Source organism: Pinisolibacter aquiterrae (assembly GCF_019160155.1).
GTDB lineage: Bacteria > Pseudomonadota > Alphaproteobacteria > Rhizobiales > Ancalomicrobiaceae > Pinisolibacter > Pinisolibacter aquiterrae.
This window is the reverse complement of sequence record NZ_JAFNIH010000002.1, coordinates 1-53,967: the sequence shown is the minus strand read 5'-3', so window position 1 is coordinate 53,967 and position 53,967 is coordinate 1. Positions and strand designations below refer to the sequence as shown.

The 53,967-nt window shown below is 68.0% G+C and carries 60 protein-coding genes and 1 pseudogene (1 of these 61 only partly in view); 33 read left to right on the top strand and 28 right to left on the bottom strand.

The annotated features are described in order from the left end of the window. From J3S89_RS00460 to J3S89_RS00450, 3 genes are all read right to left on the bottom strand, one after another. A protein-coding gene (locus J3S89_RS00460) for a GH36-type glycosyl hydrolase domain-containing protein (RefSeq protein WP_217925498.1) crosses the window boundary here: on the bottom strand, positions 1-2,268 show its 5' end (the start). It extends 6,267 nt beyond the left edge of the window; the window shows 2,268 of its 8,535 coding nt (coding positions 1-2,268); its start codon is at positions 2,266-2,268; its stop codon lies beyond the left edge, outside the window. 234 nt (positions 2,269-2,502) lie between these two features. Further along, complete coding sequence (locus J3S89_RS00455) at positions 2,503-2,790, bottom strand: glycine zipper domain-containing protein (RefSeq protein WP_217925497.1); 288 nt, start codon at positions 2,788-2,790, stop codon at positions 2,503-2,505. Positions 2,791-2,882: 92 nt separating this feature from the next. After that, positions 2,883-3,572: an SH3 domain-containing protein gene (locus J3S89_RS00450; RefSeq protein WP_217925496.1), complete on the bottom strand. Its 690-nt coding sequence runs from the start codon at positions 3,570-3,572 to the stop codon at positions 2,883-2,885. 527 nt (positions 3,573-4,099) lie between these two features. Between J3S89_RS00450 and J3S89_RS00445 the strand changes: the two genes are divergently transcribed. Further along, positions 4,100-7,132 carry a chemotaxis protein CheB gene (locus J3S89_RS00445; RefSeq protein WP_217925495.1) on the top strand — a complete coding sequence of 1,011 codons (3,033 nt, stop codon included), beginning with the start codon at positions 4,100-4,102 and terminating at the stop codon, positions 7,130-7,132. 207 nt (positions 7,133-7,339) lie between these two features. Then, positions 7,340-7,498: a DUF3309 family protein gene (locus J3S89_RS00440; protein WP_217925494.1), complete on the top strand. Its 159-nt coding sequence runs from the start codon at positions 7,340-7,342 to the stop codon at positions 7,496-7,498. 63 nt (positions 7,499-7,561) lie between these two features. On the opposite strand, the gene J3S89_RS00435 is transcribed toward J3S89_RS00440, so the two are convergent. Further along, complete coding sequence (locus J3S89_RS00435; RefSeq protein WP_217925493.1) at positions 7,562-7,990, bottom strand: response regulator; 429 nt, start codon at positions 7,988-7,990, stop codon at positions 7,562-7,564. A 472-nt stretch (positions 7,991-8,462) separates the two neighbouring features. On the opposite strand from J3S89_RS00435, the gene J3S89_RS00430 reads away from it, so the two are divergent. The 4 genes from J3S89_RS00430 (at position 8,463) to J3S89_RS00415 (ending at position 10,145) form a co-directional block, all read left to right on the top strand. Then, positions 8,463-8,693, top strand: a complete 231-nt coding sequence (locus tag J3S89_RS00430) for a hypothetical protein (RefSeq protein ID WP_217925492.1) — start codon at positions 8,463-8,465, stop codon at positions 8,691-8,693. Continuing rightward, positions 8,690-8,836, top strand: coding sequence for a hypothetical protein (locus J3S89_RS00425; RefSeq protein WP_217925491.1), 147 nt, complete (start codon positions 8,690-8,692; stop codon positions 8,834-8,836). The genes J3S89_RS00430 and J3S89_RS00425 overlap by 4 nt, the downstream gene beginning before the upstream one ends. A gap of 218 nt (positions 8,837-9,054) precedes the next feature. Beyond that, positions 9,055-9,900: a transglutaminase-like domain-containing protein gene (locus J3S89_RS00420; protein ID WP_217925490.1), complete on the top strand. Its 846-nt coding sequence runs from the start codon at positions 9,055-9,057 to the stop codon at positions 9,898-9,900. A gap of 101 nt (positions 9,901-10,001) precedes the next feature. Next, entirely contained in the window at positions 10,002-10,145 is a 144-nt protein-coding gene (locus J3S89_RS00415; protein ID WP_217925489.1) for a DUF3096 domain-containing protein, read from the top strand. 164 nt (positions 10,146-10,309) lie between these two features. Here J3S89_RS00415 and J3S89_RS00410 read toward each other — a convergent pair whose 3' ends face one another. After that, the gene (locus J3S89_RS00410) at positions 10,310-11,005 is read right to left on the bottom strand and encodes a VIT1/CCC1 transporter family protein (protein ID WP_217925488.1); all 696 of its coding nucleotides are present in this window, start codon (positions 11,003-11,005) and stop codon (positions 10,310-10,312) included. 511 nt (positions 11,006-11,516) lie between these two features. Between J3S89_RS00410 and J3S89_RS00405 the strand changes: the two genes are divergently transcribed. The 3 genes from J3S89_RS00405 (at position 11,517) to J3S89_RS00395 (ending at position 12,235) form a co-directional block, all read left to right on the top strand. After that, positions 11,517-11,729, top strand: coding sequence for a cold-shock protein (locus J3S89_RS00405; RefSeq protein ID WP_217925487.1), 213 nt, complete (start codon positions 11,517-11,519; stop codon positions 11,727-11,729). A gap of 102 nt (positions 11,730-11,831) precedes the next feature. Next, positions 11,832-11,969 (top strand): hypothetical protein, encoded by a 138-nt coding sequence (locus J3S89_RS00400; RefSeq protein ID WP_217925486.1) that lies wholly within the window; start codon positions 11,832-11,834, stop codon positions 11,967-11,969. Beyond that, positions 11,966-12,235 (top strand): hypothetical protein, encoded by a 270-nt coding sequence (locus J3S89_RS00395; protein ID WP_338019795.1) that lies wholly within the window; start codon positions 11,966-11,968, stop codon positions 12,233-12,235. The genes J3S89_RS00400 and J3S89_RS00395 overlap by 4 nt, the downstream gene beginning before the upstream one ends. Positions 12,236-12,511: 276 nt before the next feature. Here the strand turns inward: J3S89_RS00395 and J3S89_RS00390 are convergent, their stop codons facing one another. Both J3S89_RS00390 and J3S89_RS00385 read right to left on the bottom strand, forming a co-directional pair. After that, complete coding sequence (locus tag J3S89_RS00390; RefSeq protein WP_217925485.1) at positions 12,512-12,697, bottom strand: hypothetical protein; 186 nt, start codon at positions 12,695-12,697, stop codon at positions 12,512-12,514. Positions 12,698-13,502: 805 nt separating this feature from the next. Further along, the gene (locus J3S89_RS00385; protein WP_230489104.1) at positions 13,503-13,787 is read right to left on the bottom strand and encodes an antitoxin Xre/MbcA/ParS toxin-binding domain-containing protein; all 285 of its coding nucleotides are present in this window, start codon (positions 13,785-13,787) and stop codon (positions 13,503-13,505) included. Here J3S89_RS00385 and J3S89_RS23570 point away from each other — a divergent pair. Together J3S89_RS23570 and J3S89_RS00375 are read left to right on the top strand one after the other, a co-directional pair. Then, positions 13,768-13,998, top strand: coding sequence for a WGR domain-containing protein (locus J3S89_RS23570; RefSeq protein ID WP_420801325.1), 231 nt, complete (start codon positions 13,768-13,770; stop codon positions 13,996-13,998). The genes J3S89_RS00385 and J3S89_RS23570 overlap by 20 nt on opposite strands. 537 nt (positions 13,999-14,535) lie before the next feature. Beyond that, entirely contained in the window at positions 14,536-15,480 is a 945-nt protein-coding gene (locus J3S89_RS00375) for an AraC family transcriptional regulator (RefSeq protein ID WP_217925483.1), read from the top strand. Here J3S89_RS00375 and J3S89_RS00370 read toward each other — a convergent pair. Continuing rightward, a complete protein-coding gene (locus J3S89_RS00370; protein WP_217925482.1) occupies positions 15,457-16,173 on the bottom strand; it encodes an HAD-IA family hydrolase in 717 nt (238 codons plus the stop codon). The two genes, J3S89_RS00375 and J3S89_RS00370, sit on opposite strands and share 24 nt — an antisense overlap. A 161-nt stretch (positions 16,174-16,334) precedes the next feature. Between J3S89_RS00370 and J3S89_RS00365 the strand changes: the two genes are divergently transcribed. The 3 genes from J3S89_RS00365 to J3S89_RS00355 all read left to right on the top strand — a co-directional run bounded on the left by J3S89_RS00365 (position 16,335) and on the right by J3S89_RS00355 (position 18,253). Next, positions 16,335-17,090: an SDR family oxidoreductase gene (locus tag J3S89_RS00365; protein WP_217925481.1), complete on the top strand. Its 756-nt coding sequence runs from the start codon at positions 16,335-16,337 to the stop codon at positions 17,088-17,090. Positions 17,091-17,287: 197 nt separating this feature from the next. Continuing rightward, positions 17,288-17,734 (top strand): hypothetical protein, encoded by a 447-nt coding sequence (locus tag J3S89_RS00360; protein WP_217925480.1) that lies wholly within the window; start codon positions 17,288-17,290, stop codon positions 17,732-17,734. Positions 17,735-17,959: 225 nt separating this feature from the next. Beyond that, positions 17,960-18,253, top strand: coding sequence for a hypothetical protein (locus J3S89_RS00355; RefSeq protein WP_217925479.1), 294 nt, complete (start codon positions 17,960-17,962; stop codon positions 18,251-18,253). Positions 18,254-18,376: 123 nt separating this feature from the next. Here the strand turns inward: J3S89_RS00355 and J3S89_RS00350 are convergent, their stop codons facing one another. Both J3S89_RS00350 and J3S89_RS00345 read right to left on the bottom strand, forming a co-directional pair. Then, entirely contained in the window at positions 18,377-18,571 is a 195-nt protein-coding gene (locus J3S89_RS00350) for a hypothetical protein (protein WP_217925478.1), read from the bottom strand. After that, the gene (locus J3S89_RS00345) at positions 18,568-18,876 is read right to left on the bottom strand and encodes a hypothetical protein (protein WP_217925477.1); all 309 of its coding nucleotides are present in this window, start codon (positions 18,874-18,876) and stop codon (positions 18,568-18,570) included. The genes J3S89_RS00350 and J3S89_RS00345 overlap by 4 nt, the downstream gene beginning before the upstream one ends. A gap of 406 nt (positions 18,877-19,282) precedes the next feature. On the opposite strand from J3S89_RS00345, the gene J3S89_RS00340 reads away from it, so the two are divergent. Next, complete coding sequence (locus J3S89_RS00340; RefSeq protein ID WP_217925476.1) at positions 19,283-20,140, top strand: hypothetical protein; 858 nt, start codon at positions 19,283-19,285, stop codon at positions 20,138-20,140. Between the two features lie 40 nt (positions 20,141-20,180). Here J3S89_RS00340 and J3S89_RS00335 read toward each other — a convergent pair whose 3' ends face one another. Then, positions 20,181-20,747 (bottom strand): TetR/AcrR family transcriptional regulator, encoded by a 567-nt coding sequence (locus J3S89_RS00335; RefSeq protein WP_217925475.1) that lies wholly within the window; start codon positions 20,745-20,747, stop codon positions 20,181-20,183. A 90-nt stretch (positions 20,748-20,837) separates the two neighbouring features. On the opposite strand from J3S89_RS00335, the gene J3S89_RS00330 reads away from it, so the two are divergent. From J3S89_RS00330 to J3S89_RS00320, 3 genes are all read left to right on the top strand, one after another. Next, positions 20,838-21,254 (top strand): hypothetical protein, encoded by a 417-nt coding sequence (locus J3S89_RS00330; protein ID WP_217925474.1) that lies wholly within the window; start codon positions 20,838-20,840, stop codon positions 21,252-21,254. A 31-nt stretch (positions 21,255-21,285) separates the two neighbouring features. Continuing rightward, on the top strand, positions 21,286-21,714 hold the full coding sequence (locus J3S89_RS00325; RefSeq protein ID WP_217925473.1) for a DUF3995 domain-containing protein: 429 nt from the start codon (positions 21,286-21,288) through the stop codon (positions 21,712-21,714). 398 nt (positions 21,715-22,112) lie between these two features. Next, complete coding sequence (locus J3S89_RS00320; protein WP_217925472.1) at positions 22,113-22,661, top strand: hypothetical protein; 549 nt, start codon at positions 22,113-22,115, stop codon at positions 22,659-22,661. Positions 22,662-22,732: 71 nt separating this feature from the next. Here J3S89_RS00320 and J3S89_RS00315 read toward each other — a convergent pair whose 3' ends face one another. Beyond that, positions 22,733-23,482: a hypothetical protein gene (locus tag J3S89_RS00315; protein ID WP_217925471.1), complete on the bottom strand. Its 750-nt coding sequence runs from the start codon at positions 23,480-23,482 to the stop codon at positions 22,733-22,735. On the opposite strand from J3S89_RS00315, the gene J3S89_RS00310 reads away from it, so the two are divergent. Further along, positions 23,481-24,089, top strand: coding sequence for a hypothetical protein (locus tag J3S89_RS00310; RefSeq protein ID WP_217925470.1), 609 nt, complete (start codon positions 23,481-23,483; stop codon positions 24,087-24,089). The two genes, J3S89_RS00315 and J3S89_RS00310, sit on opposite strands and share 2 nt — an antisense overlap. 62 nt (positions 24,090-24,151) lie before the next feature. On the opposite strand, the gene J3S89_RS00305 is transcribed toward J3S89_RS00310, so the two are convergent. From J3S89_RS00305 to J3S89_RS00290, 4 genes are all read right to left on the bottom strand, one after another. Then, positions 24,152-24,760, bottom strand: coding sequence for a hypothetical protein (locus J3S89_RS00305; RefSeq protein WP_217925469.1), 609 nt, complete (start codon positions 24,758-24,760; stop codon positions 24,152-24,154). 5 nt (positions 24,761-24,765) lie between these two features. Then, positions 24,766-25,434: a hypothetical protein gene (locus tag J3S89_RS00300; RefSeq protein ID WP_217925468.1), complete on the bottom strand. Its 669-nt coding sequence runs from the start codon at positions 25,432-25,434 to the stop codon at positions 24,766-24,768. Positions 25,435-25,439: 5 nt separating this feature from the next. Next, positions 25,440-25,892 carry a hypothetical protein gene (locus J3S89_RS00295; RefSeq protein WP_217925467.1) on the bottom strand — a complete coding sequence of 151 codons (453 nt, stop codon included), beginning with the start codon at positions 25,890-25,892 and terminating at the stop codon, positions 25,440-25,442. 86 nt (positions 25,893-25,978) lie between these two features. Beyond that, positions 25,979-26,740, bottom strand: coding sequence for a hypothetical protein (locus tag J3S89_RS00290; RefSeq protein ID WP_217925466.1), 762 nt, complete (start codon positions 26,738-26,740; stop codon positions 25,979-25,981). A 243-nt stretch (positions 26,741-26,983) separates the two neighbouring features. On the opposite strand from J3S89_RS00290, the gene J3S89_RS00285 reads away from it, so the two are divergent. After that, positions 26,984-27,385: a hypothetical protein gene (locus tag J3S89_RS00285; protein ID WP_217925465.1), complete on the top strand. Its 402-nt coding sequence runs from the start codon at positions 26,984-26,986 to the stop codon at positions 27,383-27,385. A gap of 142 nt (positions 27,386-27,527) precedes the next feature. Here J3S89_RS00285 and J3S89_RS00280 read toward each other — a convergent pair whose 3' ends face one another. Next, positions 27,528-27,878, bottom strand: coding sequence for a response regulator transcription factor (locus tag J3S89_RS00280; protein WP_217925464.1), 351 nt, complete (start codon positions 27,876-27,878; stop codon positions 27,528-27,530). Between the two features lie 249 nt (positions 27,879-28,127). On the opposite strand from J3S89_RS00280, the gene J3S89_RS00275 reads away from it, so the two are divergent. Together J3S89_RS00275 and J3S89_RS00270 are read left to right on the top strand one after the other, a co-directional pair. Further along, positions 28,128-29,216 carry a sensor histidine kinase gene (locus tag J3S89_RS00275; protein ID WP_217925463.1) on the top strand — a complete coding sequence of 363 codons (1,089 nt, stop codon included), beginning with the start codon at positions 28,128-28,130 and terminating at the stop codon, positions 29,214-29,216. After that, positions 29,213-29,989, top strand: coding sequence for a LytR/AlgR family response regulator transcription factor (locus J3S89_RS00270; protein WP_217925462.1), 777 nt, complete (start codon positions 29,213-29,215; stop codon positions 29,987-29,989). The genes J3S89_RS00275 and J3S89_RS00270 overlap by 4 nt, the downstream gene beginning before the upstream one ends. Before the next feature lie 42 nt (positions 29,990-30,031). Here the strand turns inward: J3S89_RS00270 and J3S89_RS00265 are convergent, their stop codons facing one another. The 7 genes from J3S89_RS00265 to J3S89_RS00235 all read right to left on the bottom strand — a co-directional run bounded on the left by J3S89_RS00265 (position 30,032) and on the right by J3S89_RS00235 (position 38,381). After that, a complete protein-coding gene (locus J3S89_RS00265; RefSeq protein ID WP_217925461.1) occupies positions 30,032-30,757 on the bottom strand; it encodes an ankyrin repeat domain-containing protein in 726 nt (241 codons plus the stop codon). 5 nt (positions 30,758-30,762) lie between these two features. Beyond that, positions 30,763-31,197 carry a hypothetical protein gene (locus J3S89_RS00260; RefSeq protein WP_217925460.1) on the bottom strand — a complete coding sequence of 145 codons (435 nt, stop codon included), beginning with the start codon at positions 31,195-31,197 and terminating at the stop codon, positions 30,763-30,765. A gap of 321 nt (positions 31,198-31,518) precedes the next feature. Next, positions 31,519-34,056: an arsenate reductase (azurin) large subunit gene (locus tag J3S89_RS00255; RefSeq protein WP_217925459.1), complete on the bottom strand. Its 2,538-nt coding sequence runs from the start codon at positions 34,054-34,056 to the stop codon at positions 31,519-31,521. A gap of 14 nt (positions 34,057-34,070) precedes the next feature. Then, on the bottom strand, positions 34,071-34,592 hold the full coding sequence (locus tag J3S89_RS00250) for an arsenate reductase (azurin) small subunit (RefSeq protein ID WP_217925458.1): 522 nt from the start codon (positions 34,590-34,592) through the stop codon (positions 34,071-34,073). A gap of 264 nt (positions 34,593-34,856) precedes the next feature. Continuing rightward, entirely contained in the window at positions 34,857-36,197 is a 1,341-nt protein-coding gene (locus J3S89_RS00245; protein WP_217925457.1) for a sigma-54-dependent transcriptional regulator, read from the bottom strand. Continuing rightward, complete coding sequence (locus J3S89_RS00240; protein WP_217925456.1) at positions 36,187-37,626, bottom strand: sensor histidine kinase; 1,440 nt, start codon at positions 37,624-37,626, stop codon at positions 36,187-36,189. The genes J3S89_RS00245 and J3S89_RS00240 overlap by 11 nt, the downstream gene beginning before the upstream one ends. Further along, a complete protein-coding gene (locus J3S89_RS00235; RefSeq protein WP_338019796.1) occupies positions 37,626-38,381 on the bottom strand; it encodes a substrate-binding domain-containing protein in 756 nt (251 codons plus the stop codon). The genes J3S89_RS00240 and J3S89_RS00235 overlap by 1 nt, the downstream gene beginning before the upstream one ends. On the opposite strand from J3S89_RS00235, the gene J3S89_RS23565 reads away from it, so the two are divergent. The 5 genes from J3S89_RS23565 to arsH all read left to right on the top strand — a co-directional run bounded on the left by J3S89_RS23565 (position 38,349) and on the right by arsH (position 41,975). Continuing rightward, complete coding sequence (locus tag J3S89_RS23565) at positions 38,349-39,110, top strand: ArsR/SmtB family transcription factor (RefSeq protein WP_420801326.1); 762 nt, start codon at positions 38,349-38,351, stop codon at positions 39,108-39,110. The two genes, J3S89_RS00235 and J3S89_RS23565, sit on opposite strands and share 33 nt — an antisense overlap. Then, positions 39,103-39,630: an arsenate reductase ArsC gene (locus J3S89_RS00225; RefSeq protein WP_217925454.1), complete on the top strand. Its 528-nt coding sequence runs from the start codon at positions 39,103-39,105 to the stop codon at positions 39,628-39,630. The genes J3S89_RS23565 and J3S89_RS00225 overlap by 8 nt, the downstream gene beginning before the upstream one ends. Then, on the top strand, positions 39,627-40,682 hold the full coding sequence (gene arsB / locus J3S89_RS00220; RefSeq protein WP_217925453.1) for an ACR3 family arsenite efflux transporter: 1,056 nt from the start codon (positions 39,627-39,629) through the stop codon (positions 40,680-40,682). The genes J3S89_RS00225 and arsB overlap by 4 nt, the downstream gene beginning before the upstream one ends. A gap of 86 nt (positions 40,683-40,768) precedes the next feature. Beyond that, positions 40,769-41,197, top strand: coding sequence for an arsenate reductase (glutaredoxin) (gene arsC, locus J3S89_RS00215; RefSeq protein WP_217925452.1), 429 nt, complete (start codon positions 40,769-40,771; stop codon positions 41,195-41,197). Positions 41,198-41,261: 64 nt separating this feature from the next. Beyond that, the gene (gene arsH, locus J3S89_RS00210) at positions 41,262-41,975 is read left to right on the top strand and encodes an arsenical resistance protein ArsH (protein WP_217925451.1); all 714 of its coding nucleotides are present in this window, start codon (positions 41,262-41,264) and stop codon (positions 41,973-41,975) included. Positions 41,976-41,999: 24 nt separating this feature from the next. On the opposite strand, the pseudogene J3S89_RS00205 reads toward arsH, so the two are convergent. Then, a pseudogene (locus J3S89_RS00205) lies at positions 42,000-42,292 on the bottom strand (type II toxin-antitoxin system Phd/YefM family antitoxin). 156 nt (positions 42,293-42,448) lie between these two features. Between J3S89_RS00205 and J3S89_RS00200 the strand changes: the two are divergent. Together J3S89_RS00200 and J3S89_RS00195 are read left to right on the top strand one after the other, a co-directional pair. Then, positions 42,449-42,913, top strand: coding sequence for a mobile mystery protein A (locus J3S89_RS00200; protein WP_217925450.1), 465 nt, complete (start codon positions 42,449-42,451; stop codon positions 42,911-42,913). Between the two features lie 3 nt (positions 42,914-42,916). Next, positions 42,917-43,507, top strand: a complete 591-nt coding sequence (locus J3S89_RS00195) for a mobile mystery protein B (RefSeq protein ID WP_217925449.1) — start codon at positions 42,917-42,919, stop codon at positions 43,505-43,507. A gap of 183 nt (positions 43,508-43,690) precedes the next feature. Here J3S89_RS00195 and J3S89_RS00190 read toward each other — a convergent pair whose 3' ends face one another. After that, positions 43,691-44,329 carry a TetR/AcrR family transcriptional regulator gene (locus J3S89_RS00190; RefSeq protein ID WP_230489107.1) on the bottom strand — a complete coding sequence of 213 codons (639 nt, stop codon included), beginning with the start codon at positions 44,327-44,329 and terminating at the stop codon, positions 43,691-43,693. 132 nt (positions 44,330-44,461) lie between these two features. On the opposite strand from J3S89_RS00190, the gene J3S89_RS00185 reads away from it, so the two are divergent. The 3 genes from J3S89_RS00185 (at position 44,462) to J3S89_RS00175 (ending at position 48,530) form a co-directional block, all read left to right on the top strand. Next, positions 44,462-44,860 (top strand): RidA family protein, encoded by a 399-nt coding sequence (locus J3S89_RS00185; protein ID WP_217925448.1) that lies wholly within the window; start codon positions 44,462-44,464, stop codon positions 44,858-44,860. A gap of 314 nt (positions 44,861-45,174) precedes the next feature. Continuing rightward, positions 45,175-47,865 (top strand): nitrate- and nitrite sensing domain-containing protein, encoded by a 2,691-nt coding sequence (locus J3S89_RS00180; RefSeq protein WP_217925447.1) that lies wholly within the window; start codon positions 45,175-45,177, stop codon positions 47,863-47,865. Next, a complete protein-coding gene (locus J3S89_RS00175) occupies positions 47,844-48,530 on the top strand; it encodes a Crp/Fnr family transcriptional regulator (RefSeq protein WP_217925446.1) in 687 nt (228 codons plus the stop codon). The genes J3S89_RS00180 and J3S89_RS00175 overlap by 22 nt, the downstream gene beginning before the upstream one ends. Before the next feature lie 57 nt (positions 48,531-48,587). On the opposite strand, the gene J3S89_RS00170 is transcribed toward J3S89_RS00175, so the two are convergent. Together J3S89_RS00170 and J3S89_RS00165 are read right to left on the bottom strand one after the other, a co-directional pair. Further along, positions 48,588-51,788, bottom strand: a complete 3,201-nt coding sequence (locus J3S89_RS00170) for an efflux RND transporter permease subunit (protein WP_217925445.1) — start codon at positions 51,786-51,788, stop codon at positions 48,588-48,590. Positions 51,789-51,903: 115 nt separating this feature from the next. Beyond that, complete coding sequence (locus J3S89_RS00165) at positions 51,904-53,160, bottom strand: efflux RND transporter periplasmic adaptor subunit (RefSeq protein WP_217925444.1); 1,257 nt, start codon at positions 53,158-53,160, stop codon at positions 51,904-51,906. 105 nt (positions 53,161-53,265) lie between these two features. On the opposite strand from J3S89_RS00165, the gene J3S89_RS00160 reads away from it, so the two are divergent. Beyond that, positions 53,266-53,883 (top strand): TetR/AcrR family transcriptional regulator, encoded by a 618-nt coding sequence (locus J3S89_RS00160; protein ID WP_217925443.1) that lies wholly within the window; start codon positions 53,266-53,268, stop codon positions 53,881-53,883. Positions 53,884-53,967: the final 84 nt, after the last annotated feature.

Here is a 53,967-nt window from a genome sequence, read left to right as displayed (position 1 = left end):
TGCCCGGGCGAACACGCCCTCGAACAGGTCGTGACTGAGCAGAGTGTCGTCGGGCACGCGCCCGGCGAGCGCCGCCTCGAAGGCGTCGACGTCGTAGATGCCCTTGCCGGTGTAGGAGCCTTCGCCGAACAGATCCTGGTAGACGTCGGAGACGGCCGCCGCATAGGGATCCATGCCGCCGGGGCCGGAGGTGACCTTCTGATAGGCCGATCCCTCGTGGTCGAACGGCAAGGATGGCGTGACGCGCGGCTGCAGGATGCCGTAGCCCTCGACGACCCGCCGAACCTCGGGATCGAAGCGAGGACGGTTGAGCGGATGGGCCATCTTGCCGATCAGCCGGATCGCCGCGTCGCGGGGAAGCCGGGTATCGGCGTCGAGGGTGATGACGTGACGGACGTCGGAGGGAACGAGCGGGCCGCCGTCGGGCCGGGGCAGATAGGTCGTATCGGAGGCGCCGCGCAGGAGCCGGTTCAGCTCGTGCAGCTTGCCGCGCTTGCGTTCCCACCCCATCCATACGCCTTCGGCGGCGTCGAACACCCGACGGCGATGCAACAGCAGAAAGCGGTCGCCGCTCGGCGCGGGACCGTGCCGACGGTTGAGGGCGTCGATCGCCTGCCGCGCGGTTTCCAGGAGTTCGTCGTCGCCCTCGATCGTCTCGCGATCGGCGTCGAGACCGTCGGTCAACAGCGCGAAGGCGAGATCGCCGCCGATGCCGGACAGATGGTGGATCTCCAACCGCTCGATCTGTTCGACGAGATCGACGGTGCCGGTCAACAGCGTCGGCACGACCACCAGGGTTCGAAGCGGCGTCGGCACGCCCTCGGTGAGGGCGAGGCCCGGCAGGGCGACCGGGCCGAAGCTCCAGGTGACGATCCGGTCGACCAGTGTCGTCGCCAGCTCGCTCGCCGGGACGAACCCGACCACGGCGAGAACCACGAACCAGCCGATCCCGAGGTCCGAACCGGCGAGAGTCCACAGCGCCGCCGCCAGCAGCGCCGTGGTGACGAAAGCCAGGGTGCCGACATAACCGCCGATGCCGAGGCGGGTGTCGAGACGACCGATCCGCAGCCGCAGCGGCGGGCGAAACTTCAGGTCGGACTCGAGGGCACGGCGGCCCTTGCCGATCAGGTGGTAGCCGGGATCGCCGACGCGCGCCGCCTCGATCGGATCGACGGCGGTCGCCGCCGCCACCGTCGCGGCGGCGACCGCCCGATCGACGACCTCGAGTTCGGAGACCGGCGAGCGACGCGCCAATTGCTCGATGGCGCCGCGGTAGAGATTGCGGGTCGGGAAATCCATCGCGGCGAAGGCGCTGGTCTCGCGCAGACGGGCGTCGACGAGGCTGACGCTCTCGAACAGATCGGCCCAGTCGATGTCGGAGATCAGACGCATGCTGGTGATGACGTTGCGCACGGTGACGTTGGACGCGCCCTGTCGCTGCTGCGACCGTCGGACCGCTTCGGCGGTCGTCATGCCCTGGCGGCCCAACCGCTCCTCCAGCCAGTCGAGCGCGGGCATGGTCCGGGGATCGAGATCGCGAAGCCGCTTGGCGAGTTGGCCGGCGAAGACCTCGGTGAGCGGGCCGTGTGACCGCGCCGAGATGTCGGCCTCGAGGGCCGAACGCGCGTCGCCGACCTTCTGCAGTCGATCGGCGAGAGCATCGGCGTCGGCGCGTGCCGCGCGCCCGACGCTGATCTGATCGGTCAATCGCCTCAGGTTCTCGATCAGAACGATGCGCAACGTGATGGCGACGGCCCACAATTCGCCGATGGAGAGCGGTTGCACCCGCTGATAGGCGACGACGAACCGGCGCAGCGTCTCGGGATCGAAATGGCTGTCGGTGTGGGAGACGAAGGCCCAGGCGAGCCCGAACACCCGCGGATAGCCGACGAAGGGCCCTTCCGCCAATTTCGGCAACTGCCGATAGTAGCCGGCGGGCAGGTCGTCGCGGATCTCACGGATCTGTTCCTCGACGAGGTGATAGTTGTCGAGCAGCCATTCGGCGGCCGGAACGACGCTGCGGCCGCCTTCGATCTCGGCCGCGCTCGCCCGATAGGCCGCGAGTAGGACGACGGCGTTGTCGTCGAGCCGCGCCCGCAGGGAGAGCACCGATGCCGGTCGAGACGTGATCGGTTGAGCGGCGGCGAGGCTCGCGGCATGCTGTTCCAGCCGTTCGATGCCGAAGATTTCCTCGCGCACCGGGAACGTCTCGTTCCAGGGGGAACCGGCGCCCGCGCGCCCGAATCCGTGGCCGAAGATCGTGATCATGAGCATCTCTCCGAAGACCGTCGAACCGCTCGACCGCCCGCGTCGATCTTCGATCGGACGATCGGTGTGGCGCGGCGGGCGATCGCGTGAGCGGCGTTCATGTCGTTTCCTCGTGGATCCGTGCCGGCGTCGGACGATCCGCCGCGGTGATTTCGCGCTCGTTCGAACGGTCCTTCGCCGCCGGGAGGGGGGCCCGGCAGCGAAGGCGCGTGCATCGAGCGATGGTCGACGCGATCAGCGGTAACGGCAGACGCGGCGGTTGAGCGTGTCGCTGAAATAGCAGTGGCGCTTGGCATGGCGCGGACGGGTCGCGTCGGCCACGACGGCTCCGACCGCGGCCCCGGCGACACCGCCGACGACGGCGCCACCGACGCTGTTCGAGGCGATGCCGCCGATGAGGGCGCCACCGGCGCCGCCGAGGCCGGCACCTTCGGCCATGCGGGTGTCACGAGCATTGGCGCAGGCACCGAGCGTGAGAGCCAGGGCGCAAGGCAGAAGGAATTTCTTCCAGGTCGCGTTCATGATGGATCGTCCTCTCGAGGATCGAGGGCCGTCGATGCGGCGGATGCCGTCGCGAAGGCCCCGGTAGGGAAGGGGGATGGTCGGCATTCCATTCAGCGCCCGATGTCGCTGGACGGGAGGACGGGTGCTCCGCCGCCGGGTCGACGGTCGGGAGCACGCGACCGACCCGGCACGTCGCCGATCGGGCCATGGTTCTGACCGCGCCGGATCGACTGCTCGACCTGCCCGCGCGGCACTCGGCCGGTCGAATCGTGGCCGGCACCGGGGGGGGTGGCGTGGACGCCGGGCGGCCGCTGCCGCACTGCGGCGGGCGGAGCCTGGACGACCGGCGGGCGGGGAACATGGACGAACGAACCGCCCTGTGGCGGCGGCGTGGCGCCGTGGCCGCGCCACCAACGGCGTTCGCCGTAGAAGGAGCGATCCGAGTAGTGGCTGCTCCAGTAGTCGGCCATGCCGAAACTCAGAATGCTCAGTCCGATCGCGGCAGCGCCTTCCGACAACGGGATGCGCCGGCCGTCTTGCGCGAAATCGATACGGGCACCGGGAAACCAACCGCGTTCGCCCTCGGCGTCGACGTCGCACCAGGAATACCGGCGAGTGCAGCCGTAGACCTCGAGGCTGGTGCCTTTGGAGACGCGTGTGATCGACGGATAGTCCGTGCCTGCGCCGGCCCGCAGAACGCCCGACCGGCGGGCGAAGCCCTCGGCGGCGGAGACGCTCGCCGGCAACGCCAGAACGCAGAGGGCGAACGTCAGTCCGCGGAATATGGAACGGGTCTGCATGGGGGTCCCCCAGTCGTTTCGAAGGTGTCCGAAGGCGATGGCACGGGCATCGGAGGGCGCTCGGCTCGCCGCCTCGATCGCGACACTCCGTATGCGGGCGTGGGCGAAATGGAATGCGCCCCACCTCGACCGCCGACCGACGCGGCGCGTCCCTTCGGCGACGGTATCGGCGAAGATCTCGACCGACGGTCGCCGGGTTCGGGTGATGTCCGTCCGAAGACGTGGTTTCGAAGGTCTCGGACCAGAGAGATACCAGGGAAGCGCTCGGTGAATGGAGGGTCGGAAACTACTCAATCCGAGCCGCTGATCGACCGAGGCGACGGCGCTCGTCTTCGCCTCGTCCCGTCGCGAGGACCCCATCGATGTCGGTCGACACGGACACTTCGGTCCGTCGGGTCGCCGTCGTCCCCTCGGACGGAGGCGAGCGGTCCGCCGGCCGCCGTTCCGGAACCCATGGGCGAGCCGGACGTGATAGAGTGGCGATCGCTCTCGGGACGAAACCGGGCGCTCGGAGAACAAGAACCAGAATGAACGAGGGCCGAGCTCATCCGGCGGACGTCGATGCGTCCCTCGCGTTTCCGCGATCGGACGACGACGTCACGGTGGTCGGCATCGGGGCCTCGGCCGGCGGGCTGGAAGCCTGTCGGCGATTGCTGAGGTCCTTGCCGGCGGGTCACGGCATGGCCCTGATCCTGGTGCGGCAGCTCGATGCCATGCACGAGAGCCTGATGGCGGATCTGCCGGCCGGCTACACCACGATGGCGGTCGGCCGAGCGACAGGCGGCGTGCGGCTCGAGCCGGACCACCTCTATCTCCTTCCGCCGGGCACCTTTTTCTCGGTGGATCACGACACGTTGCGGCCGAGCCGGCCGCAGGCGCGGCATGGGGCCCGGCTTCCCTTCGACGTCTTCCTCGAGTCGCTGGCCCGGTCCTACGGTCGTCGCGCCGTGGCGGTCGTTCTCTCCGGCAGTGGTGCCGACGGCAGCGCCGCGTTGAAGGCCGTCGAGGCGGCCGGCGGTTTCGTCGTCGTCCAGGATCCCGACGAGGCCGGTTTCGACGGCATGCCGCGCAGTGCCATCGCCACCGGCGCGGCCGATCTCGTCCTCGGCGTCGACCGGATCGGCCCCGCCCTGATCGCACACCGGCATCGGACCGACGATCCGTCGCGAGCCGAGACCCCGCGGTCCGACAGCCGGCGGATCGCCGCACTCGAGGCGGAACTGGACGCGACCCGCCGAGACCTGGAAGGGGCCATCCGCAATCTCGAAGCTGCAAACGAAGAACAGAAGATCGTCAACCGAGAGGCGCTGTCGGCCAACGAGGAATTGTCCACCTCCAAGAGGGCGCTCCAATCGTCGAACGAGGCGTCGACCGCTCTCAACGGCCGGCTTCAGGAGACCCTGGAGCGGTGGCGGACGACCTCGAGCGATCTCCAGAACGTTCTCTATTCGACCGATGTGGCGACGCTGTTCCTCGATACCGCGCTCGCCGTCCGCTTCTTCACCCCGGCGACCCGATCGCTGTTCGACATTCTGCCGAGCGACGTCGGGCGCCCCCTCGCCGACCTGCGCTTCCTCGCCACCGACGACACCCTGCTCGCCGATGCCGCGGCGGTGATGGCGAGCGCGACGCCGATCGAACGCGAGATCGAGGCACCGAACGAGGCGTGGTTCGTCCGCCGCGTGCTGCCCTATCGCACCATCGACGACGGCATCGCCGGGGTCGTCATCACCTTCGTCGACGTCACCGAACGGCGGCGGACCGCGTCGGCGCTCGATGCCGCCAAGCGCAGCGCCGAACTCGCCAGTATCGCCAAGTCTCGCTTTCTCGCCGCCGCCAGCCACGACCTGCGCCAGCCCCTGCAGACGCTCTGCCTGTTGCAGGGTCTGTTGGCGGATGCGGTCGAGGGGGATCGGGCGAAGCGGTTGGTGGGGCGCTTCGAGGATGCGCTGGGCGCCATGACGGGGATGCTCGACGGGCTCCTCGACATGAACCAGATCGAGGCCGGGACGGTTCGCGCCGAGATGGCCGTCGTCGCGCTCGACGCCGTCCTGGCGCGGATGGCGAGTGAGTTCACCTATTCCGCCGAGGCCAAGGGGTTGACGCTGCGGATCATTCCCACGCATCTCGTCGCGCGCACCGACGGGCGTCTGCTCGAGCAGATGCTGCGCAACCTCGTCGCCAACGCATTGAAATACACCCCGCACGGCAAGGTTCTGGTCGGCTGTCGGCGGCATGGCGCGCGGTTGCGCATCGAAGTGTGGGATACCGGCATCGGCATCGCCGCCGAGGAACTCCAGATGATCTTCGAGGAATACCGTCAGGTCGACAATGCCGCTCGGGATCGCAGCCGGGGCCTCGGTCTCGGGTTGTCGATCGTCCGGCGCCTCGGCGCCCTGCTCGGCCATCCCGTCGAGGTTCGCTCGTGGCCGGGACGGGGGTCGGTCTTTTCGATCGACGTCCCGCTCGCCGTCGACGAGCCGATGCGGCCGACGGTCGCGGGACCGGCCGGCGACGCCCGGGCGGCCGCCACCCTCGGACATCGCACAGGTTCGATCCTGGTGGTCGAGGACGAGCCGGAGGTGCGGGACCTGCTCGAGTTGGTTCTCGAACGTCAGGGACACCGGGTCGTGGTGGCGCCCGACGGGGCCGCGGCGCTGGACTTGGTGATCGAAGGAACGCTGCGTCCCGACCTCGTCCTCGCCGATTTCAATCTGCCCGGCGGTCTCACCGGGGTCGAGATCGCCGCTCGGCTGAGGGAGAAGATCCGTCGCCCCCTCCCGGCGATCATCCTGACCGGCGACATCTCGACCGACACACTGCGCGACATCGCCGGGCTGGACTGTCTGCACCTGGACAAGCCGGTGAAGGCCGAAGTCTTGGCCGAGGCTGTCGGGCGGCTGCTGGCGTCACCGCCGGCACGCGTCGTCGCGCGCCCGGCCGAGACCGAGGCTCGTGCGCCGGCGGCGCGGGTCTATCTGGTCGACGACGACGCCCACATCCGTGAGACGATGAGCGCGCTGCTGGTGGGGGAGGGGCTGGAGGTCGCGGCCTTCGACAGTTGCGAGGCGTTTCTCGCCGCCTTTCGTCCCGGCGGAGAAGCCTGCCTGCTGATCGACGCCTATCTGCCGGGCATGAGCGGACTCGATCTGTTGCGTCGCCTGAACCGGGAAGGCCACGCGCTGCCGTCGATCATGATCACCGGCGACAGCGACGTGCCGATGGCGGTGCAGGCGATGAAGGCGGGCGCGAGCGACTTCCTGGAGAAGCCGATCGCGCGCGATGAACTCCTGGCCGGTGTGGCGCGCGCTCTCGAGCATGCCCGCGACGAAGGCGCGCGCATCGCCTCCCGCGCGGCGGCGGTCCGCCACATCTCCGATCTGACACCACGCCAGATTCAGATCATGAAGATGGTTCTCGACGGACATCCGAGCAAGAACATCGCCGCCGATCTCGGCATCAGCCGCCGCACGGTGGAAAATCACCGCGCGGCGATCATGAGGAAGACCGGAGCGAGATCTCTCCCCGCCCTCGCGCGCCTGATCGTCGCCACCGATTGACGCCGGCTTTCGCCCTCGAAACGATGCTCGTCCCGAGCATCGTCGAATCCGTCGGCAGAGGGCGGCGTGGTCTCGAGTAGTTTCCGAGGCTGCCTCGTCGACGTGGAGCTCGTGTAGCCTTCCGTTCGATCCGTCGAGGCCGGTCCCCACTCCGCGCCGACTGACGTCGCGAGCCAGATGCCCCTCGGCATCACCGGGAGACACCTCATGAGTATCGGCACCGTTCTACTGATCGTCCTCGTCCTGTTTCTGATCGGCGCGCTGCCCAGGTGGCCGCACAGCGCCCGCTGGGGCTACTATCCCAGTAGTGGGATCGGCATCGTCCTCGCCGTCGTGGTGGTCCTGCTGCTGCTCGGACGGATCTGATCCGACGGTTCACCGGATCCGAGAGCGTCCCGACCGGCCTTTTCGGCCGAACGAGGCGCGGACCTACCCTCGAGGCGCGCCGGGCGGCCGCAGTATCCGAAACCCCCGGGGGAACGGTGGCGACGCATGCCCGGTGGCGACGATTTCGACGACGATCTCCAGACTGCGCCGGAGATCGGGAAAGCTGTAGGGCTTGCACACACAGGCGTCTCCCGGCGCACCGATTGCCAAGAGATGGGCCATGTTTCCCGTGGCATAGAGGGTCCCGATGCGACCGAGCGATGCCAGCCGAGGAAGAATCTCGGTACCGAGATCGCCGTCGGCGAGGCGAAGATCGATGACGGCGAGGTCGGGTCGGCGCGCCAAGCCGAGAGCGACCGCGGCCTCGACCGTGCGGGCCGTCCCGCAGACCTCATACCCGCAGGTGGAGAGGAACTCCGCCGCCATGTCGGCGATGATGAGGTCGTCTTCGGCGATCATGACCTTGAGCATGAACGGACCTCTCGCGCCGCGCGCCGTGATCGGGGAGCGGCCGTGGCTCCACCGTAAAGGCGGCATCGGCGCGGAGGAGCGTCGGAATATACCTAGAAGAGGTCTCCGGCCCCCCGCGCGACGGCGCCGAGACGCGACCCGTCGCCCCCGTCTCGGCCCAGAATGCCTTCGCGCCTCGCAGCGTGACGGCGATCTCGATGGTCATGCCGAGGGCGCCGCCCGGGGGCGCCCGCGGACGCTGCCTTCGGATCGGCTCGAGGCCCGGCGGAGGTGGCGAGACGGCCGAGGTCGGCGCGAGCGACGCTCGAACCGCGATCGGTCGAAACGGTCGCGCCGGCGATTGAGTAGTTTCCGATACTGCGCCGTCGCCGCCCCGCTGCCTAGGATGGTCCGAAGAGAGGGCTGCACGGTTCCGCCTCTCGTCGTCCGACGGCGAGTGATCGGCGGTGTGCACGCCCCGGGAGATGATGCCATGAACAGGATCGACGAGAGAACCGTTCGAAGTGCCGACGACCGTGTCGCGATGTTTCTCGAAGCCTGCTTCGCCGCGGTCGCCGCCGCGTGGGAGCGATTCGAAGCCGGGTATCGAGCGCCCCTCGTCCTCGTTCCGGTTCGCTCGACGCGTGCGGCCAGGGCTTGCGCGATCGGCGCCGAGCGATGGCGCGGCCGGGCGGGGGACACCCCGGAACGGTTGCGTCGATGACCCGCAACCTCGTCTCTCTGATCATCGCCGTGCTCGCCGTCACCTCGATCGCCCTGGGGTATCGGCTCTATCAGGAACGACAGAAGACCGAAGGCGTGGAGATCCATGTCGGCGATCACGGCATCTCGATCGAACAGAAATGAGGCTGCGAGCGGGCGAGGCGGGAAGCCGGTAGGGCCCGCGCCGGCCGAGGAGTTGCTCCCGACCGGGCGACCCTCGACGCCGCCCACTCGAGGCCGATGACGTCATGACGTCCGAACCGCTCCCCGTGAGGTAGACTGGGCACCGGGACACCCGAACGAGTGACGTGCCCGCCCATCGGTGGGGGACGTTCGATCCAGATCCCCGAGAGGCCTGCGACATGCTGATCCGATACGGCTGGGAAATGACTTTCCTCTGCCCGGCGCCGACTCCGATGGTGTGTCAACTCGACATTCATCCGAGCCTCGCGGTGGCGGTGCGGACGGAGATGCCCTTCACCTCCGATCCGCCCGTGCGCTCCTCGCTCTACGCCGACCTGTTCGGCAATCGCAGCCGCCGGTTCGTGGCACCGGCCGGGCGGCTACGGATCGCGGCGGGCGGCGTGATCGAGAACGACGGCCGACCCGACGAGGTCGCGCCCTACGCCCAGGAAGTTCCCGTCGCCGATCTTCCCGACGACTGCATGATGTATCTGGTCGGCAGCCGTTATTGCGAGACCGACAGGCTGAGCCAGATCGCCTGGGATCGGTTCGGCGGGGTGGCGCCCGGCTGGAACCGCGTGCAGGCGATCTGCGACTTCGTCCACGGACACATCACCTTCGGCTATCACTTCGCGCGTTCGACGCGCACCGCCTTCGAGGCCTATCACGAACGGGTCGGTGTCTGCCGGGACTACGCCCATCTGGCGATCACGCTGTGCCGCTGCATGAACATCCCCGCCCGCTACGTGAACGGACATCTCGGCGACATCGGCGTGCCGCCGAGCCCCGAACCGATGGACTTCAGCGCCTGGTTCGAAGTCTGGCTGAGCGGCCGCTGGTACACGTTCGACGCCCGCTCGAACCGTCCGCGCATCGGTCGCCTGTTGATCGCCAGAGGACGCGACGCCGCCGACGTGCCACTGGTGAATTCGTTCGGCCCCCATGTGCTGGAGAGTTTTCGGGTCTGGAGCGACGAAGTCGACGCGACGGGTGCGATCGTGCCCTGGGATGCCGCCCGGTCCTGATCGGCGACGGCCGCGTCTCTCGTCCGGCCGCGCCGGTCGCGGTGGGGCCGTTCGATCTCACGAGTACGACGATCATCCACATCTGCCCAGGAGGACCTCTCATGACCATCAATTTCATGCATCTGCAGCCGATCGTGTCCCTGATCGCCGGGGTTCTGATCCTGGTGATGCCACGACTGCTGAACTACATCGTCGCGGGCTTCCTGATCGTTTCGGGCATCCTCGGCCTCGGTCTGCTGCGCTGAAGCGCGTCGAGGAGGCCGAGCGTTCACGAGCATCGCCGACGACGGCTTCGGCGATGCCTCGCTCGGCGCTGACGCCGCGATCGGGTTCGCCGCCCGAGCCGCGCCGGTGACGCGAGATCGCCGTCACTCACCCCTCCGAGGATCTCGCGGGCGCCGCCCGCTCATCACACGGCCGTGCCGACCAGCGCGCCGATGCCGGCCGTCGCCGCCATGGCGATCGCGCCCCAGAAGGTCACGCGAACCGTCGCTCGGACCACGTTCGCGCCACCGGCGCGTGCCCCGACGGCGCCGAGCAGGGCGAGGAACAGCAACGATGCGATCGCCACCACCGGGACGAGGCGCGCCGTGGGCGCGACCACCACCATCAGGAGCGGCATCGCCGCGCCGACGGCGAAGCTCGCCGCCGACGTCACCGCCGCCTGGATCGGCCGCGCCGTGGTCGCCTCCGACAGGCCGAGCTCGTCATGGGCGTGCGCCGCCAGGGCATCCTTGGCCATCAACTGATCCGCCACTTTGCGAGCGAGATCGACTTCGACGCCGCGCGCCACGTAGATCTGCGCCAGTTCCTCGCGCTCGAAGGCGGGTTGGCCGGCGAGTTCCTTCGCCTCGCGGGCGAGGTCGGCGGCTTCCGTGTCCGATTGCGAACTGACCGAGACGTATTCGCCCGCCGCCATCGACATGGCGCCGGCGACCAGCCCGGCGACCCCGGCGACGAGGACATCGGATGCCGGCGCGGCAGCTGCCGCCACGCCGAGGATCAGGCTCGCCGTCGAGACGATGCCGTCGTTGGCGCCGAGCACCGCGGCGCGCAGCCAGCCGATGCGAGTGACGAGATGGCGTTCGGTGTGCAGGCGACTCATCGGTGACTCCCGAGACGGCGCGTGCGGCCCACGATCGGCCGACGCGTGTGCCAGCATGCGCCCCTTCGAGCATTCTCGCATGTCGAAAGACTCCTGATGGTGGACCTCCGCGCGGTGTCTCGGGCGGCTGCGGATCGAGCGACGGGCCTGGGTCCGGCGGAGAGGTCCGGTATCGGCGACGCGTGGGCGAGGCGATGTCGGCGACGACGGTCCTTCAGGTGAAAACCACCGTCATGGCGGTGCCCTTCGAGCCGGAACCGATTCGAAGACAGGTCTTCTTCGTGAATTGAGCGACCTTCCTACCGATTTCTCTCATCGACGAATTCGGCGTCGACAAAAAATGAACCATTGAAATCATCGGCGACAGAGATCATATTGGTTCTACCGAATGAAAAATTGAAGATACTATTCTTCGCTCCGACGCCATCGGCGCGCAGTTTTGTTCTCTCAAAAAGAAAAATTCATTCAACGATACGATTCAACGACGACGAATATGAAAAAGGACTTCCTCATGTCGACCGGCACCGTGAAATGGTTCAACGCCCAGAAGGGCTTCGGCTTCATTCAGCCCGACGATGGCTCGAAGGACGCCTTCGTCCACATCTCCGCCGTGGAGCGCAGCGGCATCCCCGGCCTCTACGAGGGGCAGAAGCTCGACTTCGAGCTGGTGTCGGATCCGCGCACCGGCAAGATCTCGGCCGATCGGCTCTCTGTTCTGGTCTGAGCGAGCGCGGCGGCGCTCGTTCGCGAGTGCCGCGACGTCTCCCCAGGGGCGGACCCCGCCCCGGGAGCGGACCCGGCCGTCTCCGGCGACGAGGAGGCCTCCATGGCCAAGAGTCAGAACCGCAAGAACCGCGAAATACGCAAGCCCAAGGCAGACAAACCCAAGGTCGTCGCCGAGGCACCGACCAATTCCGGCCTCGCCATGCTCTCGGCGATCAACACGCCGAAGAAGAAGAAATGACCATGGCGGTCCGCACCACCGAATCGACGGTCACCCTCTCCCATCCCTTCCGCACGGCGGCGCTCGACCGGATCCAACCGGCCGGAACCTACCGGGTCACGACCGACGAGGAGGAGATCATCGGTCTCTCCTTCCTCGCCTTCCGCCGCACCGCGACGATGCTGCAGATCCCCGCGCTCGAGGTCTCCTCGACGGCGCGGCAGATCGTCTCGATCGACCCGACCGAACTGGATGCGATCCTCGAGGCGGATTCACGCCCCGCCTGAGGCTTCGCTCCGCAAGGGAATCCTCAGGCGTGACCTCGGCAGACGTCACGGAGAAGGCGTGGTGACGTCGAACCGCCACGACATCGGCCGGTCCACCTACGACATCGACGGCTTCACCATTCCTCTCGGCGACGTCACCGGCAACGGCGAGGTCCGAATGCGCTCAAAGCCGCCTATACGTCGTCGTGTTGCAACCGATTCGAAACGTCCCGGGTGGCCGCAGAATAGAAACGTCACTCCGCGGCCTCTCGCGCCGCGGGCGAGGCCGCGCAGGCCTCACCCACCGCACCAGCCTCGTCCGTGGTGGGCACGGGCGCTCGACGGCTTCGATCCGCGCAGCAGACGCCGCCGGGTCTTCGGCGCCGCCACCTTCCGATAGCCCCCCTTCTCGCTGCTCGTCTCGATCCGGACCGGCAGAGGCGCGTCCTGTTGCTCCTTCACCCAGGCCAGAACCTCCGACAACGGCTTGTTCTCGACGATCGCGCATGCGTCACCCGACGATCCTCGTCGAACACCCGCCAGGGCAGGGAAAAACCCCTCCAACACACCTCGAGCCGCCCATCGGCGAAGGCATAGGTGTCGACGTGGCGCCCGGCCGTCGCCTTCGATCGCGCGCTGCGATCGAGGATGATCCGCTTGTGCTCGTAGGAGAGCGACAGGTCCGCGCCGACGTAGCGGGTCTCCCGTCACGCCAGGGCGTCCGAGAGCCGTTCCGGCGTCGGTGTCCTGATCGAAGGTGACGCCGCGGCGGGCGCGGGGAGGGAGCTCGTCGAAACGCGCTGCGATGCCGGACATCACGCCGGGCGACTATCGGCTGGGGTTGCGGGCGAGCAGGCGACGTTCGTCGAGGGTGAGATGAGTGAAGGAGCGGACCATGCGATGTCTCCGCCGGCTGTTTTCAGCCAAAAATTGGGGCCTTCGCATTTCAGAACAGAATCTACCCGCCGGCATCATGGATTCGCAGAATCTCTCTTACGGAACTTTTCTGTCGAGTTCCTTCACGGAGCGACACCTGCCGCGGCTCGATCGGCGTCGCTCCGCAAATCGACGACATCGTCGACGTCGACCTCGTCGGTGACCACGGTCGACGGCTCGAACCGATGCGCGAGACCGTCGACACCTCCTGGCATATGCCCTCGATGGTGAACGCGAGATAGTGTCCCGACAGGCCCTCGGGGCTGAACCGCCCGCCCTTCGCCCCCCTCGCCGGGGAGCGGAGCCTGAGCCCACTGGGGATCGTGGGCACGGTAGGCGAGCCCCACCCATCTCACACGAAGCCACCCGTCGCCACGTGATCGAGCCGATCGCGGACCGCCGCGGCCCTCCCGTCCTTGACGAGGCTTTCCGCCGTCCGCCCTCCGAAGCCCGGCAGCCGCTCGGCCCGATACCAGGCGAGCGCCAGTTTCTCGCCGCCTGCGCAGTCGATGACGCGACCGACGATCGCGAGCATCTCCTGGGTACGAGCCTGTGTCTTGGGCGCGGTCAGACGCGATGCGCGATGCGGCGTCGTCTTGTCGAGCCCGACCGTCTCGGTGAATTGCGCCTTGCTCAAACCGAGAACCTCGACGACACGGCCCACGTTCACCGTCCCTTCCCGGTTGAGGAAGGCGCCCACGAAGCGCCCTACTTGGGGGTGGATCGGCGGAACGTCGCGGGCGAAGATCGAGATCTTCGACACGTCGGCCGACGCGATCGGATCGTTCGCCCGTCTCGAACGTTCGAAACGCCGTCGCGGCTACGTCGGGCGGTCCATCCGCGATTGACCGGCCTCCGCGAGCCGTCTCTCGTATCTCGACGAGACCCCGTCCAGAGCGGATGGGGATCGAGGCCCCGGCAGCCACGCCCGCCAGCGCCGCAAGCCTCGGCGAAAGACGGCGCGAGAGGAGCCTTTTCGTCCCGCGAGGACTGCGAACCCGTTCGCCGGGAAAGAACGCCGCCATGCGCCGTCGCGGACAGGGGAATGGACTTCGCCGACGCCCTCCATCTCGGACAAGCTCGGGCCTGCGAACACCTCGTGACTTTCGACCGGAAATCGGTGAAGGCGGCGCGAGTCGCGGGGCACGATGAAGTGCAGGAAGGCGGGCAGGTAGATCGGCCCGTTTCTCCTCGGGATCCTCCGAGAAACGGCGGCCCGCGAGCGCAGGGCGCGGGATCTGCGACGCAGGCGAGAAGAGACAGAGGCCCCCGCCCCGGAGGTCATTCCGCCGCGGCGGAGCGCTCCTCCTCGTCGGTCGCCGCTGGACGAGGTCTTCGAGACGATATATGAATCGATCTCCCATATTCATTACGGGTCGTCCGGCTTGGATCCTCTCAGCGACGTCATCGCTCTGCTCCGACCCAATACGGCCATCTCCAAGCCCATCAGCGGGCGAGGCCGGTGGGGCGTTCGCTATGCGGCGCATGCCGCTCCCGGCTTCACGATCGTCCTGAAAGGCGCCTGCTGGATCGCCTTCGAGGGAGAGACCCCCTGGAAGCTCGAGCAAGGCGCCTTTCTTCTCCTGCCGGCGACGCCGGCCTTCACCTTGAGCAGTCATCCCGGCATCGCCGGCGCGACGCGCGATCCGATGGACGTACCCGTCCGCCACGGCGAGCAGGAGGGAGAGGCCGATTTCGAGGCGCTCGGCGGCACGTTCCGCATCGAGGCGGCCAATGCCCCGCTTCTGCTCGCGCTCCTGCCGCGCAGGATCCATGTCCCTCCCTCGGACGGGCGCGCGGAGCGGCTCGGCCGTCTGATCGACCTCGTCACGGAGGAATGCGGCGGCGACGAGCCGGGCAAGGACATGATCCTTCGGCGCCTGCTCGAGGTTCTGCTCGTCGAGGCGCTGCGCCGGCGCGGCATCGCGGGCGACGAGCCCCCCGCCGGGCTCACCGACGGCCTGCGCGATCCGGCGCTCGCGCGCGTCCTCGGTGCCATGCACGCCGATGTGCGGGCCGAGTGGACGGTCGCCGGCCTCGCCCGGATCGCCGGGCAGTCGCGTTCCGCCTTTGCCGCGCGCTTCGGCGCGGCCCTCGGTTGCGGTCCGATCGAATATCTCGCCCGCTGGCGGATGGCGCTGGCGAAAGACGCTCTGCTGCACGGGACGAAGTCGCTCGACCGGATCGCCGAGGAGATCGGCTACGAATCGGCGAGCGCCTTCAGCACCGCCTTCCGCAAACGGCTCGGCTGCCCACCCGGCAAATTCGCCCGGACCCACGGCGTCGCCGCCTCCCTCGAAGAGCGATCAGACGCGCCGATCCTGCAATAGGAAGCGCCATTCCGCTCGCGCGGAGACGTCGCGCGCGGCGTCGATCGCGAGAGAGCCGTCCGGCAGACGCTCGAGCTTCAGGTCGCGGTAGTCGCGGATCGCCGGATGGTCGGTCGTGATCGGCCGGTGATGGGTGGCGGTGACGACCATCACCGTCGCTCCCGCGCTTTCCCCTGCGGCGATGCCGGCGGCGGAATCCTCGATCACCAGACATCTCTCGGCCGTGGTCCCGAGCCTCTCGGCGCCGAGGCGAAAGCAATCGGGCGCCGGTTTGCCGCGCGCGACGTCCTCGGCGGAGCTCAGCAACGGCGGAACCGGAAGGCCGGCCGCGCCGATCCGGCGCAGAGCGAGCGCCCGCGGCGCCGAGGTGACGACACCCCACCTCGCGACCGGCAGCGCGGCGAGAAACGCGGCGGCGCCGGCGATCTCCACGATCCCCTCGACCTCTTCGATTTCGGCCCGCGTGATCGCCGCCGCTTCGCGTTCCGGATCGATGCCGGCGAGACCCGTCCGCCGCACCGTCTCGATGGACCGGACGCCGTGGATCGTCGGCAGGAAGGCGGCGACGTCGAGCCCATGTCGGATCGCCCATGCCGTCCAGACGCGCTCGGCGGCCGCGATGGAGTTCAGGATCGTGCCGTCCATGTCGAGGAGGATGGCATCGATCGACCACGTCCGTGAAACCGTCGGCATCGGGGGTCTCGTCTCTCTGGAAGCGGGCACCGGGGGACCGCGTCCTTTCTATCATCGCGCGCGCAGATTGGATAGTTGGAAATCAAAACTGGACTTTCGATTATGGATCATCCAACCGGCACCGCCTATCCAGGATGTGTTCCCAATGGATGGAGGTTCCCATGCAGACGATCCTGATCACCGGCACGTCGTCGGGCTATGGCCTGGAGACGGCGCGTCGTTTCTTGCGCGAGGGTTGGAGGGTCGTCGCGACCATGCGCCGCCCCGACCCCTCGCTCCTGCCGGCTTCGCCCGACTTGCGCCTCCTGCCGCTCGACGTGACGCGCGAGGAGAGCATCGCCGCCGCCGTCGAGGCGGCCGGGCCGATCGACGTACTGGTCAACAATGCCGGCATCGGCGTCGTCGGCGCCTTCGAGGCGACACCGATGGCGCATGTCCGCAAGGTGTTCGAGACCAACACCTTCGGCGTCATGGCGATGTGCCGGGCGGTCATCCCCGGGATGCGCGAGCGCCGATCCGGGGTCGTCGTCAACGTGACCTCGAGCGTCACGCTGACCTCCATGCCGCTCGCGGCGGCCTATACCGCCAGCAAGCAGGCGATCGAGGGTTTCACCGGCTCGCTCGCCCACGAGCTCGGCCATTTCGGCGTCCGCGCCAAGCTGGTGGAACCCGGTTACGCTCCGACGACGCGGTTCGCGCACAACACCGAGCTGCGCATCGAGGATCTCGTCCCGCCGCCCTATGCCGACTACGCCGCGCCGATCTTCGCGGCCTTCGCCGCCCCGGCGCTGACGACGAAGGAGACCGACGTCGCCGAAGCCGTCTGGACCGCCGTCCACGACGGGTCCGATCGGCTGCGGTTTCCGGCCGGGGCCGACGCCGTCGCCCTCGCGGCGGGCTCCGCCGACCGGCGGTAGATCCGACCCGCGTGGGGTCCGGTCCGCCGACCGGACGCCCCGACGATGCACTGGTGCGCCTCCGCCCCTTGTCGAAACCACGCGACGACGGATCGATATGGGCGGATGCCGATGATCGCCGTGGCCGACGAACGGCGAGAGGCACCCGAGCCGCCCCTCGAATGCGGCGGATGATCTCGATCGTTCGAAGGCTTTCCATGTCACGACCCGTCTCCATGTCGCTTCGCGCCGCCGCGCTGTCGGTTCTCGTTCTCGCCTCCGACGCCGACGCGCAGGTCGCGCCGTCTTCCGGTCCCGCCTCGCCTCCGGGGCAGGCGGTCCGTGAGATTCCGCCCGCGTTTCGCGGGCTCTGGGCTCATGTCGCCGCCGACTGCCGCGCGGGCCTGTCGGCGATCCGCGCCGCCCCGGTCCTGACGATCGACGCCGAAGGATTGAAACAGATGGAAGGCGGCTTCGTCGTCACGCGGGTCTTGCGAACGCCCGGCGATCTCGAACGGATCTCCCTCGACGCCCACAATTCCGGAGGCGGCGAAGAATGGGATACGGTCGAGGAATTCACCCTGTCGAAGGATCGGCGGATCCTCGACTGGCGACGGATCGGCCCGGATCCGGGACCGGCGACGCGGCTTCATCGTTGCCGGTGAGATCGGTCGATCGAACGATCGCCAGGCCGACGATCGCCGCCACCAGACGCGGCACACCGACGTCGATCCCGAACACTTCCGCTTCGAACATGTGCGCGTGCTTTCGAGAGAGGCCGCGCCGCGATGGCGCGAGAATGCACTGGTACGACGGCGCGGCTTGTCGCTCCCCTGTCGCACGGTCAGCATGGTTCCGAAACGAAATCTCGAAAGGATCCGTGTCCGAACATGTCGAACACCCGCTCCCCTCCCGAAGACACCGGCGTTTCGACCCCGTCTCGACGGCCGAAGCGAACGACGACGATCGTCATCGGGCTCGTCGGTCTGGGTTTCGTGCTCTGGAACGTCGTCGGAACGGAACTCCACGTCATGCGACTGCGAGGCGCCGGCTTCGGTGACGTCGTCGTCGCGAGCACGCGGGACCATGCCTATCTCCCGATGATCGGCGCAGTCCTGGGGGCGATCTCGTCGATCGGACTCGTGCTCGCGATCAAGCGGCTGTCTCGAAGACCAGAGAAATGAACGCGACGCAGACGGACGAGAGCGCGTCCCGGGCGAGATCCGTGTGTTCGTGGCGACGGGCCCGCCGCCGATACCCTGCCTTCGCTCGTCGGCGGAGCCGATGGCCGAATGAGGAGCACGTCCTCATTTCGCCGCGGCGCCCTCCCATCGCAGCGAGGTGGACAGACGTCCGATCAAGGGGTCGAAGGTCGCGCGCGCGGCGGCGGGATAATCCAGCACCAGCGCGTGAACCGCTCCCGAAGGGTCGCCGAAGGCATAGCGTTCATAGAAGATCATACCGTGGTCGATGCCCGACAAGATCAGGAGATCGCGCTTCACCACCCCCGGTAGGTGACGCCGGCATGGCGCTTCGGCCGCCCTTCGCGCAGAAAGGTCTCGTAGCCGGCGGGCGTCTGATCGAGCGCGTTCCAGAACCCGAAGACGCGCAGGCCGGTGCCGCCGGGCGCCGTCCAGGTCGTGCCGTCGCCGCCGTCCGAGGGTTCGGCCACCCCGAACACCCCTGCGGGATAGTCCACCAGCGTGCCGAAGCGCGGGCCGTGGTGGGTCCTCCACGCCTCGGCGGGAGCCGCGACCGTCGCGGAGACCACCATCAGCACGGTGGCGAGGATCGACGTCCGTCCCATCGGATCACCCCTTCTTCGCCAGGCATCGGCACAGGGCGTCGCGGGCCGAAAGACCGTCGCGCCTCACGGGTCCTGCCTTGCGATGCTCCGCCATGAGCACTCTCCTCTTCCGCCTTCGCCCGCGATCCTCGCGGATCGGGACGAAGGCGACGCTAGGTGGCGCCGGCGAGCCGGTCAAACCCGTCGAAGACCCGGTGCATCGCGACGCCGAGCCGGCGGCGAACGTCGCACCAGTACGTCACGGCGGCTGCCGCCGATCGCGGCGCGTCGTACTCTGGAGCTCCCGACGAGCCCCACCCGTGAGGTGATCGACCGTGTTCCCCTTGCCCACCCTCCTCGCGAACCCGTTCGCGCCGGTCCGCGACCGTTCGGAAGCCCGTGAGGGCGTTCGCTTCGAGACGGCGCGATGACGCCGAGACGATCGCCGCGCCGGAGCGCCTCGCTTGCCGTCTTCGTCCTCGCGCTCGCGATCGGCGTCGGGCGCGAGACGCTCGTAGCGGTCGCACGGGGCGAAGGGCTCGACGCCTCCGTCGGCGAGGTGCCGGTCACGAGAGACGCGGCGGCGATGCGCGCCCTGCCCGTGAAGGAGCAGACGGCGAGGGCCTTCGCGGCGGCCTTCGGCGGCGGCGCACGCATCGCATTCGCGAGCGGCGAGCCGTTGATCTACGAGCCGGGCGCGCTGGTCTGGACGTCGGCGGGCGCCGTGTTGGTCAGTTCGGGCTTCGTCGAGAGGGCCGGCCCGGACGATCTCGGCGCGATCGCGGTTCACTACCTGAAACCGGAGGGAACGACGTTCCGGGTCGTCGGCGCCCATCCGAAAGGGATCGAGGGCGGGCTCGCCGGCGGGCCACCGCAATGGGTCGTCTCGACGGACTTCGGCGACGATCCCGTGGTCGTGACCGACACGTTCGACTGGCGTCGGGGCGTCACCTGCGCGACCACGGCACTCTACGCGCTCGGTGGCGGCGCGCCGCTGCCGCTGGCCGTGTTTCCGTCCGGCTACGACGACGTCGGCGCCGGCGGCGAAAGAGCGAAGGCCGTGTCGGTCTCCGGATCGATCCGCAACATCCTGAAGGGACGCTCCTTCGCGGTACATTTCCGCGGAACGTCCGATTTCACGCATGTCTTCACGCGCGTGGGCGCGCGTTATGTGAAGACGGCGAGCGACGGAGAACCGCCGCCCTGCCGCCCCTCCGAGGCCGCTCCCGATCCCGCCGGATCGGACCGCGCGAAGTCCTCCGACCGAGCGACCGGAGGAGGATGAGCCCGTCGACGTCGAAAGCCGGCGATCGAGGATCACCTCGTCACGCTTCGGCGAGAAGCAGATCCACGAGATGGGACATGTCGCCCCGCCGCTCGGTCGCCTCGTCCGAGGCGAGAGACCCGAGCCCGACGAGCGCGCCGTAGAGCAGCCGAGCGTACGCGCCGGTTCGGTTCGCCGGAACCCCGTGCCTCCCGAACAGTTCGGCGACATAGGCGAGGCGCCGCGCGTCGACGGACCTCAGCGCCGCCGCCGCCGCCTCGTCGTACCGGGCCCACTCGCGAATGGCCGCCTCGACGGCCTCGCCCCCGTAGTCGGAGCCGTGGTCGCCGGTGGCCTCTCGGACGAGCAACCGCAACCGCTCGGCCGGCGGAGCCCCTGACGCCTCGACGGTATCGATGATCTCGTTCGTCCCGCGCTGGATCCAATGCCGCAGCATCTCGGACTTCAACGCCGCGACGTCCCTGAAATGCCAGTAGAAGGACCCCTTGCTGACGTTCAGATCGCGCGCGATCGCCTCCGCCCGGATCGCCTGGACGCCGCCCACGCTCAGCGCACGAAACGCCGCCTTGATCCAGTCCTCCGCGGAGAGTGTCGATCGGGTCGTCATCGCTTTTCCATACGCTGCCGTATTGACCGTCGCAAGGGACCGTCGTACATACGCCACCGTATGGTTCTACTTCGAGCGGGAGACACGGCCATGAACCTCTGGATCCTCGCCTCGAGCCTTCTGTCCTTCGTGGTCGTGCTGGTGCACGTCTTCGCGGGTGGGCCGGACGTCCACGACCCGCTGCTCGCCGCCAATGCCTCGGCGATCCTGAACACCTACGTCTCGGTGCTCTGGCACGCGACGACCGCCGTTCTCCTTCTCGACGCGGTCGCCCTGCTCGTGGCGGCGTTTCATCGCGGGTCGAGAGGCGCGCTGGTGGGGATCGTGACGGGTCAGTACCTCGCCTATGCCGCCCTGTTCGTCGGCTATGGCCTCGACCGCCTGGGATCCCTCGTGGTCACGCCGCAATGGATCGCCTTCGTCGCGATGTCCGCCACGGCGCTGATCGGGCTGAGATCTCGCGCGAGGACGACGGGGCCTTCGTCGCCTCTCGACGACCCGTCGTGAACGGCCGTCGGCAATCGGAGGAAATCGCAGCATGATCGCCGGATTGGCCGTCTCGATCTTCGTGGTCCTCACGATCGTCGCTCTGCTTCACGCCTACTGGGCCTTCGGCGGGCGATGGCCGGGACACGACGAGCCTTCTCTGGCGCGAATGGTCGTCGGTTCGAAGGGCATCACCGCGATGCCGGCGCGCGGGCCGACCCTGGCCGTCGCGGTCGTGATCTTCCTCGCCGGCGTCGTGGCGCTCGCGCGGGTCGACCTCGTTCCGGTTCCACTGCCGCCGATGCTGCAGTCGGTCGCGGTCACGGTGCTCGCGGTCGTCTTCCTCGGCCGGGGTATCGCGAGTTTCACGCCATGGTTCCGCGCCAGCCAGTCCGAGGAACCCTTCGCGACCCTGGACCGCCGCCTCTACGGCCCCTTGTGTCTCGCATCGGGAACCGGCTTCGCGGTCCTGGTGATCTGAGCGTCGATCGGGGTGATCTCGGCCCGAGACCTGCCCGACACCTGGGTGAATACCACCGACGGCACGATGCACCAGTACCAGTCGAGAGGTGCCGTGTCCGTGTATCTTCGCCTAGGCTGGTCCCGTCCGTGAGAAGAGGCGAGGCAGGCGTGAAGAGCGGCGCGACACCATCCATTGCGCCCCGGCGAACTGACCGGCCGGCCCTTCGGTATGTTCCGAAGCCCATGTCGCAGGGTTCGACCTTGCCGTCGTGCACGCTCCGGTCCCGGCTCCTGGGCCTTACAGGAGCGGCGGCGCTCCTCGCGTCGGTCGCCTCTCCCGCCCTCGCCGAGCGGCCCGGCAAGCCCGCGCTGGAGACGCTCCTCCATGCCTTTGCCGAACGACGCGACGAAAAGGCCATGCAGACGATTCCGTCGATCGAATGGAACGGCGTGAGCTATCCGACCGACAGCGAGAAGGACAATTCCTACGTCTACGTGCTGCAGGGACGGCTACGCCTGATCGGCTTCGGCGAGGTGGACGCGCCGGTCGGCGTCGGGGCCGACCAGACGACGCGCAAGGCCAATGAGGGCGAGGCGAGCTTCGAGGTTCGGTTTTCGAGCGCGAACAATCCGGCGATCCGGGGACCGCTGCAGATCACGATGATCAAGCTCTACCCGAGCGCGGATCACCGGGCGGTTCTGGAGCGCAATCTTCCGGGCGCGCGGGTGGTGGTGCTCGCCGACGCATGCACGCGGGATTCCCTCGGTCGGCCCTACCTCACGGCGCGCTCGACCTATTACCGGATCGATCTGCCCCAGGCGCCGACCGCGGTCTTCGCCCTGGTGAGGCCCGATCCCGACGGCGGCAATTCCGGGCCCGGCAGCACCACCTTCACCTTCTCGCTCTTCACGCCCGGCAAGGACATGACCGCGAGCGGCTGCACGCTCCACTCCCCCGCGCCGTGACGTCCCATGCGAGACGACGGCGGGGGAAGCTTCACCGGCGGTCGGAGACGGTTTCGCCGCGAGGCGCCGCCTCAGCGACGCACCCGACGAGTGTCCGCCACGAGATACCAGCAGCCGTTGCGCGGTCGGAGCAAGAGAGTGCCGTCGGTGGGACGGGAGGGGTCGTGGACCCGGCCGTCGAGATCACGGGCCGTCCCCAGGCTCTCCTCGCCGTCGTAGGGCGGGCCGTAGATCACTCGTGTCCAGTCCACGGCGACGTCGTTGGTCTGGCTGACGTTCAGCTCCATCACCACGTGCTCGTCGCGCCCCCGCAGCAGAGGCTGCGCCGCCTTCCACATGAAGTCGACCATCCGGATCGGAAAACGGTCATAGGCCTCCCGAGGAACCAGCGTCGTCTTGCCCGCGCCCTTGGCGTCGAGCTCCGAATATTCGACCTTCTCGGCGGTGAAGGCGCGCCGCACCGCGGGCGATTGCACCATCAGGCCGAAGAACGCGTTCGCGTCGTTCGAGCGGCAGGCGAGCTTCGCCTCCTCCACCTGTCGCGCCTCGAAGGCGCGGCGCTCGCCCTCGCTCATTTCAGGGCCGCGCGCCTCGGCCGGCCGGACTGCAGCGAAGGGCACGGCCAAAAGAAGGCAGGAGAGGAGAACGGCGGAGGGGGCACTGAAAGGGCGCATCGGCATCTCGTCGCGTGGAGGATGGGCGAGCTTAGGTCGCGCCCGACTGCATTGTCGATCACCGGCGGCGCACTGGTACGCCGGGGTGCGTCGACCGAATTCGAGAGGTGACCTAGGGTTCCCGAACGAAGTCAGAGACAGATCCATGCGCGCGCTCCTCCGATCGATCGTCGCCGTCGCCGCTCTCGCGAGCCCCGCATGGGGCCAGCCGGCCGTCACGCCACGGCCGAATCCGGCGCCGCGAGATCGGATCGAGATCGAATGGCGCTTCGGCGGCGAAGCGCGCCGAACCCGCGAGGCCGAGATCGTCGCCGTCTTCGAGGTCGAGAACGTCGCCTGCATCCCGCCCGATCCCGGCGCGGCCCTCGGCGGCGTGCGGTTGCGCCCGATCCACTCCGTACGGGTGGCGAGCCGATCTCCGACCGATGGCGTCCTTCACGCCACCCTCTGGGCCGACGCCTTCGCCGCCTCCGATCCTTTCGGCCTCGGCCTCTGTCGATGGCGCCTCGCCGACGTCCGCCTGACCTTCCGCTCCCCACACCACGCCGTGCCGTTCGTCGCCTCGACGGGGCCGGAGCCGAGCGGGCGATCGGGGCCTCTGGAGTGGTGGTATCTCGAAGCCGATTTCCGGCGCCCGCCCCCCGCGCCGATCACCGCCGTCTTCGGCGAGGGACCGGGCTTCTATCCGCAGAAGGAGGCCACGTTCGCCCTCCGCGCCACCATCCGGCGCGGCCGAGCCGGCCCCGCCCCCTGAGGATCACAGGTCGTCCCACCACGACGACCGCCGTGGGGACGACCGAGCCGCGAGACGGCGCGTCACCGCTTGCAGCGAATGCGGGGATGCCCGTCGAGCGTGGCCTTCATGTCCCGAGATCCGGTCTCCAGGACGAAGCGCGAGCTCTCGACGCGGATCGCCGAGGCGTCGAACATCGCCGCGATCACCTCGTCCCAGAGCCCGACGGTCTCGAGACCGCCGTCGACCGGCTGCAGGGCGAGACGATCCGCCTCCCGGCCGGAAGCGTCGACCACCACCAGAGAGGCCGCCCCGCCGAACAGCCGGTTCACCGCCTTGCCGTAGGCCTTCTCCTCGACCGCCGTGATCCCCGTTCCCGGTGGCGTGGCGCCGACCCGGAACCGCCAATAGCCCTTGCCCGAGACGGCGTCGGCGCGGCAGCCGAAGACGAACTCGATCGCCGCCCCGCCCGGCAGCGAGAGGTCACCCGCCCCGGCCGTCCCCGGCTCCGCGAAGACGTGCCGCACGCCTCCGCCCCAGGCGTGGCTCTCGGACCAATCCGCCGTCTCGCCGTGCTCGACGAGCGCCGGCGGAGAGGGCGCGGCGGCGCCGACCATCGGATCCACCGAAACGATGGCCGCGATCACGAGGAAGGGCAACAGGGCGAGGCGTCTCGTCGTGGAGAGGGGCATGAGCGTCAGTCCCGATCGGTGTGGTGGCGCGCGGAGGGAGCGTCGCGCCGACAGGCGAACTTCGTCCGCAGGCTCTCGTCCCCCGGAAAGATCCCGATCATTCCGGTCTCGAGGCGCAGGCTCGGCGTCTCGATCACGAGGCGCGACGCGTCCATGAAGTCTCGGACGTTCTCCGGCCGGAACGCCTCGACGATCAAGGCCCCGTTCGTCGGCACGAGGGCGAAGCGCCGGACGGGCTCGTCGCGCTCGTCGAAGAGCACCAGGCGTCCCGGCGCGGAGAGGAGGACGCGCGAGCCGGCGTCGAAGGCGCGCTCCTCGTCGCCGGTCAACCCGGTGCGCGGCGCCGTGACGTAGACATGAAACCCCCACCGGCTCCGGGCCGGGTCGAACCCGTCGCAGCCCAGCCTCAGGCGGACGCCCGCGCCCTGGAGAAACGACGATCGCGGGTCGTTCGGATCTTCCGGCCCCAGGATCCGGGTCATGCCGCCGCCGAGACCGCTCGAATAGACCCATTCGTGCGTGGTGACCGTGTCGCGCAACAGGACGAGCGGCCCGCCGGAGGCGGCGAGGACACCCTGTCCGACGAACGGCGACACGAGAAGAGCCCAGACGCTCGCCCCCACCAGGGCGAGGCGGCGCGCGCGATGCTTCGAAAGGGACCGACCGAGCCGCATCGCCGTCAATCCATCGCGTAGACGCTGGCGTCGTAGACGAGGCCGGCCTCGACCCCGTCGGGTGTCCGCACCCGCAGCGCCGTCCAATCCTCGTTCGCCTCGTAGCCGAGGTCGAGCGACACCATCGGCCCGAGCGCGAGCGGCACGTAGTCGCCACGCGCAGCGGCGGCGCATCCGTGTTTCGGCAGGGTGCGCAACAACAGGGCGCGTTGTCGCTCGGCCGTCGTCCGCCCCTTCCGCGCGGCGGTGACCGTCGAGACGACGGCGGCCGCCGCCTCGAGGGTCGGGCAGCGATAGCCGCGATGATAGGTCCCGTGCTTCAGCCCGGTCAGACGAATGCGACCGTCATGGGTGTGGGTCGGGTCGCCGATCCACTCGTCGAGCGTCCGCGGCCGCTCCTGCGCGTGGAGCGGGACGGCGCCGATCAAGACCAGGGCGAGCGCGAGACGCGGTGTCATCTTCGGGTCCTCCGAGGGCGCCGCCGAGCGGCCGTGCGCGCGCTCCGCCGGGGAGGCCGCGCTCCATGATCTCGTTTCCATGTGCGTCAGCGCCGTTCACGGACGCATCTGCTCAGCCATTTCTTCGCGGCGCCGCCGCCGTGCCATTTTCCGGTGAGGAGGGTCTCGCCGCCCATCCGCACCGAGAAGTCCTGCTCGTCCTCCATCGCGCCGAGCAGAGCCTCGGTGGAGGGAACGGCGAACAGGATCATGCCGATGTCGGCCGCCCACGGCAGGCTCGCGTGCGAGGCGACGACGGTCTGGGTCCTGCCGGATTGAACGAGGCTCACCCGCTCCCGGCGGATCGTCTGCGCCGGAGGGATCAGCCCACCGAAATAGCCGATCGACGTCCCCCCGGAGCTTCCTCCCCAATCCATGATCATCACGCCGGCAGCCTGCTTCAGGAAGACGGCCGAGCACACCTGTCGCCGGTCGCCCGGATTCGATTTCGAGAATTTCCAGACACCGTTCTTCAAGTCCCGCAGAACCGGATCTCTCCTCAGAGCTTCTTCCTCGTTCTTCCTGGCGATCGCTCTTTCCCACTCTCCGAGCTTGCGGAACTCTTCCCGGTCGAAGGGCGGCGGACCGGGATCGATGCCCCCCGCGCGCCCATCCCCGCCGTCCGCGTCATAGGCATGGAGGCACCCCGTCCAGCCCGCATTCTCCTGACCCGGCACCATGGCGCCGCCGGGAATGTAGCCGGGAGGGCAGGCGCCTTCCGCCGCCGCGGGCGCGACGTTCCCAAGGGGCGACAGGATGAGACCGAGAAGCAGTAGATATTCGCGCCGCGACAGTTTCTTCGCCTTCATGTCCCGTCCTCTGGCGTCTTCTCCGCGCCTTTCGGTGCGATGCGCCGTGATCTCCTGGAAAATTCCGTGACGGTAATCGGGTCAACCGAACCGGCAAAGCGATGGTATGCACTGGTGCTTCGCGCGGTCGTCGGCCGGTCCCGGTGTCCCGGTACGCCCCCGGCGATGGTCGTCGGCCGAATTCGCCGGTATCGATGATCTCCGAGAGCTTCTCTGTTCGAACGGAAGGGACCGCACACGCCGATGAGATTCTGGATATTGGTCGTAGGCTCCTTCGCTCTCACGTCGATCGCCGCGCGCCTCCTGCTCACGGGCTCGGCCGAGCAGCCCTTGCGTTGGTGGTTCTTCTGGATCGGCATCGCCGCCGCGACCGCCGGAAGCGGTGTCCTCTACGTCGGTGGCGTCGGCCGGATCGTCCGATTGCTGCGGAAGGCGGCGATCGCCGTCGTGCTGCAATGGGCACTGGAAAGAACGAAGCTCACGAACGGCCGTCTCGCCGGACTGATGCAGTCTCTGGGTCTGACGCGCGCCCCGAACGACGGCGGAAAGGCGGTCCCGGCCTACTCTCGTATCGACGACGTTCTGATGCTGGTCGGCTGGTCGGCGGCCTCGATCGGCGCGGCGCTCGTTTTCGCATCCCGTTGAAGCCCGCCCGTCTCGCGGTGGGTTCCACGGCACGGGGTCCGCATCGCGGTTTGCCGATCGGCGGCGGGCGGCGAATAATGGAGCGCGGCGAGCCTCTCGGACGTCGGTTGGCGGCGTCCGGAAGCGAGCGGCTCTCCGAGGCCTATTCGACGCATCCCGAAGCCCGGCCCCAAGCCTCGGCCTGACGCCGGGTCGAGAAATCGAAGGAACGCAGGATCTGGGAGACGTGATTGCGCACGGTGAAGTGGGAAAGCGCCAGACGTCGCGCGATCTCCTTGTTGGAGAGCCCTTCGGCGAGCAGACGCAGGACGTCGCGTTGGCGTTCGGTGAGCAGGGGCCGGAGGCGATCGCGGCCGGTCTCGGCACATTCCGACGTCGCTCCCACGGGGTCGAGGACCACGGCCCCCTCCGGCAGAAGCGTCCGCAGCGAGGCGAGGAAGGACGGCGCGTCCTCGGCGCGCAACGACACGAGCACCCTGTCGCCACGCGGCATGGGGGGCCGCGGCGAGAGTGAGGACCGCGAGACGGTTGATACGGAGCTGCCGAGCATGGAAACCTCCTTCGCCGAGAGCCGACTGCCGATCGAGTTCGAGAGCAGGCTATCGGCGGCGGAAGTCCGGCGCATTCTCGCTCCGACGACGGGCGAGCGCGTGCCGACGAACCGCGGGCGTTTTCTGCGAATGGCTCGAGGACGCCGACGAACGGCTGTCCCCGTGGCGGACGGCGAAGAGAAGGCAGGGTGATGGACGGCGAAACGATGAGCTGCACCGTTCGGCGGGCGGCCCTGCGCTTCGGCCTCGTCTTCTGGGGCGGGGTCTTCATCTTCTCGAGCGTGCTCTGGGGGCTCGTCGGGACCGATCCGATCGAGTCCGCCCTGGGCAAGGTCGTCCACTACCTGCTCTGCTCTCTGATCACGGCGGGCCTTTCGGTGGTGCTCTTCCGCCTGCACGAATGGGGCAAGGTTCGTTCGCTCGACTTCTCCTTGCCGCTCCTCGTCGTGGCGTCCTTCCTGCTCTCGCTCGCCGCCGCGCCGCTGTGGGCCTTCCTCGGCTACGCCGTCTACGCGGTCTTCATCTGGCCGCAGCCGGCGGTCTTCGACTGGAAGGACTTCGCCTACGACATGGCCTATGGCGCGGCGCTCTTCTTCGGCTGGTCGTGCCTCTTCACCACCCTGCTCTTCAGCTTCGAGATTCACGAGCGCGAGCTCAAACTCGCGGCGGTGCGCGAAGAGGCGCTCGCCGCCCAGATGCGGGCGCTGCGCTATCAGGTGAACCCGCACTTCCTCTTCAACACGCTGAATTCCGTGGCCGGTCTGATCGAAGAGGGCGACGGCGCCCGCGCCGGCAAGATGGTGCTCTCGCTGTCCGACTTCCTGCGCACCACGCTCTCGATCGACCCCATGAGCGACGTGCCGCTCGCCGACGAACTCGCCCTGCAGAGCGGCTATCTCGCCATCGAGCGCGAGCGCTTCTCCGACAGGATGGCGCTCAGCATCGACATGCCGGACGAGGTGAGGGAGGCACTCGTGCCGAGCCTGATCCTCCAGCCGCTGATCGAGAACGCGATCAAACACGGGGTCAACGTCACCTCCGGGCAGGTGGAGATCGCCCTCAGCGCCCGGCGCGAGGCCGACCGGCTGCATCTGGTGGTGGAGAACGACATGCCCCTCGAGACGACGTCCGCCCGGAAGCCGCCCGGGATGGGAATGGGCCTGCGCAACGTCGCCGAGCGGCTGCGCCGGCGTTTCGACGACGAGAGCGCCTTCAGCTCCGGTCCGGTCGCGCCGGGCCGGTTCCGCGTCTCCATCGATCTCCCATGGAGGCCGGCATGACCGGCGCCGGCGTCCTCGTCGTCGACGACGAACCTCTGGCGCGGCGCCGGCTGGTGCGGATGCTCGCCAAACTCGATTGGATCGGCCCGATCCTCGAGGCGAAGGACGCCGCCGAGGCCCTGCGGAGCATCGCCGAGACCGAGCCCGACATCCTGCTCCTCGACATCCAGATGCCGGGCGGCAGCGGGTTCGACGTGCTCGAACGGCTCCCCGGCCGTGCCCCGGTGGTCGTCTTCGTCACCGCCTTCGATCACCACGCGTTGAGGGCCTTCGAGGCGAATGCGGTGGACTATGTGACGAAGCCGGTCGAACCGGCCCGCTTCGCCCATGCGCTCGAACGGGCGCGCCTCGCGCTCGAAGGGCGGGCGCAGGCGGATCGTCTGGCGGAGCTCGCCGAGACGGTCGCCGCGCTGCGGCGCGCGCTCGAGGACAAGCCGCGTCTCCGGCGCGAATTCTGGGTCAAGGCGCGCGGGGACTATCAGCGCCTCGCGCTCGATGCCGTCACTTGGTTCCAGGCCGAGCGCGACTATGTCCGCATCCACGTCGCCGGCGCGGCTCATCTCTACCAGGACAGTCTGGCCGGCATCGAACGAAGCCTCGACGGCGAGACCTTCATGCGCATCCATCGCGGCGCGATCGTTCGGCTGGGCGCCATCGCGCGGCTGCGTCCGGCCCCGTTCGGAGCGCTGATCGCGGTCTTGAACGACGGCACGGAGCTGCGGGTCGGACGCACCTATGGGCCGTCCGTCAGGGCGCGCCTCCTGAAGCCCTAGGGCGGCTCTCGCCGGTCGGGCGGGCCGCCCGACCGGCCCGCTCTAGCGCTCGGGCGCGATGCCGTGGCGCGCCAGCCAATCCGCGACGGCACGCCGCTCCGCCCGGGCGCGCTCGGTGAGCACCCTCTCCGGGGTCATGAAGACATAGGTCTGGAAGGTCTTGCCCTGGCGATTGCGCGCGTGCGGCGGCGCCCCCTGTTCGAGAAACGCCAGGACCTCGGCCGATGCGCCGATCTGCGCCGCGACGTGCAGCGGCGTGTTGCCCATGTGGTCGCTCACGTCGAGACGCGCCCCGGCGCCCCGCAGCATCTCGACCTGAACCGTTCGGCTCCCCATCAACGCCTCCATCAAGGGGGTGCGCCCCGTGTTCGCGTTGCGCGTATCGACGTCGACGTGCCGGTCGAGGAGCATGCGCAGATAGACGGTATCGTTCGCCTTCGCCGCGAAATGAACGGCGCTGTCGCCGTCGAGGCCGGTCTGAGCCGGATCCGCTCCGAGATTGAGCAGAATGCCGAAGCCGATGTGGCTCTTCCGGAGCATCATCCACTGCAACAGCGTGACGCCGCGATCGCCGCGCGCGTTCGGACTGGTGCCGGCGCGCACCAACTCGGCGGCACGGGTGGCGTTGCGCGTGAGCGCGGCGTCCGCCAGGGCCGCGACCTGCGGATCGGCGAAGACGTCGGCCGAGGACGGGCCGGCCCGCACGGGCGTGATCCAGCCGACGGCGAGGAGGCCGAGGAGCGCTCGGCGGGAGGGAAGAAGGGTCATGACCGTCACCTCGCCGGCGGCTCGAAGGTGGCGAGCCCGTAACCTCTCTCGCCCCGGATCGTCAACGTGTTCCCCACGCAGTCGCGGATCGTCGTCTCGAAACTGTGGCTGATCTCGACCCGACCGAGGTCCGCGCGCATCCGCCCGTGGTGGAACCACAGCGTCGCCTCGTAATGCAGACGATCCGGCGGCGACTTCCGCACCCCGTCGGTCTGGAGCGTCACCTCGCGCGTGGCGCCGTCGGGCGCCGTGGTCTTCGCCACGACCGCCCTCCGATCCTCCGCCGCGAGGCGCTCGATCTCGGCCGCGCAGGCGGCGGGCGAGGCGAGCACGGTCGTGATCGGAGGCATCGCCATCCGGCCACTCGCCGTCGCCGCGGTCGCCGCGCCGAAGATCGACATCACGATCATGCCGCGGAAGACGATGCCGGAACTCGTCATGGTCCCTCCCCTCGCAGACCCGGTCCCACGAAGCCGACCGAACGACCGGCGTGCGGCTCCGGCGAACGTCGGTTCGCTCACCGGAGACCGCGAGAGACGCGACCGCCTCCGCGCCTGGGGCATCGGAATCGTCGACGTCGATCGGCGACAATGTGACCGCAAATCGAGCCGGAACGAAGCGCCGGGATGTACTGGTTCCTCGCATGACCCGAGGGGCCGCGTCGATCGAACTCCGACGCATTCGGGCGAGCCGCGTCGCGGCCCGCCCGGTCTTCCTTCCCGACCTCGCTTCGAAACCCGAGGGATCGGCCGAACGTCACGTCACGCCTTGTATTCGATCGCCTTGAAACTCAGCCCCCCCGTCTCGGAGGAGGCCGCCGCGATCTTCCGGATCCCCGCCCAATTGTGCTTGTAGTCGGGGATCACCAACTCGTTGACGCCGGCGTTGACGACGTTGCCGGCGACGCCGGTCGGGAAGCCGAACAGCATGAAGGTCTGCTTCCGGCGCGCCGTCGGCGTCGGGTAGACCATGGCCTGGGTCGCGCCCGCGTCGTTGTAGACTTCGACGAGGTCGCCCGCCGCCACGCTCAGCTCCTTCATGTCGTCGGGGTTCATCTCGATCACCGGGAAGGGCATGCGTCCCATCACGAAGTCGTTGTCCCTGTCCATGAAGGCGTTCTGCCAGACGACGTTGGCGCGACCGTTGTTGACGAGATAGGGGAACTTCGCCTTCTGTTCGGCCTTGCCCGGCGCCGCCCATCCTCGCCAGGGAGCCGCCAGGAACTTGGCCTTGCCGTCCTTGGTCGAGAACTTGCCGTCGGCATAGAGACGCTTGGTGCCGACGATCCTGCCATCCTTGAAGTCGACGGCGGGTTCGTGGAAGCCGTCGGTGCCCATGGCGCGCAGACGCTCGTAGGTGACGTGCCGCCCCCCGCCGGCATTCGCGACGTAGCCGTCGACGAAGGCCTCCTCCTCGGTCTTCCAGTCGAAGCCCTTGAACCGATCGGCATATCCCGCCTTGCCGCCGGCGCGGAACACCCGTTCGAGATTGTTGGCGATCCGGGCGGCGATGAGGCAGTCGGGCATGGCGCGACCGGGCGGGTCCATGTAGCGCTCGGTCAGGCGCATCCGCCTCTCGCCGTTCATCGAGGTCAGGTTCATCTCGCCGGCGATGGCGGCCGGCAGCCAGACGTGGCTCGCCTGCCCGATCTGGGTCGGGACGATGTCGACGTCCACGGAGAACAGGCCCCCCTGCCGGATCGCCGTCATGATCGCCGCCACCATGGCGTCGCGATCGCCCCACGGCACCGTGTTCATGGCGTCCTTCACCATGTCGGTGCGCTTCTTGTAGGTCTGCTTGAAGCGCATCGCATTGAGCGTGGTCTTGTAGTGGTCGCAGGCCCAGATGTGGTGGATGCCGCCGCGCCCTTCGATCAGCAGCTCGTCGACATAGGCCGCGGGACGGCCGACGTGGGCGTCGGAGGGGCGAACATAGCCCTCCTGATGCCCGCCCAGACGCACCACGCCGCCGCCGGGGCGGCCGACGTTGCCGGTGGCGAGCGCGATGTTCACCAGTGCACCGTTGGTCCGGTAGTTGTCGTTGCCCCAGATCAGGCCCTTTTCGTAGCCGATCATGGTGCGGCGACGTTTGCCCCCGGCCTTCGGCATGGCGATCCATTCCGCCGCCTTGACGATGTCGGCCTCCCTCAGGCCGGTGAGCCGGGCGCACTCGGAGAGCGTGGTGCGATTGGCCGCGACCGCGGCGGCGAAGTCGGTCAGTTCGTGGTCGCGTTCGGGCACCGCGGCACCCGGCCGGGCGATCAACTGCGGTCCGCCGGCCGCCGCCGCGACCGTCGAGGCCTGGATGAAGTCCTTGTCGATCCACCCCTTGTCGACGATGTGGGTGAGGAGGCCGTTGAAGAGGACGAGATCGGTGCCCGGCTCGATCGCCAGATGCAGCACCCGGTCGGCCCCGGCTTCCGCCTCGCAGGCCGCGACCGTGACGGTGCGGCGCGGATCGACGATGATGATCCGGCCCTGCTCGACGGGTTCGCCCGGAAACTCCTTCTTCTTCTTGTCGATGGACGTTCCGCGCAGGTTCGGGATCCAGTGGTTGAGGAAATAGTTGGTCTGGGCCTCGAGCGGGTTGGCGCCGACCACCATGATCGTGTCGGCGAGTTCGGCGTCCTCGTAGCAGTTGTTGAGTTCGCCGACCCCCATGTCGCGGGTCGCATGGACCTCGGAATTGTAGGCCGGACGATTGTGGATGCGGACGTTCTTGATCTTCATGGCGCCGAAGTAGAGCTTGCCGGTGCCCCAGGTGTTCTCGTAGCCGCCGGCCGAGCCGCCGTGGTCGAACATCGAGACGAAGAGCCCGTCTTCACCCTGCTCGTCGATGACCGCCGCGGTCACGCGCGCCACGAGGTCGAGCGCGTCGTCCCAGGTCGTCGGCTGCATCTCGCCGTAGCGCCAGACCATCGGATCGGTCAGCCGCTGCTGCTGGGTGCCGCGCGCCTGCGACGTGTGGTTCTCGGCCATGCGGGCGCCACGCACCGAGCCGAGGCCCGAGTTCACCGCGCAGGCCGGGTCGGGCTTGATCACAAGATGGACGTCGCGGCCGCCCTGCTTGACGATGTTGTACATCGACGGTGCGTACCAGGCCGGTGTCTCGGCGCCCTGTTGCTTCGACAGGTCGACGCCGAACTTGTTCTGGGCGGGCGCCGTCCCGCCCTGTTTGTTGACGTCCCAGGTATAGGCCTTGTAGCCACAGCCGACGATGCAGTAGTGGCAGGTGACGTTGTGCTCCTTCGCATCCGCCGGGATGATCGGGAGCCGATCGACTTGACGCTTGAAAGTCATGGCGATTTCCCCTCTCAGAGCACGTTGGACAGACGGCCGTAGATCAGTTCGTCGACGCCTTCGGCGAAGATGTCGCCCTTGGCGTCGACCCTGAGCACGAATTGGGCGAGGTTCTGGGTGGCATGGCCCCAGATCTCCTGCCCGGCCTTCTCGACGTCGAAGCGGGAATAGTGGCCGGGGCAATTGAGGGTCCGATCCGCCTTGGCGTAGTTCAGCGGGAACCCCTTGTGCGGACAGAGCACCGAGAAGGCGACGACGTCGCCGTCGGGGCCGACACCGCCTTCGACCCGGGTCCCGAGCTTCAACAGGACACCGGGCGAGTCGGCGTCCGGGTAGCTGACGTCCTTGGGAACGTCGACCGCCAGATCCTTGAGATTGGCGAGACGGCCGGCGGGATACTGGACGCGAGCGGACGGCGTCGCCGCCTTCGCGGGAGCCGGCGCGACCACCGTGACCGCGGTGCCGGCCACCGCGAACCCCGCGCCCCTCAGAAATTGCCGTCGCCCGGCCTGGACCAGCCCTTCGCATTTCGACATGGATGCTTCCTCCGAAGTCTTCTTCTGACCAGAGGCGAACCGCAATCCACGTGCCATCGCCGGGATCGACGAAAATCCGTGATTTCCCGGCGGTTTCGAACCTGCGTGGCGGCGGCCGACGTTCGCCCGGCCGAACCACGGCCGTCCTCGGTCCGGAAAGGCGAACACGACCGGGAGCCCGACGGGGCGACGCGCTTCGCCCTCTCACGGATCCGAGGCGAGGGTGGAGAGGAGATCGGAGGTCGCCGGCCGAGGCGCGGGCGGTCAGCGGCCGTCGACCGCGATGTCGTAGCGCCGCATCTTCTCCCACAGCGTGGTGCGGGAGACGCGCAGCATCTTGGCGGCCGGAAGGATGGCCCCCTTGGTCTTGGCGAGCGCCAGGAGGATGTGACGGCGCTCGGCGTCGTCGCGTGCGGCATCGAGCGGGACGAGGGTCTCGCCACGCGCGGCCTCCGCCGTGGTGAGCCCGCCCGTCGCCTGTTCGGGGAAGAGGTCGCCCGGCATGACCCAGGGACCGAGCGCCAGGGCGACCGCCCGTTCGATCCGATTGCGCAGCTCCCGCGCGTTGCCCGGCCAGGAGTGGGCGAGGAGCGCCTCCAGGGCCATTTCGGAGAGGCCGGCGAGCTCGGTTCCGAGCCGCGCGTTGAAATCGGCGAAGAAGCGATCGGCGAGCCAGCCGATGTCCTCGCGGCGTCCGCGCAGCGGCGGCACCACGGCCGACACGACGTTGATGCGGTAGTAGAGATCGCGGCGGAAGCCGCCCTGCTCGACGAGGCGGTCGAGGTCGACGTTGGTCGCCGCGATCAGCCGGCTCGCGAAGGGGATCGCCTGCTCGCCGCCGACACGGACGAAGGATCGCTCCTCGATCAGGCGCAGCAGTTTGGACTGGAGCTTCGGCGCCAGCTCGCCGATCTCGTCGAGGAACAGCGTGCCGCCCGCGGCGCGTTCGGCATAGCCGAGGTGACGCCCGGCGGCGCCGGTGAAGGCGCCCTTCTCGTGGCCGAACAGCTCGCTCTCCATGAGATCGGCCGGGATCGCGGCGCAGTTGACGGCGATGAAGGGTCCGGCGCCACCGGCCGAACGGTCGTGGACGAAACGCGCGCAGACCTCTTTGCCGGCGCCGGTCTCGCCGCCGATCAACAGATTGGAATTCACCTTGGCGACGCGGGTCAACAGGCGCTCGACCCGTCCCATCGCCTCGGAGATCCCGAGCACACAGGTCCGGGGCGGTGCCGCGAACTCCATCAGATGGTCCAACCGCAGCAGCAGATCCGGCATCTCGAAGGGCTTGGTCAGATAGTCGCCGGCGCCGGCGCGCAACAAGCGCACCGCCTGGTCGATGTCGCCGAAGCCGGTCATGAACAGGAACGGCGGCGGCGACGTCCGGCCGGCGACGTCGCGGAACACCACCTCGCCGGAGGCGTCCGGCAGGCGGATGTCGCAGACGACCGCATCGGGTTGATCGCGTTCGATGGCGCCGATCGCCTCGGCCGCCGTCCGCCACCAGCGAACGTCGGCGCCTTCGAGCGCGAGGCCCTGAGCCAGCGACTCCCCCATCAGCGGATCGTCTTCGACCAGACCGATGGTGCGGTTCTCAAGCGACACGGGCGATCCCTCCCTCGCGATCGAGAGGAAGGGCGACGGTGACGAGGGCGCCTCCCGATGGGCTGCGCGAAACCTCGACCGTACCCCGCAGATCGCGGATCAGCCGGCCGGTCATCCACAGGCCGAGACCATGGCCACGTCCGAACGGTGTCACCGACCCGGTGGTGTCGACGAGGACGGCGACCGCCCGGGCGGGCATGCCGGGGCCGTCGTCGGCCACTTCGAGCCGCAGACCGCCGTCGGCCTCGGCGATCCGCACCTCGATCGTCCCGCCCTGGGGCGAGGCGTTGCAGGCATTGAGGAGCAGATTGAGGAGGATCTGGCGCAGGGGCGAGGCCGGCAGGTCGACCGGGCCCGTCAGGCCGTTCCGCCAGATCAGGACGAGATCGTTGCGCAGCAGTTCCGGACCGGCGAGGATCTTCAGATCGTCGAGATCCTGGACGTCGACGGTGCGCCCGTCGCCGTCGGCGCGATAGGTGGCGAGCGTCGTGCGGACCATGTCGCGGATGCCGCGCAGACCACGGTCGATCAGATCGAGCGCGGTCGCCCGCGCCAGCGGCCGCTCGCCATGGCGCTTCAGGGTGTCGACGGCGTTGAAGAGGCCGCCGAGCGGATTGTTGATCTCGTGCGCCAGACCGGAGGCCAGCCGCCCCAGGCTCGCCAGACGTTCCTCGTCGGCGAGCCGGCGGATCAGGTCCTCGCGCTCGCGGCAGCTGAGCGCCAACGTGTTGAAGGCGGCGAAGAGGCGCCGGAACTCGTGGCCGGCCCGCGCCACCGCCGGCGAGGGAATGGGCGTGACCTCACCGGCGATGCCGGCCTCGAGGTGGGCGGCCAGAACCGCCACCGGCCGCATCATCCGGCGAACCGTGACCCAAGCGGTGACGACCAGGATCAGGGTCAGCACCGCATTGGACAGGACCAGCGTCCACAACACCCGTCGCCGCTCGTCCAGCAGAGACGAAATGTCGAGCTTTGCATGGATCGCGCCGACCGCGCGCCCGTTGTAGAGCACGTCGCGGCGGACATAGGCGCGCGCCTCCGGTTCGCGCAGGACGATCTCGCCGGACAGCGTCTCGGCGGCCGGATAGTCGGCCGGCAGCATGGAGGCGGAGGGGACGCGGCGTGGGTTGCCGGCCGCGATCACCCGACCGTCCGGGGTCGTCACGATCGTCTCGGCCGCCGTCAGATCGCCGTCGCCCTGACGAGTTCGGTCGAGGACGGCGTAGACCTCCCACACGTCCTCGCGCAGAACCGCGTCCACCAGGGCCGTCGACAGGCCGTCGAGATAGACCCGCGTCAAGGTGACCAGATGGGCCGTCTGGATCTCCGCGAGGCGCGACAGGACCCGCTCCGAGAGGAACAGCGACACCGCCAGCAGGAAGACCGCCGCGACCGCGGGGACCTTGATGGCGAGAGAGACCCGCGGCATCATCCCGTGCTCCCTCCCCTGACCTTCCGCATCTCCTCGGCGATCGGCTCGAAGAGCGACGGTTCCTCCGCGCGGAATCCGTCCAGCCGCAGCATCGACAGAACGACGCGTCCGTCGTCGTCGTTCTCCATGTCCGTCAGCGCATGCCGCAGGCGGTGGATCGCCGGGTCGTCGGCGAGCGCGATCGGGCAGGCGATCGGTGGGAAGCCCAGCCAGGCCGAAGCCTGGACGACCCGCGTCGCCGCGACGAGCTCGGCTTCGGTCTCCCGCATCACTTCCCAGACGTAGCCGTCGACGCTGCCGCTGCCGGCGAGACCCGCCGCCACGGCGCGGATGACGTTGCGATGGCCGTAGGTGAAGAAGGTCTGGCGGAAGAAGTGCGCCGGGTCGGTTCCCATCTCCGCGAGGGCGGCGGCGGTGACGAGCCAACCGGAATTCGAGTCCGGATCGGAAAAGGCGTGGATGTCGGACCTCAGGTCCTCGAGCCCGGCGGCCGACCGATCCGCCGAGGCGATCAGATAGGACCGATAGAGCGGACGTCCCTTCCAGATCGGCACCGCGACCAGAGCGAGCCGTGCCCGATAGGCGACGAAGGGGTAGCCGCAGATCCAGGCCGCATCCAATTGGCCGGAAACCAGAAGAGCCGTGATCTCCTGATAGGTGCGGCGGGTGATCAGCTTGACCGATCGGCCGGTCGCCCGCTCGAGACGGCTCTTGAGGCGTTGCAGCAGTTCCAGATCCGAGGTGAGGAACACCGGGGTCAGGCCGAAGCGCAGGTCCGGTTCGGCGGCGCGCAGGACACGCGGCGCAGCCAATGCGCCGAAGGTTCCACCGATGGCGCGCACGACCTCGCGTCGGCTGGTCGGCCGGACGGCTCGCAAGGCATTTCCCTCCGCGGTTCGTTCGTCTTCGTCGATGTTTCTGCTTACGAACCGATTAATATCGTATCGCAGAACCGGCGGGACGCGCAATCGCGTGGGATGCCGTCGACCTCGCCACTCGCAGCCTCCGAAACTCGGGGACCGCTGCCCCTCCGTCGGGCGGCGGAGGAGCCGAAGAGCGGGCGAGATTGCATCTTGTCAATCCATCGTAATATCGAGTATCGTCGATTCATGGATGAAAGAAACGCACTTCTCGCGTTCGGCGCGCTCTCCCAGCCGACCCGCCTCGCGGTCTTCCGGCTCCTGATGGCCCATGAACCCGAGGGTCTTCCGGCGGGCGAAGTCGCCCGGCGTCTCGACGTTCCGCAGAACACGATGTCGACCCATCTCGCAGTCCTGACGCGCGCCGACCTGATCGCGCCGGAGCGGCGCAGCCGTTCGATCATCTACCGAGCGCGGACGCAGAGCGTCGCGGCACTCGCGGAATTCCTCCTGCACGACTGCTGCGGAGGCAACCCGTCGGTCTGCTCCGAACTCGGAACGACGGTTTCGTCCCCCTGTTCGACGGAAATTCCCTCCACCGACGAGGCCCGCCATGGCTGACCGCATCTACAACGTGCTGTTTCTCTGCACCGGCAACACCGCCCGCTCGATCCTCGCCGAGAGTATTCTGACGAAGGACGGCGCCGGGCGTTTCAAGGCGTTTTCCGCCGGAAGCCACCCGAAGGGCACGGTCAATCCCTTCGCCTTGAAGGTGCTCGAAAAGGCCGATTACCCGACCGAGGGGTTCAGATCCAAGAGCTGGGACGAATTCGCCGTCCCCGGTGCGCCCGCCATGGATTTCGTCTTCACCGTCTGCGACAACGCCGCCGGCGAAGCCTGCCCGGTGTGGCCCGGTCAGCCGATGACGGCCCATTGGGGCATCGAGGACCCGGCCGCGGTCGAGGGTACGGACCTCCAGAAGGAGACCGCCTTCGTCACCGCCTTCCGATATCTCAAGAATCGGATCTCGGCCTTCCGGTCTCTGCCCCTGGCCAGCATCGACAAGATGGTGCTCGGCAACCAGTTGCGCGAAATCGGTCGCCTCGAAGGCGCGACCGGCGCGCGGGGAGTAGTGAAATGAGTGCCGTATCTCGCAGACTGTCGTTTCTCGATCGCTGGCTGACGCTGTGGATCTTCGCCGCCATGGCGCTCGGCATCGCCATCGGCTGGTCGGTGCCGGGTGTCGAAGGCTTCATCAATTCCTTCCAAGTGGGAACGACGAACATTCCCATCGCGATCGGATTGATCGTGATGATGTACCCGCCCTTCGCCAAGGTTCGCTATGAGGAACTGCCCGACGTCTTCCGAGACGGCAAGGTACTCGGCTTGTCGCTGGTGCAGAACTGGGTGGTCGGTCCGATCCTGATGTTCGTGCTCGCGGTCGTCTTTCTCCCCGACAAGCCCGAATACATGGTCGGCCTGATCATGATCGGTCTGGCGCGGTGCATCGCCATGGTGATCGTGTGGAACGAACTCGCCAAGGGTTCGACCGAGTATGCCGCCGGGCTCGTCGCCTTCAACTCGATCTTCCAGGTGCTGTTCTACAGCGTCTACGCCTGGTTCTTCGTCACGGTGCTGCCGCCGCTGTTCGGGCTCTCCGGCTCGGTGGTCGACGTCTCGATCGGCCAGATCGCCGAGAGTGTCTTCATCTATCTCGGCATCCCCTGCCTCGCCGGGGTGTTGACGCGGGTGATCATGCTGCGGTTCGTCTCGAAGGAGTGGTACCATACGCATTTCGTGCCCAAGATCGGGCCGCTCACCCTGATCGCGCTGCTCTTCACCATCGTCGTGATGTTCTCGCTCAAGGGCAAGCTGATCGTCGAGATCCCGCTCGACGTGGTGCGGATCGCCATTCCGCTGCTGATCTACTTCGTGGTGATGTTCGCGCTCTCCTTCGTGATGAGCCGAGGCATGGGCACCGACTACGGCCGCTGCACCACGCTCTGCTTCACCGCGGCGAGCAACAATTTCGAGCTGGCGATCGCCGTCGCGGTGGCGGTCTACGGCATCAATTCCGGCGCCGCCTTCGCCGCCGTCATCGGGCCCTTGGTCGAGGTGCCGGTGATGATCGCGCTGGTCAACGTCGCCCTGTGGACCCGGGAGCGGTACTTCCCCGCGACGCGGGCCGGCTGACCCGGCCATCCCCGATCCTTCGTCGGCCGAGCGCCCCACCGGCGGCGCTCGGTCGCTTTCCGATCCGCATCCGAGGACCGTCTCTCATGAACGTCGTCATCTACCACAACCCGAAATGCGGCACGTCGCGCAATACGCTCGCTCTCATCCGCCATGCCGGGATCGAGCCCGAGGTGATCGAATATCTGAAGACGCCGCCGACGCGGGAGCGCCTCGTCGAGCTGATCGCCGCGATGGGCGTGCCGGTGCGCTCGGTCATCCGAGAGAAGGGCACACCCTACGCCGAGCGCGGCCTCGCCGATCCGACGCTGAGCGACGACCAGCTGATCGACGCGATGATCGCCGATCCGATCCTCATCAACCGACCGATCGTCGTCACCCCGAAGGGCGTCCGCCTGTGCCGCCCGTCCGAAGCCGTGCTCGACCTGCTTCCCGCGATGCCGAAGGGCGAATTCCGCAAGGAAGACGGCGAGTTGGTGCTCGACGGCGAAGGCCGCCCGGTCGCGGCCGGGTGATCCGGTCCTCGGCGCCGACATGCACCACGTCGTTCCCGAAAGGGATGGAGAGCAGAGCCCCCCGATGATTGCCGATCTTCCCAATGTCGACGGGACGTGCCTCGACATCCCGACGCGCGAAAAGCTCGACGTCCCTGTTCCGTCGACTCATCCGCCACGCATTCTGCTGCTCTACGGATCGCTCAGGGAGCGGTCCTACAGCCGCCTGCTGACCTTCGAGGCCGCGCGTCTGCTCCGGCATTTCGGGGCGGAGACGCGGATCTTCGATCCCCATGGTCTACCGTTGCCGGACGGTGCGCCGGTCGATCATCCCAAGGTGCGGGAGCTGCGCGACCTGATGCTGTGGTCGGAGGGCCAGGTGTGGACCAGCCCCGAACGCCACGGCGCCATGAGCGCCGTGCTGAAGGCGCAGATCGACTGGGTGCCGCTGGCCCTCGGCGCGATCCGGCCGACGCAGGGCCGGACGCTGGCGTTGATGCAGGTCTGCGGCGGATCGCAGTCGTTCAATGCGGTCAACCAGATGCGCATCCTCGGGCGCTGGATGCGAATGCTGACGATCCCCAACCAGTCGTCCGTCGCCAAGGCCTTCGAGGAATTCGACGAGGCGGGGCGGATGCGGCCGTCGTCCTATTACGATCGGGTGGTCGACGTGATGGAGGAACTGGTCAAGTTCACCCTGCTCACGCGTGACCGCACCGACTACCTCACCAGTCGCTACGGCGAGCGCAAGGAAGCCGCCGCGAAGCTCGAAGAGCGCGTGCGGCTTCAGAAGATCTGACCCGCTCACGAGGCGCTCGCCGCTTCATGGCAAGGAGTCGTCCCGCGTGGGCACGCCCTGCCGGATGCCGAGATCGTCGTTCCCGGCGCCGGCGGCGATCGCCGCCGGATCGGGATCGAGATGGTCGAAGCGGTCGTCGGGGAGACGGCGCCGACGCGGAAGCCCGAAGGGACGCCTGCCCTCGGGCGCGGCCGGACCGATGCGGGCATAGGCCTCGTTACCACGCAGGATGACGATCTCCTCGCCTGCTCGGCGCGTTCGAGCACCTCGGCGAAGTTCCGGCACGCCGCGCCGATCTCGTAGGTGATCCACGGCATCCGAGCCTCCGAGGGAGGCGTCGGACGAGACCGGCATCGCAGATCATTCACTCACATATGGTCAAACAGCATATTTTTGAACACATATATATGGTCATAGCGAATTGCCTTGCTCACTCATATATGTAATCATATCCGGAAAATGGACATTCCCATATGAACAGCAATCAGGCTGCGCTCGCACGCAAGCAGATCGACAGACGCCTCGCTCCGCTGCGCGCGGCCAAACCCGCCTTGCCACCACGCGGTTGGCTGCGTGCCATCCGTGAAGCCTTGGGCATGACGACCCGCCAGCTCGCCGCGCGGATGAAGGTCGCTCCGTCACGCATTTCGGCGATCGAGAAAGCCGAGGTCTCCGGAGCCACCACGATCAAGACGCTGCGCGAGGCGGCGGCGGCGCTCGACTGCACCTTCGTCTACGCCTTCGTTCCCAACAAGCCGCTCGAGGAGATCCTGCGCGAGCGAGCGGCGCGGAAGGCCGCTCTCGACGTCGCGCGGCTCGATCACACCATGCGCCTCGAAAATCAGGCGCTCCTGAAGTCGGACCTCGACGACGAACGGCGCCGCATGGTCGACCTCCTCTCGTCGGGCTCGTTGCGCGGGCTCTGGGAGGACGACTGAACCATGCCCGACCCGTTGTTCCAAGCCGACGACGAAGCCAACACGCCTCTCACCCCGGAAGAGCGAGAGCAACTCATCCCCTCCTACATCACCCTCAGACACGAACTGAACGAAGCCGAGCAGGTGAACATCGGTCAGGCCCTGCGCTGGGCGACGTCACGCAAGCGCGACGTGCTCGACCCGGATCTTCTGAGCGCCCTTCATGCACGCATGTTCGGCGATGTCTGGCGCTGGGCCGGGCGGTATCGGACGACGGCCCGCAACATCGGCGTCGACGCCTACCGGATCCCGATGGAGGTGCGGCAGGCCGTCGACGATGCTCGATATTGGGTCGAACACGAGACCTTTCCGCCGGACGAAATCGCCGTGCGCCTCAGCCATCGACTGGTCGCCATCCATCCCTTTCCGAACGGCAATGGACGCTTCTCCCGCCTCGTCGGTGATCTGCTCGCGCGTCGGCTCGGGCGGCCACCGTTCAGTTGGGGGCGCGCCGATCTGGTCGACGCCGGGGAGACCCGCGCCCGCTACGTCGAAGCCCTCCGAGCGGCCGACGCTCATGACATTCGGCCCCTCCTCCTCTTCGCCCGCTCCTGAGCGATGAAGGCGGACGGCCACCCGACCGTGCCTCACCGACCGGGACGAGCCGGGTCCCGATGCACCGGCTTCCCGAACTCGATGCCCCGTCGGCCCTCCCCTGCCCTTCGCCGCGAAATCGCGCACATGGTTTTGCCTGCGATTTCCAGTGCCCCGGGAGCGTCGCGCGATCCGGCCGAGACTTCAGAACGGCTTCTCCTCGGCCAGAAGACCCGTCGCCAGGACGCGGAAAGCCTCGACGGCCTTGGGAAGGACGGCGCTCGGCTCGTCACTTGCCGCCACCCATAGCGCGGCATTCAACGCCGCGCCGTTGAGAAGACGCGCCGCCGCCTCATCGTCGACGGGCTTCATGATCCCTTGCGCGATCAGCCTGCCGACGGTCTGCCTCGTCATTTCCAGACAAGCGTTCTGGCTGGGCCATCGTGTGGGGTCCCCCAGAAAAGCGGGCCCGTCCAGCAACACGATCCGGCGGACCTCGGGGTCGAGGGCCATTTCGATATAGGCCGACCCCTCTGTGAGCAGACCTTCCCAATCGTTCGGCGCGGCCGCCGCCAGACCTTGCGCCCGCCCGGCCATTTCGCCGTCGACCTGAGCGACCACTGCGGCGAGCAGCCCCTTCTTGTCACCGAAATTGTGGTAGAGCGCCCCGCGCGTCAGCCCGACATCGGCGGTGAGTTCGTCCATCGAGGCCGCGGCGAACCCTTTCGCGGCAAAGGCCCGGCGCGCCGCCGAAATCAGCTTGGCGCGGTTTTGTTCCATGGTCTCGATGCGTCGACGCAGCGTCACGAAGGGCCGTCCTTTCACATACGCAGTGCATTTCATTTGACATACGTAGCGTATGCCAACTATCCACATACACAGCGTATATCAAATTGCGCCGCGCATGAGAACCCTGCCCCGGCGGCGACGAACGCCGACGTCGCAGGCCGAGCCGCTTCGAGAAAGGTCGTTTCCATGACCAGCCGTACTGCCGTCTTCCCGACGAACCGCCATGCCCTCTATGAAGCCCATGGCTATTCGGCCGCGATCGCATCCGGCGATCTCCTGTTCGTTTCCGGGCAGGTCGGCAGTCGCGCCGACGGCTCGCCGGAACCGGACTTCGCCGCGCAGGTTCGATTGGCCTTCGCCAATCTGGGGGCGACGCTGGCGGCGGGCGGCTGCACCTTCGACGACATCGTCGATGTGACGACGTTCCATACCGATCCGGAAAACCAGTTCGAAACGATCATGACAGTGAAGAGCGAGGTCTTCTCGCGGCCGCCCTATCCGAACTGGACCGCGATCGGCGTCACCTGGCTCGCCGGCTTCGACTTCGAGATCAAGGTCGTCGCCCGTATCCCGGATCGAACCTGAAGCCATCCTCGTCGCTGGACCACCGATGATCGGCCGGACCGCGCTCGGCACCGGCCGAAACCCGGGGCGACGTCACGGCGCGCGAAGGCGCCGATGATACGGAGAAGAACTCTGCGCTGTTCGGACACAGTTCGAGGCGATCCCGATTTGATTTGGATCACGGCATTGCCGCTTCGAACAGTCGACTACCTTGCGACAGCGCTTCGAATGCCAGGAACGACGGCGACGTGTCTTCCGGCGCGATGTGGGGACTGCGTGGCGGGAGAAACGGGGCCGTGGTCATGCCATATGAGCCCGTCCGGATCGGAATGGGGATGATCGAAGGCGATCATGCCCGGCTGCTCGACCTTCTGGCGAAGATCGAGGCCGCTCACGCGCGCGGCCATCGGCGTGCCGTCTCTCGCTTGTTGCGCTCGTTCCTCACCGCGTTCGATCGTCATTTCGAGGTCGAGACGAGCGTCTTGCGCGATCTCGGATATCCCGACCTCGACCGTCGTCATTCCGAGTTCATCACGTCGCGCTCCTGGCTGGTCTCGCATCCGCTCGATCTCAGCGATTCCGAGCATATGGGACGGATCATCGCCTTCGTGCGGGCCTGGTTGTTCGACCACGTCGGGCGGCAGGACAGCGCTCTCGGCAAGTCCATCGACGGCCCCTCGCCGCGGGGGTGGTTCAAGCTGCGCGCGGGCCTCGCCTTCATTCCCCTCCGCTGGCGCCTGATGCTGATCGGCGTGATCCCGCTGGCGGTCGTGCTGGGTCTGACATCGATGTTCTTCGTCGAGCTGCTGGACGGCCTCCGCTCGGCCGACCAGCTGCGCGAGGCGGTGAAGATCGAGGCCCGCATCGACGACCTCGTCTTCGAGCTCCAGGAGGAAGGCAATCAGGCGATCATGATCGTCGGCTCACCGCGCCGTCAGCGGGCCCTCTTCGAGGAACAACTGACGCGAACCGACACGGCGCTCTCCCGCTTCCACCAGATCATCGGGCATATTCGGGAGATCTCCCAGGACAAGTCCGTCCTCGACGCGATCGACAATGCCGAGTCTTCGTTGGCGCTCTTGCCGCGATCGCGCTCGGACGTACAGATCGGCAGTTACGACGTCTACAGCACGATCGAGTATTATCAGACGATCGTGACCGATCTGATGGAGATCTCTCCGGCAGTGGCGCGGCAATTGGTGCCGTCCGACGTCGCGCGCAGGATGAGTGCCTGGATCTTCCTGTCGAAGGCGAGAGAGCGGGCCGGTGCCGAACGGCTTCTCGGCACGTCGCTTCTTTCCGGCGTCATGATCGACGTGAAGGCGCGCGATTCCCGCTTCGTCTCGCAGCTCGTCACGGAACAGGAGACTCTGGCTCGCACCTTCCTCGGCCTCACCGACGAGCGGACCGCCGCCCTCTTCGCCGCCGCGATGACCGTGTCGCCGATGATGGACAACATGCGGCGGAGTTTCGACACGGACGCCAGTGGCCGCCCCTCGGCGATCGACTGGTCCGACACGGCCGGGCTTCGCCTCCAACGGATGCGCGACGTCGCGAGGAAGCTCGCCACCGAAATCGAAGCTCAGGCGGAGACGTTCCACGAGCAGTCCAGCCGTCACGTCACGCTGATGGGGGGTGGCATTCTCTTCGTCGTCTCGACGTCGCTCGCACTGATCTCGCTTCTCGGACTGAGCGTCCTACCGCCGTTGCATCGGCTGGGAACCGCCCTGCGCCGACTGGCCGACGGCGAACGGCTCGTCCCTGTTCCCGATACGAACGGGCGTGACGACGTCGCCGAGCTGGCACGAGGGGTCGTCGCGCTGCGTGACCGTCTCGTCCAAGGCGACCTGCTCGAAGCGCGGCGAGGAACGGAGACGGTCGATCGTCTGCGCGCCACGCTCGACAACCTGCCCGGCGTCGTCTTCCGTGTCGCGCAGATGCAAGGCCGAGCCGCGCGCGTGGTGGCGGTGAGCCGCAAGTTCCAGCATCTCGTCGACCTGCACGACAAGGATGTCGTCGACCGGCCGCTCGGAACGGTCCTGAGGGCGTGCATCGAGCCGAGCGATTGTCTGGCGCTGCTCCATTTCCTGCGTCGGGTCGGCGGTGGCCCGTTCGATTTCGAATGTCGTCTGCGGCGCGGCATCGGCAAGCGTCAGGTCTGGGTTCGCATCCTCGCCTCGTCGGTCGAAACCGGCAATGGACGTCTCTGGGACGGCGTCGCTCTCGACGTGACGGCGGCCAAACTCGCCGAAGCCGAGCGACGGCGCCTCCAAGAGGAGCTCGATCGTCGCCATCTCTCACAGGCCACCAACCGTCTCGCCTCTGGAATCAGCGGAGAACTGGCGCAGTTGTGGTCACCGTTGCGCGCCAATGCCGAACGAATTCTCCAGGACCTCCCCTCCGGAACGCCCTCGTGGAGGGCCGCGAAGGCGATTCACGACATTGCCCTGCGCACCCAACGGCTCGCCGACCAGCTGTGCCTCACGCGTGACGACGGTCGGACGGAGGGCGCGGTGGACGTCGTCGATCGGCTGGCGACCGCACTGGCGACCGAGGAACTCCAGGTTCCCGAGGGCGTGCTGATCGAGACGCATTTCGATGGGCGCGAAGCGCGGGTGGCGTGCGATCGGGAAGCGGTCGATCACATGGTCGCAAATCTGGTGAGCTACATCGGCGAGACGCTCGGGTTCGAACCCGGAATCGTCGAGATCCGGACGGAGGTCCGAACCGTCGAGGGAGGGTCCCACCTCTGCATCTCGATCCGCGACGATCGTTCCGTTCAGACACCGCGCACGCTCTCCAGGGTTCTGCGCATGCAGACCAGTCGCGTCGCCGAGGGGCGAGGCGAGGAGCTCTCGCTCGCCATCGTACGGCTCGTCGTCGACGAGGCCCGGGGCTGGGTTCAGTCACGGGTCACCGCCCATGGAGGCAGCACGCTCGAAATTTTCCTCCCGGTCGCCTCGGCTCCGGTGGGCAACGTCATTCGTCTCGAGAGGTCATCCCGATGGTCGAAGCGCGATCACTGAATTCAAGAGCCCGGACGTCACCGGGCGATGCCCTGGCGGATGTCATCCAACGCCTGTTTCCGCAGGAATGCGCGGCCACGACTCATCAAAGGCCGCGGTCATACGTCTTTCATCAGGGCTCGCCGGTCGATGTCGTCCACTTGGTGGTGCGGGGGACGCTCGTCCTCGAGCGCATCGACGAAGAGGGGCGAACGGTGATGTTCGGGACGCAGCCGGTCGGCACTTTGCTGGGTTGGCAGGATCTTCTGGACGGCCATGTTCATCGCAGCAGTTGTCAGTCGATCTGCGCGAGTGATCTCATCACCATTCCGACGGAGCGTTTCGAGAGTGCTCTGCGCGAAAGCGAAGATCTATTGCTCAAGCTGATGCAACAAGCGGCGATACAGACGAATTATTACGAGGAGCACATCTTCAGACTATCGACACTCGATGTTCCCGAACGGCTCTATCGTACGCTCTGGACTCTCGCGGGCTCGCCCGAGCTCGAAGGCGAGGTGATCGAGGTCGAGACGCCCCTGATGAAGCGCGACATCGCGGCTCTCGTCGGGACGTCTCCGGAATCTCTCTCGCGGGGATTGCAGCGGCTCTCGAGATTGAAAGTCGCCGAGTTCACCGACAAGAACACGTTCCGGCTTCTGCCGAACAACAAGATGGACATCAAGTGAAGAGCGTGGCGCCCGGTGAGACCACCGAGCCGCGCGTCGTATGAGGTCGATCGACGCCTATTCGGCGGCCTCGGTCGCGATCCGGTCCCGCTCCGGTTCGATGGTCGAGACGTGGTGGTGCGTCAGCGGCCGGTTGCCGGTCAGGGCGCGGATGACGACGTAGAACACCGGCGTCAGCACGAGGCCGAAGACGGTGACGCCGATCATGCCGGAGAACACCGCGACGCCCATCGCCCGGCGCATCTCGGCGCCGGCGCCGATCGAGGTGACCAGCGGCAGCACACCCATGACGAAGGCGAGTGAGGTCATCAGGATCGGTCGGAGCCGGAGCCGGCTCGCCTCGATCGCCGCCGCGATCGGCGTCCGGCCGGCGAACTCCAGCTCGCGGGCGAATTCGACGATCAGGATGGCGTTCTTCGCCGACAAGCCGACGAGCACGATCAGGCCGATCTGGGTGAAGATGTTGGCATCCCCTCCCGACAGCCATACGCCGGTCATCGCGGAGAGCAGCGCCATCGGCACGATCAGGATGATCGCGATCGGCAGCGCGAGGCTCTCGTATTGCGCCGCGAGCACCAGGAAGACCAGGAGCAGCGCCAACGGGAACACGATCGTCGACGAATTGCCGGCGATGATCTGCTGATAGGTGAGCTCGGTCCATTCGAAGCCGAAGCCCTTGGGCAGGGTTTCCGCCGCGATCCTCGCCACCGCCGCCTGGGCCTGATCCGAGGAGAAACCGGGGGCCGGGTTTGCGTTGACGTCGGCCGCGAGGAAGCCGTTGTAGCGCATCGCCCGTTCGGGGCCGGCCACCGGCCGCACCTTGAGCAGCACCGACAGCGGGATCATCTCGCCCGACTTCGACTTGACCTCCAACCTCCCGATGTCCTCCGGCCGGGCGCGGAACGGCGCGTCGGCCTGCACCCGCACCGAATAGGTGCGGCCGAAGCGGTTGAAGTCGTTGACGTAGAGCGAGCCGAGATAGATCTGCATGGTCTCGAACACGTCGGTGACCGAGACGCCGAGCTGGCGCGCCTTGATCCGGTCGACGTCGGCGAAGAGCTGCGGCACGTCGATCTGATAGCCGGAGAACGGGCGCGCCAGTTCCGGCGCCGTCGCGGCGCGCGCCAGGAACGCCTTGACGACGCCGTCGAGCGCCTCGTAGCCGCGCCCGGCGCGGTCCTCGATCTGCAGCTTGAAGCCGCCGATGGTCCCGATGCCCTGCACCGGCGGCGGCGGGAACATGGCGATGAAGGCGTCCTGGATACCGGCGTATTTCTTGTTGAGCGCGAGCGCGATCGCCCCGCCCGAGAGCACCGGCGAGCGCCGCTCCTCGAAGTCCTTCAGCACGACGAAGACGATGCCGGCGTTGGAGCTGTTGGTGAAGCCGTTGATCGAAAGCCCCGGAAACGCCAGCGCGTTCTCGACGCCGGGCTCGGCCAGCGCGATCTCGCCCATGCGACGGATCACCTCCTCGGTGCGGTCGAGCGTGGCGCCGTCGGGCAACTGGGCGAAGCCGACCAGATATTGCTTGTCCTGGCCGGGCACGAAGCCACCGGGCACCGCCTGGAACACCATCCAGGTGCCGCCGAGCAGCACCGCGTAGACCGCCATGGCGAGGCTCTTGTGCCGCGCGACGCGGCCGACGCTCGCGCCGTAGGCGGCCGAGCCGCGCCGGAAGACGGCGTTGAAGCCGCGGAAGAACCAGCCGAGGGTGAAGTCGATGATCCGGCCGAGCCGATCCTTCGGCGCGGCGTGGTCGCGCAGCAGCAGCGCGGCGAGCGCCGGCGAGAGCGTCAGCGAGTTGATCGCCGAGATCACCGTCGAGATGGCGATGGTGAGCGCGAACTGCCGATAGAACTGGCCGGTGAGCCCGGTGATGAAGGCGAGCGGCACGAACACCGCGACCAGCACCAGGGCGATGGCGACGATCGGCCCCGACACCTCGCGCATCGCATGATAGGCGGCTTCGCGTGGGCCGTGGCCCTGCTCGATGTTGCGCTCGACGTTCTCGACCACGACGATCGCATCGTCGACGACGATGCCGATCGCCAGGACGAGGCCGAACAGAGTGAGCGCGTTGACCGAGAAGCCGGCGACGTACATCACCGCGAAGGTGCCGACGATCGACACCGGCACCGCCAGAAGCGGAATGATCGACGCCCGCCAGGTCTGCAGGAACACGACGACGACGATCACCACCAGGGCGATCGCCTCGAACAGGGTCTCGACCACGGCGCGGATCGAGGCGCGGACGAACCGCGTGGTGTCGTAGACGATCCGGTATTCGACGCCCTCCGGCATGGTCTCCCGGATCTCCGCCATCACCTCACGGACGCGATCGGAGATCTGGATCGCGTTCGATCCCGGCGCCTGGAACACCGGCACGGCGACCGCCGGCTTGTTGTCGAGCAGCGAGCGCAGCGCGTAGGACGACGTGCCGAGCTCGATCCGGGCGATGTCGGAGAGCCGGGTGATCTCGCCGTTCGGCCCGGACTTGACGATGATCGAGCCGAACTCCTCCGCCGTTCGGAGACGACCTTCGGCATTGATCGACAGCTGCAGGTCGAGCCCGGGAACCGAGGGCGCCCCGCCGACCACGCCGGCCGCCGCCTGGACGTTCTGGGCACGGATCTCGGCGGCGACCTCGGTCGCCGAAAGCCCGTGGGCGGCGACCTTTTCCGGGTCGAGCCACACCCGCATCGAATAGTCGCCGGCGCCGAAGATCTGGACGTCGCCGACCCCGGGGATGCGGGCGAGCCGATCCTTGACGTTGAGCACCGCGTAGTTGCGCAGGTAGGTGACGTCGTAGCGGTCGTTCGGCGAGAGCACGTGGACGACCATCATCAGGTCGGCCGAGCTCTTCACCGTGGTGACCCCGAGCGCCCGCACCTCGGCCGGCAATCGCGCCTCGGCCTGAGCGACGCGGTTCTGGACGAGCTGCTGGGCCTTGTCGGCGTCGGTGCCGAGCCGGAATGTGACCGTCAACGTCATCAGCCCGTCGGTGGTCGCCTGGCTCGCCATGTAGAGCATGTTCTCGACGCCGTTGATCGATTCCTCGATCGGGGTCGCCACCGTCTCGGCGATCACCTTGGGGCTGGCACCGGGGTATTGCGCCCGCACCACGATCGAGGGCGGCACCACTTCGGGATATTCCGAGACCGGCATCGAGACGAGCGCGAGGAGGCCGGCGACGAAGATCAGGACGGAGAGAACGCCCGCGAAGATCGGTCGGTCGATGAAGAATTTAGAGAGGTTCATGGCGATCCTCGTGAGGCGACGGCCGACCGGCCGCGGCGCCGGCGGGCGCCGCGGGGTGGGAACGACGAAAGGGAGAAGCAACGCCACCGCTTCACCGTGGTGGCCCGGCCGAACGTCAGTCGCTCGAGGCGAGGCGCGGGGTGCCGCGCGCGCCCATCGCGACCTCCTGCGCCTTGACCGGCGAACCGGGACGCACGCGCTGGAGACCGTTGACGATCACGCGTTCACCCGGCGAAAGCCCGTCGGTGACGACCCTGAGGCCGTCGACCGAGCGACCGAGCGTGACCAGGCGGAACGCGGCGCGATCGTCGGCGTCGACCACCATGACGTACCGCTTGTCCTGATCGGAACCGACCGCCCGTTCGTCGACCAGCAGCACCGACTCGACCTTGGCGCGCCCCATCTTCAGGCGGACGAACTGGCCGGGCATCAGATCTCCGGTCGGATTGGTGAAGACGGCTTGCAGATGGACGGTCCCGCTCGCCGCATCGACGCGGTTGCCGATCGACTGCAGTCGGCCGACCGCCGTGCCGCGACCGTCGGCCGTGACCATCTCGATCGGAATGCGGTCGAGCCCGGCGCGGGCGTCGCCGCCGCCGTCGGAGAGACCGTCGAGAGCCCGCCGCAGGACGCTCTCGTCGACGTCGAAACTCGCGCGGATCGGATCGATCGACAGGAGCGTCGTCAGTACCGGCGCCGACGGTCCGCCGGCGACGAGGTTGCCGACGGTGATCTCACGCCGGCCGACGCGCCCGGAGACGGGAGCGACGATCTCGGTGTAGCCGAGATCGAGGCGAGCCGAGGTCAGGGACGCCCGCGCGGCGCGGAGGTTCGCCTCCGCCTCCTTCTCGGCGTTGACCCGCCCGTCGAGCTCGCGGGACGAGACGGTGTGGGTGTCCCACAGCTTCTGCCCTCGCTCGAGATCCGACCGGGCCAACGCCAGCCGCGCTTCGGCCCCCGCCACCAGGGCCTCCGCTCGGGCCACGACCGCCGCGTAGGGGGCGGGATCGATGGTGACGAGCCGGTCGCCGGCCGCGACCGGCTGGCCCTCGGCGAAGTGGACGGCCTCGACCACTCCGGCGATGCGGGCCCGCACCTCGACCTTCTCCACCGCCTCGAGACGTCCCGAGAACTCGTCCCAGAACATCGTGTCGCGACGCGCGACCGTGGCGACCGTCACCGGGACGGCAGGGGGCACGGCCGGAGCCGCGGTGACGGTCGCCTCCGCCGCGGGGGCGAAGGAACCGGGAAGGCCGGATCGGGCGAGAACGACGGCGGCGACGGCGAAGCCCACCAACGCCACGACGGGCGAGCCGCGGCGGCGCGGGTGGTCGGAGGTGCTCGGAGGGGGAGGATCGAGGGGTGACGACATCGTGTTGCCTCACATCTGTAGTGATCACTACAAATGAGGCGCTGGACAGCGGCCGTCAAGCCTCTTATGTAGCGAATGATAAGAAAGTGTCGGGAGACATGCAACATGGCGATGGGCAGACCCCGCGCCTTCGACCGCGAAGCGGCGCTCGACCGGGCGATGGACGTGTTCTGGCGCAAGGGCTACGAGGGCGCCACCTTGGCCGAGTTGACGCGCGAGATGGGCATCAATCCGCCGAGCCTCTATGCCGCCTTCGGCAACAAGGAAGGTCTCTTCACCGCCGCGCTCGACCGTTACAGCGCCCGCATCGAGAGTTATCTGCGGGAGATCCTCGCCGCCCCGACGGCGCGCGAGGTGGTTTCACGGATGTTGCACGGCAAGGCCGACTACCTGACCGATCCCGCCAACCCGCCCGGCTGCCTCTATGTCCAGGGCGGGCTCGCCTGCGGCGAAGACGCCAAGAACGTTCCGGCCGAACTCGCCCGCCGACGCGCCCGCGCCGAAGTGGCGCTGCGCGAGCGTTTCGAACAGGCGTCCGCCGAGGGCGACCTTCCGCCCGACGCGGTTCCGGCGGTGTTGGCGAGCCTCGTCATGACGCTGATCCAGGGCATGGACGTGCGCGCCTCGGCCGGCGCGACGCGCGAGGACTTGCACAGTCTCGTCGATCTGGCTCTCGCCGGTCTGTTCCCGCCCCCGGCGGCCGCGCCCACCTCCGACGGCTGACTCCGGCTCGGAGCGGTAGGACGTCTCTCCTCTCGGACGAGGCCTCCGCTCAGCCCTACCCTACGAACAGACGTCGATAGAGCG

Bases quoted from the DNA above. Each gene is read 5' to 3' on its own strand.
- J3S89_RS00455 (WP_217925497.1), bottom strand. From the start codon at position 2,790: ATGAACGCGACCTGGAAGAAATTCCTTCTGCCTTGCGCCCTGGCTCTC.
- J3S89_RS00450 (WP_217925496.1), bottom strand. From the start codon at position 3,572: ATGCAGACCCGTTCCATATTCCGCGGACTGACGTTCGCCCTCTGCGTT.
- J3S89_RS00445 (WP_217925495.1), top strand. From the start codon at position 4,100: ATGAACGAGGGCCGAGCTCATCCGGCGGACGTCGATGCGTCCCTCGCG.
- J3S89_RS00440 (WP_217925494.1), top strand. From the start codon at position 7,340: ATGAGTATCGGCACCGTTCTACTGATCGTCCTCGTCCTGTTTCTGATC.
- J3S89_RS00435 (WP_217925493.1), bottom strand. From the start codon at position 7,990: ATGCTCAAGGTCATGATCGCCGAAGACGACCTCATCATCGCCGACATG.
- J3S89_RS00430 (WP_217925492.1), top strand. From the start codon at position 8,463: ATGAACAGGATCGACGAGAGAACCGTTCGAAGTGCCGACGACCGTGTC.
- J3S89_RS00425 (WP_217925491.1), top strand. From the start codon at position 8,690: ATGACCCGCAACCTCGTCTCTCTGATCATCGCCGTGCTCGCCGTCACC.
- J3S89_RS00420 (WP_217925490.1), top strand. From the start codon at position 9,055: ATGCTGATCCGATACGGCTGGGAAATGACTTTCCTCTGCCCGGCGCCG.
- J3S89_RS00415 (WP_217925489.1), top strand. From the start codon at position 10,002: ATGACCATCAATTTCATGCATCTGCAGCCGATCGTGTCCCTGATCGCC.
- J3S89_RS00410 (WP_217925488.1), bottom strand. From the start codon at position 11,005: ATGAGTCGCCTGCACACCGAACGCCATCTCGTCACTCGCATCGGCTGG.
- J3S89_RS00405 (WP_217925487.1), top strand. From the start codon at position 11,517: ATGTCGACCGGCACCGTGAAATGGTTCAACGCCCAGAAGGGCTTCGGC.
- J3S89_RS00400 (WP_217925486.1), top strand. From the start codon at position 11,832: ATGGCCAAGAGTCAGAACCGCAAGAACCGCGAAATACGCAAGCCCAAG.
- J3S89_RS00395 (WP_338019795.1), top strand. From the start codon at position 11,966: ATGACCATGGCGGTCCGCACCACCGAATCGACGGTCACCCTCTCCCAT.
- J3S89_RS00370 (WP_217925482.1), bottom strand. From the start codon at position 16,173: ATGCCGACGGTTTCACGGACGTGGTCGATCGATGCCATCCTCCTCGAC.
- J3S89_RS00365 (WP_217925481.1), top strand. From the start codon at position 16,335: ATGCAGACGATCCTGATCACCGGCACGTCGTCGGGCTATGGCCTGGAG.
- J3S89_RS00360 (WP_217925480.1), top strand. From the start codon at position 17,288: ATGTCACGACCCGTCTCCATGTCGCTTCGCGCCGCCGCGCTGTCGGTT.
- J3S89_RS00355 (WP_217925479.1), top strand. From the start codon at position 17,960: ATGTCGAACACCCGCTCCCCTCCCGAAGACACCGGCGTTTCGACCCCG.
- J3S89_RS00345 (WP_217925477.1), bottom strand. From the start codon at position 18,876: ATGGGACGGACGTCGATCCTCGCCACCGTGCTGATGGTGGTCTCCGCG.
- J3S89_RS00340 (WP_217925476.1), top strand. From the start codon at position 19,283: ATGACGCCGAGACGATCGCCGCGCCGGAGCGCCTCGCTTGCCGTCTTC.
- J3S89_RS00335 (WP_217925475.1), bottom strand. From the start codon at position 20,747: ATGACGACCCGATCGACACTCTCCGCGGAGGACTGGATCAAGGCGGCG.
- J3S89_RS00330 (WP_217925474.1), top strand. From the start codon at position 20,838: ATGAACCTCTGGATCCTCGCCTCGAGCCTTCTGTCCTTCGTGGTCGTG.
- J3S89_RS00325 (WP_217925473.1), top strand. From the start codon at position 21,286: ATGATCGCCGGATTGGCCGTCTCGATCTTCGTGGTCCTCACGATCGTC.
- J3S89_RS00320 (WP_217925472.1), top strand. From the start codon at position 22,113: ATGCAGACGATTCCGTCGATCGAATGGAACGGCGTGAGCTATCCGACC.
- J3S89_RS00310 (WP_217925470.1), top strand. From the start codon at position 23,481: ATGCGCGCGCTCCTCCGATCGATCGTCGCCGTCGCCGCTCTCGCGAGC.
- J3S89_RS00315 (WP_217925471.1), bottom strand. From the start codon at position 23,482: ATGGATCTGTCTCTGACTTCGTTCGGGAACCCTAGGTCACCTCTCGAA.
- J3S89_RS00305 (WP_217925469.1), bottom strand. From the start codon at position 24,760: ATGCCCCTCTCCACGACGAGACGCCTCGCCCTGTTGCCCTTCCTCGTG.
- J3S89_RS00300 (WP_217925468.1), bottom strand. From the start codon at position 25,434: ATGCGGCTCGGTCGGTCCCTTTCGAAGCATCGCGCGCGCCGCCTCGCC.
- J3S89_RS00295 (WP_217925467.1), bottom strand. From the start codon at position 25,892: ATGACACCGCGTCTCGCGCTCGCCCTGGTCTTGATCGGCGCCGTCCCG.
- J3S89_RS00290 (WP_217925466.1), bottom strand. From the start codon at position 26,740: ATGAAGGCGAAGAAACTGTCGCGGCGCGAATATCTACTGCTTCTCGGT.
- J3S89_RS00285 (WP_217925465.1), top strand. From the start codon at position 26,984: ATGAGATTCTGGATATTGGTCGTAGGCTCCTTCGCTCTCACGTCGATC.
- J3S89_RS00280 (WP_217925464.1), bottom strand. From the start codon at position 27,878: ATGCCGCGTGGCGACAGGGTGCTCGTGTCGTTGCGCGCCGAGGACGCG.
- J3S89_RS00275 (WP_217925463.1), top strand. From the start codon at position 28,128: ATGGACGGCGAAACGATGAGCTGCACCGTTCGGCGGGCGGCCCTGCGC.
- J3S89_RS00270 (WP_217925462.1), top strand. From the start codon at position 29,213: ATGACCGGCGCCGGCGTCCTCGTCGTCGACGACGAACCTCTGGCGCGG.
- J3S89_RS00265 (WP_217925461.1), bottom strand. From the start codon at position 30,757: ATGACCCTTCTTCCCTCCCGCCGAGCGCTCCTCGGCCTCCTCGCCGTC.
- J3S89_RS00260 (WP_217925460.1), bottom strand. From the start codon at position 31,197: ATGACGAGTTCCGGCATCGTCTTCCGCGGCATGATCGTGATGTCGATC.
- J3S89_RS00255 (WP_217925459.1), bottom strand. From the start codon at position 34,056: ATGACTTTCAAGCGTCAAGTCGATCGGCTCCCGATCATCCCGGCGGAT.
- J3S89_RS00250 (WP_217925458.1), bottom strand. From the start codon at position 34,592: ATGTCGAAATGCGAAGGGCTGGTCCAGGCCGGGCGACGGCAATTTCTG.
- J3S89_RS00240 (WP_217925456.1), bottom strand. From the start codon at position 37,626: ATGCCGCGGGTCTCTCTCGCCATCAAGGTCCCCGCGGTCGCGGCGGTC.
- J3S89_RS00225 (WP_217925454.1), top strand. From the start codon at position 39,103: ATGGCTGACCGCATCTACAACGTGCTGTTTCTCTGCACCGGCAACACC.
- arsB (WP_217925453.1), top strand. From the start codon at position 39,627: ATGAGTGCCGTATCTCGCAGACTGTCGTTTCTCGATCGCTGGCTGACG.
- arsC (WP_217925452.1), top strand. From the start codon at position 40,769: ATGAACGTCGTCATCTACCACAACCCGAAATGCGGCACGTCGCGCAAT.
- arsH (WP_217925451.1), top strand. From the start codon at position 41,262: ATGATTGCCGATCTTCCCAATGTCGACGGGACGTGCCTCGACATCCCG.
- J3S89_RS00200 (WP_217925450.1), top strand. From the start codon at position 42,449: ATGAACAGCAATCAGGCTGCGCTCGCACGCAAGCAGATCGACAGACGC.
- J3S89_RS00195 (WP_217925449.1), top strand. From the start codon at position 42,917: ATGCCCGACCCGTTGTTCCAAGCCGACGACGAAGCCAACACGCCTCTC.
- J3S89_RS00190 (WP_230489107.1), bottom strand. From the start codon at position 44,329: ATGAAATGCACTGCGTATGTGAAAGGACGGCCCTTCGTGACGCTGCGT.
- J3S89_RS00185 (WP_217925448.1), top strand. From the start codon at position 44,462: ATGACCAGCCGTACTGCCGTCTTCCCGACGAACCGCCATGCCCTCTAT.
- J3S89_RS00180 (WP_217925447.1), top strand. From the start codon at position 45,175: ATGATCGAAGGCGATCATGCCCGGCTGCTCGACCTTCTGGCGAAGATC.
- J3S89_RS00175 (WP_217925446.1), top strand. From the start codon at position 47,844: ATGGTCGAAGCGCGATCACTGAATTCAAGAGCCCGGACGTCACCGGGC.
- J3S89_RS00170 (WP_217925445.1), bottom strand. From the start codon at position 51,788: ATGAACCTCTCTAAATTCTTCATCGACCGACCGATCTTCGCGGGCGTT.
- J3S89_RS00165 (WP_217925444.1), bottom strand. From the start codon at position 53,160: ATGTCGTCACCCCTCGATCCTCCCCCTCCGAGCACCTCCGACCACCCG.
- J3S89_RS00160 (WP_217925443.1), top strand. From the start codon at position 53,266: ATGGCGATGGGCAGACCCCGCGCCTTCGACCGCGAAGCGGCGCTCGAC.